The organism is Microbacterium sp. NPDC055455, from assembly GCF_053619935.1.
Genome location: NZ_JBSHLB010000001.1, coordinates 115,344 through 173,014 on the forward strand (window position 1 = coordinate 115,344; position 57,671 = coordinate 173,014).

Annotated in this window: 42 protein-coding genes (2 of these 42 cut by a window edge); 19 read left to right on the plus strand and 23 right to left on the minus strand. The window is 71.9% G+C overall.

Annotated features, from left to right (window positions below; translation table 11 throughout):
- The 3 genes in view from ACWGUG_RS00455 to ACWGUG_RS00465 are tightly spaced (each overlapping or abutting the next) and all read right to left on the minus strand, a layout consistent with a single transcriptional unit that may run on beyond the window.
- Nucleotides 1–1,107, minus strand: partial view of a cytochrome P450 gene (locus ACWGUG_RS00455; RefSeq protein WP_452323486.1) — the 5' portion only. It extends 78 nt beyond the left edge of the window; the window shows 1,107 of its 1,185 coding nt (coding positions 1–1,107); the start codon lies at nt 1,105–1,107; its stop codon lies off the left edge, out of view.
- Complete coding sequence (locus tag ACWGUG_RS00460) at nt 1,104–2,234, minus strand: NAD(P)/FAD-dependent oxidoreductase (RefSeq protein WP_452323487.1); 1,131 nt, start codon at nt 2,232–2,234, stop codon at nt 1,104–1,106. Before ACWGUG_RS00460 ends, ACWGUG_RS00455 begins: the two co-directional genes overlap by 4 nt.
- A complete protein-coding gene (locus tag ACWGUG_RS00465; protein WP_336394493.1) occupies nt 2,231–2,503 on the minus strand; it encodes a ferredoxin in 273 nt (90 codons plus the stop codon). Before ACWGUG_RS00465 ends, ACWGUG_RS00460 begins: the two co-directional genes overlap by 4 nt.
- On the opposite strand from ACWGUG_RS00465, the gene ACWGUG_RS00470 reads away from it, so the two are divergent.
- Complete coding sequence (locus ACWGUG_RS00470) at nt 2,502–3,371, plus strand: helix-turn-helix transcriptional regulator (RefSeq protein WP_452323488.1); 870 nt, start codon at nt 2,502–2,504, stop codon at nt 3,369–3,371. The two genes, ACWGUG_RS00465 and ACWGUG_RS00470, sit on opposite strands and share 2 nt — an antisense overlap.
- Nucleotides 3,372–3,396: 25 nt before the next feature.
- Here the strand turns inward: ACWGUG_RS00470 and ACWGUG_RS00475 are convergent, their stop codons facing one another.
- Genes ACWGUG_RS00475 through ACWGUG_RS00490 form a run of 4 tightly spaced genes read right to left on the minus strand, consistent with a single transcriptional unit; the run spans nt 3,397 to nt 9,013 of the window.
- Nucleotides 3,397–5,592, minus strand: coding sequence for a beta-galactosidase (locus ACWGUG_RS00475; RefSeq protein ID WP_452323489.1), 2,196 nt, complete (start codon nt 5,590–5,592; stop codon nt 3,397–3,399).
- 3 nt (nt 5,593–5,595) lie between these two features.
- Nucleotides 5,596–7,113, minus strand: a complete 1,518-nt coding sequence (locus ACWGUG_RS00480) for an apiosidase-like domain-containing protein (protein ID WP_452323490.1) — start codon at nt 7,111–7,113, stop codon at nt 5,596–5,598.
- Nucleotides 7,114–7,152: 39 nt separating this feature from the next.
- On the minus strand, nt 7,153–8,181 hold the full coding sequence (locus ACWGUG_RS00485; protein ID WP_452323491.1) for a LacI family DNA-binding transcriptional regulator: 1,029 nt from the start codon (nt 8,179–8,181) through the stop codon (nt 7,153–7,155).
- Between the two features lies 1 nt (nt 8,182).
- Nucleotides 8,183–9,013 carry an NAD-dependent epimerase/dehydratase family protein gene (locus ACWGUG_RS00490; protein ID WP_336394488.1) on the minus strand — a complete coding sequence of 277 codons (831 nt, stop codon included), beginning with the start codon at nt 9,011–9,013 and terminating at the stop codon, nt 8,183–8,185.
- A gap of 117 nt (nt 9,014–9,130) precedes the next feature.
- Here ACWGUG_RS00490 and ACWGUG_RS00495 point away from each other — a divergent pair, with 117 nt between their 5' ends.
- Both ACWGUG_RS00495 and ACWGUG_RS00500 read left to right on the plus strand, forming a co-directional pair.
- Nucleotides 9,131–11,725, plus strand: a complete 2,595-nt coding sequence (locus ACWGUG_RS00495) for a family 78 glycoside hydrolase catalytic domain (RefSeq protein WP_452323492.1) — start codon at nt 9,131–9,133, stop codon at nt 11,723–11,725.
- A gap of 120 nt (nt 11,726–11,845) precedes the next feature.
- Nucleotides 11,846–12,826, plus strand: coding sequence for a sugar-binding transcriptional regulator (locus tag ACWGUG_RS00500; RefSeq protein WP_336394486.1), 981 nt, complete (start codon nt 11,846–11,848; stop codon nt 12,824–12,826).
- Between the two features lie 179 nt (nt 12,827–13,005).
- Here the strand turns inward: ACWGUG_RS00500 and ACWGUG_RS00505 are convergent, their stop codons facing one another.
- The 4 genes from ACWGUG_RS00505 to ACWGUG_RS00520 all read right to left on the minus strand — a co-directional run bounded on the left by ACWGUG_RS00505 (nt 13,006) and on the right by ACWGUG_RS00520 (nt 16,892).
- Nucleotides 13,006–13,665 (minus strand): aspartate/glutamate racemase family protein, encoded by a 660-nt coding sequence (locus tag ACWGUG_RS00505; protein WP_452323493.1) that lies wholly within the window; start codon nt 13,663–13,665, stop codon nt 13,006–13,008.
- A gap of 20 nt (nt 13,666–13,685) precedes the next feature.
- Nucleotides 13,686–14,600 carry a carbohydrate ABC transporter permease gene (locus ACWGUG_RS00510; protein WP_336394484.1) on the minus strand — a complete coding sequence of 305 codons (915 nt, stop codon included), beginning with the start codon at nt 14,598–14,600 and terminating at the stop codon, nt 13,686–13,688.
- Nucleotide 14,601: 1 nt separating this feature from the next.
- Nucleotides 14,602–15,483 (minus strand): carbohydrate ABC transporter permease, encoded by an 882-nt coding sequence (locus ACWGUG_RS00515; protein WP_336394483.1) that lies wholly within the window; start codon nt 15,481–15,483, stop codon nt 14,602–14,604.
- 65 nt (nt 15,484–15,548) lie between these two features.
- Nucleotides 15,549–16,892, minus strand: a complete 1,344-nt coding sequence (locus ACWGUG_RS00520) for an ABC transporter substrate-binding protein (protein ID WP_452323494.1) — start codon at nt 16,890–16,892, stop codon at nt 15,549–15,551.
- A 244-nt stretch (nt 16,893–17,136) separates the two neighbouring features.
- Here ACWGUG_RS00520 and ACWGUG_RS00525 point away from each other — a divergent pair, with 244 nt between their 5' ends.
- The 4 genes from ACWGUG_RS00525 to ACWGUG_RS00540 all read left to right on the plus strand — a co-directional run bounded on the left by ACWGUG_RS00525 (nt 17,137) and on the right by ACWGUG_RS00540 (nt 24,122).
- A complete protein-coding gene (locus tag ACWGUG_RS00525; protein WP_378882910.1) occupies nt 17,137–19,128 on the plus strand; it encodes a glycoside hydrolase family 127 protein in 1,992 nt (663 codons plus the stop codon).
- Nucleotides 19,129–19,133: 5 nt separating this feature from the next.
- The gene (locus ACWGUG_RS00530) at nt 19,134–20,405 is read left to right on the plus strand and encodes a RuBisCO large subunit C-terminal-like domain-containing protein (protein WP_378882912.1); all 1,272 of its coding nucleotides are present in this window, start codon (nt 19,134–19,136) and stop codon (nt 20,403–20,405) included.
- The gene (locus tag ACWGUG_RS00535; RefSeq protein WP_452323495.1) at nt 20,398–21,660 is read left to right on the plus strand and encodes a four-carbon acid sugar kinase family protein; all 1,263 of its coding nucleotides are present in this window, start codon (nt 20,398–20,400) and stop codon (nt 21,658–21,660) included. Before ACWGUG_RS00530 ends, ACWGUG_RS00535 begins: the two co-directional genes overlap by 8 nt.
- Nucleotides 21,661–21,821: 161 nt before the next feature.
- Nucleotides 21,822–24,122 carry a transglycosylase domain-containing protein gene (locus tag ACWGUG_RS00540; RefSeq protein ID WP_452323496.1) on the plus strand — a complete coding sequence of 767 codons (2,301 nt, stop codon included), beginning with the start codon at nt 21,822–21,824 and terminating at the stop codon, nt 24,120–24,122.
- 60 nt (nt 24,123–24,182) lie between these two features.
- Here ACWGUG_RS00540 and ACWGUG_RS00545 read toward each other — a convergent pair whose 3' ends face one another.
- Nucleotides 24,183–27,338 (minus strand): glycoside hydrolase family 2 TIM barrel-domain containing protein, encoded by a 3,156-nt coding sequence (locus ACWGUG_RS00545; RefSeq protein ID WP_452323497.1) that lies wholly within the window; start codon nt 27,336–27,338, stop codon nt 24,183–24,185.
- A 62-nt stretch (nt 27,339–27,400) separates the two neighbouring features.
- Here ACWGUG_RS00545 and ACWGUG_RS00550 point away from each other — a divergent pair, with 62 nt between their 5' ends.
- Nucleotides 27,401–30,256: an FAD-binding and (Fe-S)-binding domain-containing protein gene (locus tag ACWGUG_RS00550; RefSeq protein WP_452323498.1), complete on the plus strand. Its 2,856-nt coding sequence runs from the start codon at nt 27,401–27,403 to the stop codon at nt 30,254–30,256.
- Between the two features lie 10 nt (nt 30,257–30,266).
- On the opposite strand, the gene ACWGUG_RS00555 is transcribed toward ACWGUG_RS00550, so the two are convergent.
- The 3 genes from ACWGUG_RS00555 to ACWGUG_RS00565 form a co-directional block, all read right to left on the minus strand.
- On the minus strand, nt 30,267–31,274 hold the full coding sequence (locus ACWGUG_RS00555) for a LacI family DNA-binding transcriptional regulator (protein ID WP_452323499.1): 1,008 nt from the start codon (nt 31,272–31,274) through the stop codon (nt 30,267–30,269).
- A 120-nt stretch (nt 31,275–31,394) separates the two neighbouring features.
- Nucleotides 31,395–34,220, minus strand: coding sequence for a family 78 glycoside hydrolase catalytic domain (locus ACWGUG_RS00560; protein WP_452323500.1), 2,826 nt, complete (start codon nt 34,218–34,220; stop codon nt 31,395–31,397).
- A 49-nt stretch (nt 34,221–34,269) separates the two neighbouring features.
- Complete coding sequence (locus ACWGUG_RS00565) at nt 34,270–36,957, minus strand: family 78 glycoside hydrolase catalytic domain (protein ID WP_452323501.1); 2,688 nt, start codon at nt 36,955–36,957, stop codon at nt 34,270–34,272.
- A gap of 265 nt (nt 36,958–37,222) precedes the next feature.
- Between ACWGUG_RS00565 and ACWGUG_RS00570 the strand changes: the two genes are divergently transcribed.
- The 3 genes from ACWGUG_RS00570 to ACWGUG_RS00580 all read left to right on the plus strand — a co-directional run bounded on the left by ACWGUG_RS00570 (nt 37,223) and on the right by ACWGUG_RS00580 (nt 40,445).
- A complete protein-coding gene (locus ACWGUG_RS00570; RefSeq protein WP_336394472.1) occupies nt 37,223–38,533 on the plus strand; it encodes an ABC transporter substrate-binding protein in 1,311 nt (436 codons plus the stop codon).
- Between the two features lie 83 nt (nt 38,534–38,616).
- Nucleotides 38,617–39,534, plus strand: coding sequence for a carbohydrate ABC transporter permease (locus ACWGUG_RS00575; RefSeq protein ID WP_336394471.1), 918 nt, complete (start codon nt 38,617–38,619; stop codon nt 39,532–39,534).
- Complete coding sequence (locus tag ACWGUG_RS00580; RefSeq protein ID WP_336394470.1) at nt 39,531–40,445, plus strand: carbohydrate ABC transporter permease; 915 nt, start codon at nt 39,531–39,533, stop codon at nt 40,443–40,445. Before ACWGUG_RS00575 ends, ACWGUG_RS00580 begins: the two co-directional genes overlap by 4 nt.
- Before the next feature lie 12 nt (nt 40,446–40,457).
- On the opposite strand, the gene ACWGUG_RS00585 is transcribed toward ACWGUG_RS00580, so the two are convergent.
- Nucleotides 40,458–41,240, minus strand: a complete 783-nt coding sequence (locus ACWGUG_RS00585) for a nucleotidyltransferase domain-containing protein (RefSeq protein ID WP_452323502.1) — start codon at nt 41,238–41,240, stop codon at nt 40,458–40,460.
- A gap of 182 nt (nt 41,241–41,422) precedes the next feature.
- Here ACWGUG_RS00585 and ACWGUG_RS00590 point away from each other — a divergent pair, with 182 nt between their 5' ends.
- The 6 genes from ACWGUG_RS00590 (at nt 41,423) to ACWGUG_RS00615 (ending at nt 48,626) form a co-directional block, all read left to right on the plus strand.
- The gene (locus tag ACWGUG_RS00590) at nt 41,423–41,836 is read left to right on the plus strand and encodes an L-rhamnose mutarotase (RefSeq protein ID WP_336394468.1); all 414 of its coding nucleotides are present in this window, start codon (nt 41,423–41,425) and stop codon (nt 41,834–41,836) included.
- Complete coding sequence (rhaI, locus tag ACWGUG_RS00595; protein WP_452323503.1) at nt 41,833–43,002, plus strand: L-rhamnose isomerase; 1,170 nt, start codon at nt 41,833–41,835, stop codon at nt 43,000–43,002. Before ACWGUG_RS00590 ends, rhaI begins: the two co-directional genes overlap by 4 nt.
- Before the next feature lie 101 nt (nt 43,003–43,103).
- Nucleotides 43,104–44,009 (plus strand): alpha/beta hydrolase fold domain-containing protein, encoded by a 906-nt coding sequence (locus ACWGUG_RS00600; RefSeq protein WP_452323504.1) that lies wholly within the window; start codon nt 43,104–43,106, stop codon nt 44,007–44,009.
- Nucleotides 44,010–44,054: 45 nt separating this feature from the next.
- Nucleotides 44,055–46,091, plus strand: coding sequence for a bifunctional aldolase/short-chain dehydrogenase (locus ACWGUG_RS00605; protein ID WP_452323505.1), 2,037 nt, complete (start codon nt 44,055–44,057; stop codon nt 46,089–46,091).
- Nucleotides 46,092–46,275: 184 nt separating this feature from the next.
- Nucleotides 46,276–47,640 carry a rhamnulokinase gene (locus ACWGUG_RS00610; RefSeq protein WP_452324176.1) on the plus strand — a complete coding sequence of 455 codons (1,365 nt, stop codon included), beginning with the start codon at nt 46,276–46,278 and terminating at the stop codon, nt 47,638–47,640.
- Nucleotides 47,637–48,626 (plus strand): serine hydrolase domain-containing protein, encoded by a 990-nt coding sequence (locus tag ACWGUG_RS00615; RefSeq protein ID WP_452323506.1) that lies wholly within the window; start codon nt 47,637–47,639, stop codon nt 48,624–48,626. Before ACWGUG_RS00610 ends, ACWGUG_RS00615 begins: the two co-directional genes overlap by 4 nt.
- A gap of 37 nt (nt 48,627–48,663) precedes the next feature.
- Here the strand turns inward: ACWGUG_RS00615 and ACWGUG_RS00620 are convergent, their stop codons facing one another.
- Entirely contained in the window at nt 48,664–49,680 is a 1,017-nt protein-coding gene (locus tag ACWGUG_RS00620) for a LacI family DNA-binding transcriptional regulator (RefSeq protein WP_452323507.1), read from the minus strand.
- Nucleotides 49,681–49,861: 181 nt separating this feature from the next.
- Between ACWGUG_RS00620 and ACWGUG_RS00625 the strand changes: the two genes are divergently transcribed.
- A complete protein-coding gene (locus tag ACWGUG_RS00625) occupies nt 49,862–50,008 on the plus strand; it encodes a hypothetical protein (protein WP_452323508.1) in 147 nt (48 codons plus the stop codon).
- Between the two features lie 6 nt (nt 50,009–50,014).
- Here the strand turns inward: ACWGUG_RS00625 and ACWGUG_RS00630 are convergent, their stop codons facing one another.
- From ACWGUG_RS00630 to ACWGUG_RS00640, 3 genes are read right to left on the minus strand one after another with little or no spacing between them, the layout of a single operon-like run.
- On the minus strand, nt 50,015–50,860 hold the full coding sequence (locus ACWGUG_RS00630; RefSeq protein ID WP_336394460.1) for a transglutaminase family protein: 846 nt from the start codon (nt 50,858–50,860) through the stop codon (nt 50,015–50,017).
- A gap of 55 nt (nt 50,861–50,915) precedes the next feature.
- The gene (locus ACWGUG_RS00635; RefSeq protein ID WP_336394459.1) at nt 50,916–51,848 is read right to left on the minus strand and encodes an alpha-E domain-containing protein; all 933 of its coding nucleotides are present in this window, start codon (nt 51,846–51,848) and stop codon (nt 50,916–50,918) included.
- Nucleotides 51,842–53,512 (minus strand): circularly permuted type 2 ATP-grasp protein, encoded by a 1,671-nt coding sequence (locus ACWGUG_RS00640; protein ID WP_336394458.1) that lies wholly within the window; start codon nt 53,510–53,512, stop codon nt 51,842–51,844. Before ACWGUG_RS00640 ends, ACWGUG_RS00635 begins: the two co-directional genes overlap by 7 nt.
- Nucleotides 53,513–53,597: 85 nt before the next feature.
- Between ACWGUG_RS00640 and ACWGUG_RS00645 the strand changes: the two genes are divergently transcribed.
- Nucleotides 53,598–55,241: a molybdopterin-dependent oxidoreductase gene (locus ACWGUG_RS00645; protein ID WP_452323509.1), complete on the plus strand. Its 1,644-nt coding sequence runs from the start codon at nt 53,598–53,600 to the stop codon at nt 55,239–55,241.
- A 27-nt stretch (nt 55,242–55,268) separates the two neighbouring features.
- Here ACWGUG_RS00645 and rocD read toward each other — a convergent pair whose 3' ends face one another.
- The 3 genes from rocD to ACWGUG_RS00660 form a co-directional block, all read right to left on the minus strand.
- Nucleotides 55,269–56,495: an ornithine--oxo-acid transaminase gene (gene rocD / locus ACWGUG_RS00650; protein WP_336394456.1), complete on the minus strand. Its 1,227-nt coding sequence runs from the start codon at nt 56,493–56,495 to the stop codon at nt 55,269–55,271.
- A gap of 23 nt (nt 56,496–56,518) precedes the next feature.
- A complete protein-coding gene (ddaH, locus tag ACWGUG_RS00655; RefSeq protein ID WP_452323510.1) occupies nt 56,519–57,412 on the minus strand; it encodes a dimethylargininase in 894 nt (297 codons plus the stop codon).
- Between the two features lie 180 nt (nt 57,413–57,592).
- Nucleotides 57,593–57,671: the end of an NAD(P)-dependent alcohol dehydrogenase gene (locus ACWGUG_RS00660; RefSeq protein ID WP_452323511.1), read on the minus strand. 950 nt of this gene lie beyond the right edge of the window; only the last 79 of its 1,029 coding nucleotides appear in the window; its start codon lies off the right edge, out of view; its stop codon occupies nt 57,593–57,595.

Genomic DNA, 57,671 nt, shown 5'->3' on the forward strand with positions numbered 1-57,671 from the left:
GGCGTGCACCAGACGGATGCCGGGGGCCGCGGCGAGCAGCTGTCCGACGGCCTCGCGGATCTCGAGGCGCGCGAGCTGCTGGCCGACGCAGCCATGCGGTCCGTGACCGAAGCCGAGATGGCCGAAGGCGTCGCGGGTGACGTCGAACCTGTCGGGATCGTCGTACTGCCGCTCGTCGTGGTTCGCGGCCACGGGAGAGACGGCGACGGTGGTGCCCGCGGGGATGACGACGCCGTGCAGCTCGACGTCCTCTCGCGCGGTGCGAGGGAACAGCGTGACGAACATCGCCCCCACCCGCATGAACTCCTCGATCGCGCCCGGGAGCGCCGCGGGATCGTCTCGGAGCACCGCGAGCTGGTCGGGGTGCGTGAGCAGCGCCACCAGCGCCGTCGAGATGAGGTAGGCCACCGAATCACGGCCGGAGGTCATCAGCACGAGCAGGATCCCCTCGACCTCGGCGCGCGTCCACTCACCCTGCAGCAGGTGGGTGATGACGTCGTCGCCCGGTGAGCCCTCCCTCGCGGCGAGGAGGTCGCGGATGTAGTCGAACTTCTCCTGCGTCGTCGACGTGCCGGTCACGAACAGCTCGCCGAACCGCGGCTCCAGCGCGTCGGGCACGCCCAGCACCAGGCAGTGCGTGCGCATTGAGATCGGCGTGGCGTAGTGCGCGAAGAGGTCGGCGGGCTGCTCGCGGGCGAGGAAGTCGGCGAGTTGCGAGGCCACGATGCCGGCCACCGCGTCCTCGCGGGCCCGGACGGCGCGCATCGAGAACTGCGACAGGATCGCCCTCCGCATGCGGAGGTGCTGCTCGCCGTCGAGCGCGAGCAGGTTCGAGGCGGCGAGCGCGGCGCGCCCGGCCCCGTCGAGGTCGTCGAGGCCCGTCCCCTCCTGGGGCCCAGGAAAGCGGTGGACCGCGACGGTGAACCGCGGATCCGCCAGCACGTCGCGCGCGAGCGCATGCCGGGTCACGATGAGTCCGTCCGGCCCGTCGGGGTAGCGCAGCGGCGTCGCCGGCGCTTCGGCGCGCCACATCGCCAGCGCCGGGGACGGCGCGAGAGGCGTGCCGTCGGTCGGCAGGCGACGCTCGCGGTAGGGGCATCCGGTCATACGAGACTCCCTTCGGCGCGGAGGAGGTCGGCGCGGGCGATCCGGAACTCGCGCGCCATGTTCCATCCGACGAGCGCCTCGATGCGCCCCTGACGCCGCGCGGCGACCACGAAGCGGTCGCCGTCGGCGTCGCCCGCGATCACGCGCAGCTCGGCATCGGGCCGCACCCGGCCGTGGACGAGGATCCGCGTGCCGAACAGCGTCGTCCAGAAGAACGGCTCGATGGGCGGGGATGCCTCACCCGTCACGATACGACGGGCCACCGCCTGCGCCTGCAGGATCGCCGTCTGCTGGTGCTCCGTGCGCCGGGGACGCCCGTCCGCCGGATCGGTCCAGGCCGCGACGTCCCCGGCCGCGTGGATGCCGTCGGCCGCGCGGCCGTTCGCATCGCAGACCACCCCGTCGGCGACCTCGAGTCCGGAGCCGCGCAGCCACTCGACCGATGGCGCGCAGCCGACGGAGCTCACGACCGTCGACGCGCCGGCGATCGTGCCGTCGGCGAGGTGCACTCCGGCACCATCCACGGCGACGACGTGCGCACGCGTGCGCAGCTCGACCCCGTTCTCGCACAGCAGACCGGCGATGCGCGCCGACAGGCGCGGGCCGAGGGCGCCCAGCGAGACCCCCTCGCCGCGGGCGAGGAGGGTCACCGCACACCCCGCGGTGCGCGCCGCGGCGGCCAGCTCGCAGCCGAGCACGCCCGCCCCGATGATGGCGATCCGGTCGCCGCGCGCGAGCCGCCCGCGCAGGTGGTGCGCGTCCTCGATCGTCCGCAGCGTCTGCGACGCGGGGAACGGATGCCGCGCCGCCGCGCCGGTGGCGATCACCAGCTCGTCGTACCCGACCCGTTCGCGACCGACCGCGACCTCGCGTCGCCGCGGGTCCAGCCCCGTGGCGGCGCGGCCGAGGCTCAAGGTCGCGTCGAGCCCCGCCAGCTCGGCGCGGCCGCGAAGGGGTGAGGCATCCCACTCTCCCGAGAGGACCTGCTTCGACAGCGCCGGCCGGCTGTACGGCGCGTGGCGTTCGGCGCCGAGGAGCGTGATGCGCCCGTCGAACCCCTCGGCACGCAGGCTCTCGGCGGTCGTCAACCCCGCGAGTGAGGCGCCGACGATCAGCACATGCGTCATCGGTCCGTCACGCGGATCGCTCGCGCGGGGCAGAGCGACGCCGCGCGCAGCGCCGCGGCGACGTCGTCGTCCGCGGTCGGGTCGGGGTCGAGCACGACGACGATCCCGTCATCGTCCTGATCGAAGAGCGTGCCCGCCACGAGCGCGCACTGGCCTGCACCCACACAGGCGGTGGTGTCGGCGAAGATCGTCATGAGAGCAATATCCGCCGATTCTGCGTCGTATTCCACGTGTATGTTGACGACATGTCGGAGGATGTTGACGGTCATGCCTGACGCCCGCGTCCGCGGACGCCACGCGACGCTCGAACAGCACGGCGTCGCGGCCGAGAGGTTCACGGACTTCATCAGCCCCACGCTCGACCTGCACGGGGTGGACGTGGTCCTGCTCACCTTCGTGCTGCGCGGCACCGGTCGGCACGTCCTGGACGAGACCGAGTACGCCGTCACGGGCCCGTCGTTCGCGGTCACGCGTACCGGCGAGCGTCACGGTCTCATCACCGACGGCGATGCGCTCGAGGTCGTGAACGTCTACCTCGACGTCGACGCGCATCCGGTCCAGCCGCTCGCGCCGCCGCTGGACCGCGCGCTGGCCGCCCTCCTGCCGCTCGGCGACGCACCCCGGGTGCGGCTCCCCCAGGTCGCGATCGACGACGTCGCCCCGACGCGCGCACTGCTCGAGCTGCTGGAACGCGAGACCCTCCATCCGGGCCCGGGGACGGGCGACACCGTCGCCGCCCTGCGGCGGGCGCTGCTGGTCGAGTGCGCGCGGGCGATCACGGACCACGGCTTCCTCCCCGCCCGCAGCTCCCGCCGCCGCACGGACGTCGCCGTCGAGGAGGTGCGTGCGCACCTCGATCGCTCGTTCACCGAGAGCCAGAGCCTCGCCGACCTGGCGGCACGGGTCCACCTGGAGCGGACCTATCTCTCGCGCGCCTTCGCGGAGTCGACCGGGGAGACCATCTCCGAGTACATCGCACGCCTGCGGATCGGCTACGCGGCCACCCTGCTGCGCACGACCGACCGCAGCATCGCCGACATCGGCACCACCGCGGGCTTCCGCGACCTCTCCCACTTCGGCCGCACGTTCAAGCGCCTGCGCGGCGTCTCCCCACGCGACTACCGGCGCACCCCCTGACCCCACGTCCCTGCGTTCAACCGATTCACGAGGCGGACGGGGACGGCGGGCTCGCCGCGACGGAGGGCGCCTCGCGCCAGACCCGCACGTCCCACGGCGCGAGGTCGACCTCGGTGCCTGCCGGGTGAAGGACGTCGTCGAGGACGGATGCCGCGTCCGCCGCGACCCCCACCGTGCGGGCGTGAGGCGACCAGTTGTGCACCACCCACACGCGACCCTGCGCACCCGTGAGCGAGTGCGCGGTGACCGACGCCGGCCGCGCGGTGAGGATCGCGGAGCCCGCGCGCTCCGGCCGACCGGGCGCCGCATCGCCCGGGAGCTCCGGCCGACCGGGCGCCGCGTCGCCCGCGGAGCCGCGGGCGGCGGCATCCGTCATCACGTCCGCCAGCGTCGCCCGGTCGAGCAGCGTGCCGACGACCGTGATCGCGCCCGCACCGACCTCGTGGCGCGTGACGGCGGCCCATCGGCCGAACAGCGGATGCCGGTACGCGAGGACGACATCGGCGCCGTCGGGCTCGAGCCCGTCGACCCACCCGTGCGCGGTGCCGACCACCACGCCGTCGCGCTGCACCTCGATCGGCTCGGCGAGCGCCGCGAACTCCCGGTAGCCGACCCCGGCCGCCGGCCCGACGATCGCGGGGGCCCGCACGGGTCGCATGCGGCCTTCGTCGTCGCCGTACCCGGTGCGGGGGCCGATCACCAGCCGGCCGCCGAGGCGGGCGTACTCGACGAGCGTCTCGAGCGTCGGATCGGATGCCGCGACCAGGCCCGCGACGACGAGCACCGGGTACCGCCGCACGAGCTCCGCCGGGTCGGGCAGCTGCCGGTCGTTGACGAACCCCACCTGCAGCCCGGCATCGACCGCCGCGCGTCCGAACGCGCCCACGATGCGCGCGTACGATCCCCGGTCTGCATCGGCGCCGTGCGCGAGCGGCGGCTCGAACGTCATCATCCACTCGCTGTCGTGCGCGTACACCAGGCCGACGTCGGCGTCGGGTTCGGCATCCGCCAGCCAGGGCGCCGCCGCCCCGAACTGCCGGCCGATCGCGGCGATCTCGGCGTGGATCCGCCCTGGTTCGAGGTCGTGGCCGAGGATGCCGCCCCAGTGCACCTCGGCGCCGGAGTGCAGCGTGTGCCAGTGCCAGTACGACACGAGCCGCGCGCCGCGGGCGACGAGCAGCCACGCCGCCTGGGCGAGCTGCCCGTCGTACGGCGGGCGGGTGAGCCACGCGGGGCCGATCGAGGCAGCGCCCGTCTCGGTGACGAGGAACGGACCCTGGCGGGACGCCCGCATGCGGTCGGCCATGAGCACGAGCTGCGGCACGTCGTCGGCGTACCACTGACCGCCCGCGCCGTCACGCTCCAGGTCCATCGCGTCCTGCGCGAGGTAGTACGCGTTGCCGCTGGCGATGTCCAGCCGCGCGCCGACGGCGACGTCGTCCATCGCCGGACGCTGGTAGGCGATGCAGGTGGTGAGGAACGTGTCGTCGCCTACGAGCGGGCGGACGAGGTCGGCCTGCCAGCCGATGAAGTCGGCGGTGAGCTCGGCCTGGAAGCGCCGCCAGGCGAGGTCGTAGGCGGGGGTGGTGTTGCCCGACGGCGCCCACAGCTCGTCCCACTCCGCGATGCGGTGCGACCAGTACGTCAGCCCCCACGCGTGGTTGAGCGTCCCGACATCGCCGTAGCGCTCGGCGACCCAGTCGCGGAAGCGCCCGACGACCTGGTCGTTGTGGATCAGATGGAGGCCCGCCTCGTTGTCGAGCTGCACACCGATGACCGCCGGGTGCCGGCCGTGCCTGCCGATCACGGCGCGGATGACGCGCTCCGCGTAGCCGCGGAAAAGCTGGGACGTGTAATCCACCTCCTGCCGGCCGCCCCACGGCACGGAGCCGCCGTCCTTGCGCACCACCGCGAGCTCGGGGTGTGCGCGCGCGAGCCACGGCGGCACGGCGTAGGTGGGGGTGCCGAGGATGACGTCGATCCCGTGCGCGTGCGCCGCGTCGAGCACGGGCGTCAGCCACTCGAGGTCGAACTCCCCGTCGCGCGGCTCCCACGTCGACCACACCGACTCTCCGACGCGGATGCAGGTGATCCCGGCATCCGTCATCAGCCGAAGGTCGGTCTCGAGCCGCGACGGGTCGGGCAGGTACTCGTTGTAGTACGCCGTCCCCAGGCGCGGGCCGCCGCGCCAGGCTTTCAGGCGATCGGATGCCGCGACCACGCGTCAGTCCGTCACGCGCGTGATGCGCAAGGCCAGCGCCTCGCCCTCGGGCAGCTCGACCGGTGCGGACGCCCGGGCGTAGGCGTCGTTGCGCTGCACGTCGTCGAGCGCGAACCGGCGGCCGACGGGAGTGATCGTCATGTTCCAGGTGTCGATCACGTCGACCTCGAACACGTCGCCCTCCTCCGGTCGCTCGCCCGGCACGCCGATGGGCAGCCGGAAGTCCCACGTCGCCGGCGCCGACGGGCCGAGGTACTGGACGTAGAGACGGCGCGGGATGCCGGCCACGTACGCAGGGTCGTCCCACTTGTCGATCGGGTCCAGGCCGGGGCCGTCGACCTCTTCGAGGATGCCGCGGAGGAACGCCAGCCGCGCCGGCGAGTCGCCCTTGAGCGGGCCGCCCTCGACCATATGGAGACTGCCGGACTCGGTGACGAAGCTCTCGCCGTGGGAGGCGTACGTTCCCGCGACGGTGGCGATCCAGAACTGGTGCACGAGCCGCTCGGCGTCGAGGTGACCCCAGCGGTCGGGGATGTCGCCCTCGTACTTGATCTCGTCGAGCACGACGGGCTTGCCGTAGACGTCGCGGTAGAGGTTGGCGCGGCCGAAGTCGGTGGTGACCGACCCGTTCTGTATCGACGCGTGGGTGACCCAGGGCTGGTTGTTGTCGTACAGCTCGATCCAGTTGTGGATCGAGCGGAGGTGGTCGTAGGGGTCGATCTCGGCCAGCAGCGCGCCGGTGCGGTCCCAGCGGTCGGCGGGTCGCTCGAGCTGGTCGAACTCGTTGCACAGCGACCACCAGACGTGCGGGTGGGCGGCCAGTCGCGCGACGAGGTAGCGGAGGTAGACGGCATCCTCCTCCTCCGTCAGCTCGTTCAGCCCGAACTGGCCGCGGTCGTACGCGTTGTAGACGAGGACGTCGGCCTGGATGCCGCGCTCCCCCAGCACCTCGACGGCCCGGTCGAGTCGCTGGAAGAACTCGGGCACCGGGCGGGTGACGTCCCAGCGTCCGTCCGTCTTCTCGAACGGCATGAGGGCCGGGATGTGCTCGATGTAGCCGCCGCCCTGCGGGAAGACCATGAACCGGAACTTGTTGAACCCCGCCTCGGCGATCGCGTCGACGGTCGAAGAGAACAGCGGCTCGTCCTGGTGCAGCCAGTTGTACGCGGTCGCGCCGACCGGGCGGAACGGCGTGCCGTCGGCGTGCGCGAAGTGGAACCGGTGGGAGACGCGGACGGGCCCGTGATCACCGCCGGCGACGATGTCGAAGGCCCCCGAGCGCCCGGCCAATGCCGCATCGTCGGAATCGGTCGACCACGTCCACTCGCCGGCGAGGTCGGGGGCGAATCGGGCGCGGTAGGTCGTGCCGCCGTCCCAGAACCCGGCCACGACGCGCTCCTGGCCGGTCGGCCCATGCTGGGCGCGCAGCGTCAGCGGCGTGCGGTCGGCGGGGATGACGCCGGCGCCCTCGAACGTCAGCTCGATCGGTCGGTACAGCTCATTCGGCTGCGGGTGGGACACGGGTTTCTCCTTCGATGTCGTATCCGTGGGCGGTTCGGTTCAGACCGGGACCCGGCGCGAGCTCTCGCGCACGATGAGCTCCGGCTCGTAGATGCGCTGGACGACCGTGCCGTGCTCGATCGCCTCGAAGAGCAGATCGACGGCAGTCGCGCCGAAGTCGGCGTGCTGGGCGCGGACGCTCGTGAGGGGGATGAGGGATGCCTCGGCGAACTCGTTGTCGTCGTACCCGACGACCGCGATGTCGCGGGGCACCGAGACGCCGCCGGCGATGAGCGCCTGCAGCACGCCGAGGGCGAGCAGGTCGTTGGCGGCGAACACGCCGTCGGGCCGGTCGGCCGCGGGGCGTGCCGCCAGCGCTGCGCCGACCGCGCGGCCAGCGGCGATCGATCGCTCCGCCACCTCTTCGACGTCGATGACGCCGGAGGTCCCCGCCACCGCCTGGCGCGCGCCGTCGAGCCGATCCGCGACCTGCTGGACCGGCAGCGGGCCGCCGACGAACGCGATGCGGCGGCATCCGCCGGCCAGCAGATGCGCGGCGGCCTGCCGGCCCCCGGAGACGTCGTCGATCGAGATCGAGGGCTGCCGCTCGTCGCGCGCGCGACGGCCGACGAGCACCGACGGGGTGCCGCGCTCGCGCATGGCGGCGAGCCGGTTCTCGATCGGCTCGAACGACGACACCAGCAGCCCCCGCGCCTGCCGCTGCTCGAACGCCTCGAGGTACGCGTCCTCCCGCTCGCGGTCGCCGTGGGAGTGCGCGAAGAAGACGGTGAGGCCGAGCCGCTCGGCGCGGTACTCCACCTCCTGCGCGATCTCGCTGAAGCGGGGGTTGCTGACGTCGGGCGAGAGGTAGCCGATGAGGGTGCTGACGCCGAGCCGCAGCTGCCGTCCCGCGCTGGACGGGACGAAGCCGAGCTCGTCGATCGCCTCGGCGATGCGCCGCGCCCGTTCCGCCGACACGCGGCCGGGGTGGTTGAGGTACGCCGAGACCGTGCCGACCGCGACGCCGGCGCGGGCGGCCACCTGGCGGATGCCGGGCCGATGCCCGGGCCGGTCCTCCGTCGCCGACATGTCAGCGCCAGTCGTGCTCGGCGGCGAATCCGAGGCGCTCGCGGATCTTGCGCGTCGACATGAGCGACTCGAACTCGCCGAGGTCGTCGGCCACCGGCGTGCCGGGGAACCAGCGCGCGGCGACCTCGCGCGACGGCGCCGCGTTGCCTGATTCCGGGGCGGCCACGTTGTACACCTCGAAGCCCGGCTGCGCCGCGGCCAGGGCGAGCGAGACGGCCAGCGCGCCGTCGCGCGCGTCCACCCACGACCCGACGAGGTCGCGGCGGTAGTGCGGCTCCGCGGCGCGCTGGAAGGTGGCGTACTCGTCCGGGGCGACGACATTGGTGAAGCGCAGCGCGGTGACCGACGACCCGGGTGCCCAGCGAACCAGCTGCGCGGCGATCGCCTCCTCGGCCACCTTGCCGAGTCCGTACGTGTTGTTCGCGCTGGTGTACGTCTCGTCGACCGGGAGCGACGGCGGGGCCTCGTCGAACGGGAAGCCCATCGCCGTGATGCTCGAGGCCAGCACGATCGTGCGGATCCCCGCGCGGTGCGCGGCGAACAGCGCGTTGAACGACACCGTGACGTTGTTGTGGAAGGTCGCGGCATCCGGAACCAGGCCGTTCACCGGGATCGCCGCGAGATGCACGAGGGCGTCCAGTCCGTCGTGGCGCGCGGTCACCGAGAGGAACGCGTCGAGCGTCTGACCGAAGTCGGTGAGGTCGACCCGCGTGAAGCCCGGCCCGGGCGTTCCGGCGAGGTCGAATCCCATGACGTCATGGCCGTCGGCACGCAGTCGCTCGACCGTGGCGCGCCCGAGCTTGCCGCCGCTGCCGGTCACACCGATGCGCATGCCGTACCTCCTCGTCCGGGCACCGGGAACGCAGCTTGAAACGTTTCGAAATCGGTGCGACACTCACTGTACACGTTTGGAATGAAACGTTTCGAACATCTCCCAGAGAGGACACCGATGTCCGTCACCGTCGACGCCCCCCGCATCGAACACCACCGCGAGCCGCTCGGCATCGGAGAGCGGATGCCGCGCCTGTCGTGGCGCGTCGCCGGCGCGCCGTCGGGCTGGCGGCAGACCGCCTACCGCGTGGAGCTCGAACAGCACGGCGCGACCACCTCGCACGATGTCGAGAGCCCCGACCAGGTGCTGGTCGCCTGGCCGGGCGAGCCGCTGCGCTCGCGCGAGCGCGTCACGGTGCGCATCGCGGTGCGCGGAACGGACGACGCGTGGTCGGAGGCATCCGCGCCCACCGTGCTGGAGGCGGGGCTCCTCGAGCCGTCCGACTGGGTCGCCCGGCCGGTCGGCGCGACCCGCAACGAGAACCCGAACAGCGACGACCGGCGACCCTCGCTCGTCCGCCGCGGCTTCGAGGCGCGCGAGGGGCTGGTGCGGGCGCGGCTGTATGCGACGGCGCACGGCCTCTACGAAGCGGAGCTCAACGGCGAGCGCGTCGGCGACGACGCCCTCTCGCCCGGCTGGACCGTGTACGGCCGGCGCCTGCGGTACTACACCTACGACGTGACCGCGCTGGTGCGCCCCGGCGAGAACGCGATCGGTGCGTGGCTCGGCGACGGCTGGTACCGCGGGCGGCTCGGCTGGCGCGGGGGCTTCCGCAACGTCTACGGATACGACCAGTCCTTCCTGGGCCAGCTCGAGCTCACGTACGGCGACGGCACCCGTGAGGTGATCGCCACCGACGTGTCGTGGCGGTCGGCGCCCAGCCCGATCCTGCAGAGCGGCATCTACGACGGCGAGGACTACGACGCCCGCCAGGAGCTGCCCGGGTGGTCCGCGCCGGGATTCGACGACTCGGAGTGGGAGGGCGTGCAGGAGCGGCACCGCGACCCCGCGACGCTCGTCGCGCCCACCGCTCCCCCGGTGCGCGCGACCCAGGAGCTCCGCCCCGTCGAGGTGCTGACCGGGCCGAGCGGCTCGCGCATCCTCGACTTCGGGCAGAACCTCGTCGGGCGGGTGCGCATCCGGGTGTCAGGGCCGGCGGGTACCGCCGTGACGCTGCGCACCGCCGAGGTCATGCAGGACGGCGAGATCTACACCCGGCCGCTGCGCGCCGCGCGCTCGGCCGACAGCTACACCCTCGCCGGGCACGAGGTCGAGGAGTGGGAGCCCCGGTTCACCTTCCACGGCTTCCGCTACGTCGAGGTCACGGGATGGCCGGGCGACCTCGACGCGGATGCCGCGGCCGGCGCCCTCGTCGCCCGCGTGTACCACACCGATCTCGAGCGCACCGGCTGGTTCGAGTCCTCGGATGCGGCGCTCAACCGCCTGCACGAGAACGTCGTGTGGGGTATGCGGGGCAACTTCGTCGACATCCCGACGGACTGCCCGCAGCGCGACGAGCGCATCGGCTGGACGGGCGACATCCAGGTGTTCGGCCCGACCGCGTCGACGCTCTTCGACGTCTCGGGCATGCTGTCGGGCTGGCTCCGCGACGTCGCGATCGAGCAGCTCCCCGACGGCACGGTGCCCTGGTACGTGCCGGTGATCCCCGCCGTCGACAAGTGGACCCCGATGCGACCGGGCGCCGCCTGGGGCGACGTGGCGACGCTGCTGCCGTGGACCCTCTACGAGCGCTTCGGCGACGTCGGCGTGCTCGAGGCGCAGTTCGACAGCGCGCGCCGCTGGGTGGACCTGCTCGAGCGGCTCGCCGGCCCCTCCCGACTGTGGGACACGGGCTTCCAGCTGGGCGACTGGCTCGACCCGGCCGCGCCGCCGAACGACCCCGCCGACGCCCGCACCGACCGGTACCTCGTCGCGACCGCGTACTTCGCCAAGTCCGCCCGCACCGTCGCCCGCATGGCCGAGGTGCTGGGGCGCGCGGACGAGCGGGGGCACTACGACGCGCTCGCCGACGAGGTGGTCGCCGCCTTCGGCGGGGCGTACGTCCACGACGACGGCACGATGACCAGCGACGCGCAGACGGCCTACGCGCTCGGGCTGCGGTTCGACCTCATCACCGATCCGCAGCGGAGGGATGCCGCGGCCGCACGGCTCGCACAGCTCGTGCACGACGCGGGGAACCGCATCGCCACCGGGTTCGTCGGCACCCCGCTGGTGTCGGACGCCCTCAGCTCGGGCGGCCAGGTCGCCACCGCGTACGACCTGATCCTCGAGCGCCGATGCCCCTCGTGGCTGTACCAGGTGGAGCAGGGTGCAACCACGGTCTGGGAGCGGTGGGACTCGCTGCTGCCGGACGGCACGGTCAACCCGGGCCAGATGACGTCGTTCAACCACTACGCGCTGGGCGCAGTCGCCGACTGGATGCACCGCGTCATCGCCGGCCTCGCCCCCGATGCCCCGGGATACCGGCGCATCCGGTTCGCGCCTCGCCCCGGCGGCGGACTCACTTCGGCCTCGGCGCGCCAGCTCACCGCGTACGGCGAGGTGGCGATCTCGTGGCGCATCGCGGACGGGCAGCTGCACGTCGAGGTCACGGTGCCGGTGGGTGCCGAGGCGGTGCTCGACCTGGACGGCGTCGCGGAGGAGACCCTCGGCGCCGGCATCCACTCGTGCGCGGTGCCCGTGGTCGCCTGACGAGAGGGCCCGACGAGAGGGGCGCCGCCGTAGGTCTCCCGTGGCACTGGCGCGGACGGCAGAGACTGAATATCCTTTCGTTAGCGAATCCTCAGTCGGTTCGCCACGATCGGAGTCACTGTGCCCGTCACGCCGTACACCCGCCAGCCGGACGGGCAGGTGCGCCTGCTCACCAAGGTGGCCCGCATGTACCACGAGCGCGGCGTGCGTCAGGCCGACATCGCGACCGCGCTCAATATCTCACAGGCGAAGGTGTCGCGTCTGCTCAAGCGTGCGGAGTCCGTCGGGATCGTGCGCACCATCGTGACGGTGGCGCCGGGCGTGCACGCCGAGCTCGAAGAGCAGCTCGAGGAGAAGTACGGCCTCGCCGAGGCCGTCGTGGTCGACGTCGACCCCGATGCCGACGAGAAGGAGCTGCTGGCCTCGCTCGGGGCGGGGGCGGCCGGCTATCTCGAGGCGACCCTCTCGGGCGCCGACCGGATCGGCGTCTCGTCGTGGAGCCAGACGATCCTGGCGATGGTCGACCGCATGCGCCCGTTCACGGTGCGCGGCGCGACGGAGGTCGTGCAGCTGCTCGGCGGGGTCGGTGCGCCCGAGGCCCAGAGCCACTCCAACCGCATCCTCGGCGAGCTCGCCCGCACGCTGGGCGCGGAGCCCGTCTACGTGCAGGCCCCCGGCGTGGTGGGGGATCCGGCGATCCGCGACAGCCTGCTGCAGGACCCGTCGATGCAGGAGGTCGCGCGGCACTGGAACGACCTGACGATGGCCATCATGGGCATCGGCAGCATCGAGCCGTCCGACGTGCTCGCCACCAGCGGCAACGCGTTCCCGCCCGAGGAGCGACAGGGGCTGCTCGACGAGGGCGCGGTCGGTGACATCTGCCACCGCATCTTCCGCGCGGACGGCTCGCTCGTGCGCGGCGCGATCGACGACCGCATCATCGCCATCACCGTCGAGAACCTCATGCGCATCCCCCGCCGCGTCGGCATCGCCGGCGGCGAGCGCAAGCTGGAGGCGATCCACGGCGCCCTCGCCGGCAGCTGGGTCACGACGCTCGTCACCGACCTCCGCTCGGCCGAGGCCCTCGCCGACCGCTCCTGACCCCCGGCGCTCCGCGGGCGCGCGGGCTGCGGCATCCGCGATCCCCCGCGCCTCGCCACGGCATCCGCGGATCCGAATACCGGACTTTCGGCCGCTTTCCGGATCAGCAGCGCACCGCCGCTCCGGAAAACGTCACGAACTCCGAGTTCCGGATCGACGGGACCTCCTGCGGCCCGGATTCAGCGGGCGGCGAGGGAGGCCGCGAGGCGCTCGACGCCGAGGCGCGGGCTCGTGAGCACCGGCACGTCGACCGACACCGCCTCGGCCGCGGAGGCCATGGATGCCTGCGCCAGCACGATCACGTCGGCCTCGGCCGCGCCGCGCTCGATCGCCGCGGCGACCAGACGGTCGTGGGTCGCGCGGTCGCCCCCGGCGACGGCGGCGAAGGCGCCCTCGATCACCTCCGAGGTGAACTCCGGCTCCACCCCGGCGAGCCGGGCGCGCTCCTGGAGGAGTCCCAGGGTGGGACGGCACGTCGTGGGCAGGGTGGCGAGGACCCGGATGCGGCGACCGGCGCGCACCGCGGCATCCGCCATCGCCTCGTCGACGCGCAGCACCGGCACACCGGCCGCTGCCGCTGCGGGTGAGGCGAGCTCGGAGATCGAGGAGCAGGTGAACATGACGGCATCCGCTCCCCCGGCCGCCGCCGCACGCACGAGGTCGTCGATCCGTTCGGGGACGGATGCCGCGCGCTCCTCGTCGCCGAGATCGGCGACGATGCGGTCGTCGAGGTAGTTCACGACCGTCGCGCCCGGCAGGAACTCGGCCGCCAGCGCCCCGAACGGAGCGATGTTGACGGCGCCGGTGTGCAGGAACGCGATGCGCGGTGCGGAGGTCATGCAGTCAGCCTTCCAGGATCTCAGCCCTTGAGGGCGCCGCCGGACATGCCGGCCATGATCTTCTTGTTGAGCGTGAGGAACAGGATGAGCAACACGAGGATGTTGATGCTCACCGCCGCGAACAGCGGTCCGTACTGCGTCGATCCGTACTCGTCGCTGAGGCTCAGCAGTCCGACCTGGATCGTCGCGAGGTCCGGCCGCGTCGTGAACGTCAGCGCGATGAGCAGGTCGTTCCATACGCTGAAGAACTGGACCAGGCCGATCGTGAGGATCGCGTTCTTCATCATCGGGATGCCGATCACGAAGAACGACCGGAGCGGGCCCGAGCCGTCCACCGTCGCCGCCTCGAAGATCTCGCGGGGCACCGATCGGAAATACGTCGCCATGAGGAACGTCGTCAGCGGCAGCCCCATGACGGTGTAGGTGATGATGAGCGGCCACAGCGTGTCGGTGATCCCGATGCGGAAGTACGTGATGAACAGCGGGACGAGGATCATCTGCCCCGGCACCATGATGCCGGCGAGGATGTAGAGCAGGACGCCGTTGCGGCCCTTCCAGATCATCACCTCGAGGGCGTATCCCGCCGCGACGCCGATGAAGACGATCAGCAGCACCGAAGGGATCGTGACCAGCACGCTGTTGAGCCAGTTGCGGGCGACGTTCCCATTGGTGAGAGCGGTGATGTAGTTGTCGAACTGCCACGTCTCGGGGAGCGAGAGGGCGGGGTTGGAGAGGAACTCGGACTGGGTCTTGAACGAGCCCAGCACCATCCAGACCTGCGGGTACAGCACCACGATCATCAGCACCGCCACGACGATCCACACCGGCAGGCGGCGCAGCGCGCGCAGCACGCCTCGGCGGGCGCGGTTCGGCGTCGGCCGTCGGACGGTGGGGGTGGCGACCGTGTATGCGGTCTCGGGCTGCGTCAGGGTCATGTCAGGCCTCCGCCTTGCGACGCGACGATCGGAAGATCGCGAGGGTGAACACCAGGCAGAGTGCGGTGAGGATGACGGCGATGGTGGAGCCGTAGCCGTACTCGGCGTACTCGAACGCGGTGCGGTACATGTACAGCGTCATCGGCGCGGTCGACGTGCCCGGGCCGCCGCCGTTGAGGGCGAGGAGGCTGTCGAACACCTTCAGCGTGGCGTTGAGGCTGAAGATGATCGAGGAGAGCAGGATGGGCAGCGACAGCGGCACCACGATGTGGCGGACCAGCTTGAGGCCGTTCGCACCGTCGAGCCGTGCCGACTCGATGACCTCCTCGGGGATGTCGAGGAGCCCTGCGTACAGGAGCACGGCGTAGAAGCCCATCGAGCTCCACAGCGTCATCACGATGGCGGTGGTCATGGTGCCGACCGTCGAGGCCAGCACCTCGACGCTCTCGCCACCGAAGAAGTTGATGATGTCGTTGACCGGGCCCTGGTTCTCACCCACGGCCACGAAGCTGCGGAACAGCAGCGCCACGGCCACCGTGGGCAGGACGGTCGGGAAGAAGACCAGCGTGCGCACGAGGGTGGAGCCCTTGCGCAGGACGAAGACGTAGAGGAGGGCCAGCGCGTAGCCGAGCGCCACCTGCAGGGCGGTGGCGACCACCGCGAAGAAGATGCTGACCCACATCGACTGCAGCGCCGCCGGGTCGGTGAAGAACGTGGTGAAGTTCTGCAGTCCGACCCAGTCGAAGCCGCGCAGCGAGTTGCCCTCGAAGAACGACAGGCCGAGGGACCAGCCGACCGGCACCACCTTCAGCAGGGTGTACAGCACCAGGGCCGGTGCCAGCAGGATGAAGATCGTCTTCCGATCTCCGAAGATCGAGTTCATCTGCGAACTGCTTTCTGTGTGGAACCGGCTCCCCGAGCGACCGCCCGGGGAGCCGGTGCGGGAGGTCAGCCGTTGGCGTCGATGCTCGCCTGGAGCTCGGCCATGTAGTCCTCGGCGCTCATCTGCCCGGTCGTGAGCAGCGTCACGTTCGTCGATGCGAGCGAGTTGCTCTTCGAGTCCATGAGAGCCTCGAACCACAGTACGGTCTCGTCGATGCCCGCGATGCGCTCCTGCATCTCGGCGGTGTTGGCCGACAGGTCGGTGACCTCGCCGTTGACCTTGAAGCCCGAGATGACGCCCGCGTCCTGCAGCGCCTGCTGGCCGTAGTTCTCGGCGATGCAGCTCACCCAGTCGACCACCTTGGGGCCGAACTGCTCGGCGTTGATGATCATCGGGGCGCCGGCGTTCGCGGCGTACTGGTCGATCGAGCCGTTGCCGCCCTCGACCTCGGGGAACGGCATGAAGCCGACGTTCTCGCCGCCGATCTGGTTGCGCTCCGGGTCGTTGATGGCGCTCAGCAGCCACGATCCGTCGTACGTCATCGCGGCCTGGCCGGTGAGGAACATGTTCGACGAGGTGTCGCCGTCGCGGGTCGAGAAGCCCTCGCCGAAGTAGCCGGCCGCGGCGAAGTCCGCGAGTGCCTGCGCACCCTCGACGTACTCGGGCTCGGTGAGCTTCGCCTCGCCGTCGCGCACGGCGGCCATCGCCTCGGGGCCGACGTTGCGGAAGATGTACATGCCCATGATGCGCGTGAGCGGCCAGCCGTTCGCACCCGCCTCGGTCATCGGCACGACGCTGGCGTCGGCCAGGACGTCGGCCGCGTCGACCAGCTCGTCCCACGTCTGCGGCTCTTCGATGCCGTTGTCGGCGAGGATCTCCTTGTTGTAGAAGATCCCCTCGATGTTGTACTGGTACGGCATCGAGAACATGCCGCCGTACACCTGCTCGACGGTCGAGGCGGCGGCGGGGAGGACGTTGTCCCACGCGTCGGCGCCCTCGAGCGCGGCCTTCAGGTCGCCCACGAGGCCGGCGGCGTTGAGGTCGCCGTCAGGACGGATGAGCGCGGTGCCCGCGATCGTGTGAGCCGGAAGCGCGCCCTGGCTGGCCAGGAGGGTGACCTTCTGCACGGTGTCGGCCTGCGCGACCTTCTGGTGCTCGAGCGGGAGCGCCTCGTTCTCGGCCTCGCACGCGCCCTCCGAGAGGGCGGTCAGCTGCTCCTCGAGGACCGGGTTCTCATTGGCGGTCATGACGGTGAAGGTGTCGGGGTCGGTCCCCCCGGCGCCGCTGCCGCCCTCCGACGATCCGGAGTCGGCGTCGCCGCTGCCTCCGGCGCAGGCGGCCAGCGGCAGCACCGCTGCCAGTGCGATGCCGAGCACCGCGGTGCGGCGACGGTTGCTGCGTGTGTTCATAGCGTCCTCCTTGACGACGGCCATGCGGGTGAAAGGTACGACACGACAGTAGGGACGATTTCGATGTGTGTCAACAGTCAGTACTGAAATTCTATTCACTTTGAGACGATTCACCCGCTAGACTGCATTTCCATGCAGCGTTGCGAGAACTTTCAGCGCCGCCTAGTCTGACCCGCATCGGCCCGTGCTTGCCGCGATGCGGCGACGAGCACGATACTGAGACGCCATTTCGGAAGGAACCGCCATGACCGCCACGACCGCGACCAGGGCCCACGCCCGGCTGCGACCCCTCGGCGCCGGGAGCGCACGGTGGGCGAGCGGCTTCTGGGGCGACGTCCACGATCGCACGCGCGACGTGACCATCCCGCAGATCTGGTCCTCCCTGAGCGATCCGGCCGTCAGCCCCGGCCTCGCGAACTTCCGCATCGCGGCCGGCCTCGAGTCCGGGGAGCACTCCGGCCCGCCGTTCATGGACGGCGACTTCTACAAGTGGCTCGAGGCCGCCGTCTCGCGCCTTGAGACGGACCCCGATCCCGAGCTCGCCGCCCGCATCGAGGAGATCGCCGCGCTCATCGCGTCGGTGCAGCGCGAGGACGGCTACCTCCACACCCCCACGGTCATCTCGTCCCGCAACCACGAGGACGTCATCGCCCTCGCCGACCGCTTCAACTTCGAGACGTACAACCTCGGCCACCTCATCACGGCCGGGGTGCGCCACTACGAGGTGACCGGGTCGACCACGCTGCTGGACGCCGCCCGCAAGGCGGCCTCGTTCCTCGAGGACCTCGCGACGAACAAGCCGCTCGAGCTCGCCCGCAGTGCGATCTGCCCGTCCCACTACATGGCGGTCGTCGACCTCTACCGGGCCACGGGCGACGAGCAGTACCTGCGGCTCTCCGAGGCGTTCATCCGCGTGCGCGACGACTTCGAGGGCGGCGACGACAACCAGGACCGCCTCCCGGTGCGCGAGCAGACCGTGGTCGCCGGGCATGCCGTTCGGGCGAACTACCTGTACGCGGGCCTGGCGGATCTGGTCGCCGAGACGGGCGACGACGAGCTCGAGGCCGTGCTCGAGCGACTGTGGCGCGACGTCGTCGACACGAAGCTCTACATCACGGGCGGTGCGGGCGCGCTCTACGACGGCGCCTCCCCCGACGGCTCGCCGTGGCAGAACCAGATCAGTCGCGTGCACCAGGCCTACGGCCGCGCCTACCAGCTTCCGCACACGACGGCGCACAACGAGTCGTGCGCGAACATCGGGCTGATCCTCTGGGGCGAGCGGATGCTGTCGCTCACGGCCGACGCGCAGTACGCCGACGTGATCGAGCAGGTGGCCTTCAACAGCCTGCTCTCCAGCATCAGCCTCGCCGGCTCGGAGTACTTCTACACGAACCCGCTGCGCCAGGTGCGGGACCTCCCCTACCCGCTGCGCCGGCCCGGCGACACCGCCATCCACCCCACGCCGCCCCCGCCGCCGTCGGACGAGCGCCTGCGCGAGCCCTACCTGTCGTGCTTCTGCTGCCCTCCGAACATCGCGCGCACCCTCGCCCGCTTCCACGAGCGCGCCGCGTCGCTCGGTGACGACGGTCTGTACGTCCACCTCTACGGCGGCGGTGTCGTCGATGTCACGACCGGCGACGGGCGCCGCCTGGCGCTGCGGGAGGACAGCGACTACCCCTGGTCGGAGCGGCTGACGTTCACGGTGACGGATGCCGCGGCCGGCGGCATCCCGCTCCACCTGCGCATCCCCGGCTGGTCATCGGGCGCGACCCTCAGCGTGAACGGCGAACAGGTCACCGTGTCGGACCCCGGCACCTACACGCCCGTCGAGCGCGTCTGGCAGAAGGGCGACGTCGTCGAGCTGACCCTGCCGATGCCGGTGCGGGTGCTGCGCGCGCACCGGCTGGCGGAGGAGGCCACGAACCAGGTGGCGGTGCGGCGCGGACCCGTCGTGTACTGCGTCGAGTCCGCCGACCTCCCCGAGGGCGTCGTCCTCGAGCAGGTGGCCCTGCGCCGCGGGGCGACGTTCGAGCCGGTCGAGACCGAGATCACGGGTCGGCGCGTCGTCGCGCTCGAGACCGAGGCCGTCATCCTTCCGGGCTCCGACGACGACGCCCTGTACGACGACCTCGCCGACACCGCCCTGCAGCAGGCGACGGTGCGACTCATCCCGTACTACGCGTGGGGCAACCGCGGCGCCGGCGAGATGTCGGTCTGGCTCCCGCTGGTCTGGTGACGCGCATGAACTTCCAGCACCCCGTCGGGGCGTCCGTCGTCGCGACGTACGTCATCGAGACCTCCCTCCCGCTCCAGCACGCGGCCGAAGTGCTCGCGGGCGAGCAGTCCACGGGCACCTTCGTGCGCGTGGAGCGCGAGTCCGACGACCTGCGCGCCCGGTTCGCCGCCCAGGTCGTCGGCATCGAGGAGCTGCCGCTCACCGGCGCCTCCCCCCTTCCCGGCGCGGTCGGCGATCCGGCGCTGCGCCGGCGGGCGCGGCTGCGGCTGCGGTTCCCGCTCGACAACTTCGGGCCGTCGCTGCCGAACCTCCTCGCGGCCGTCGCGGGCAACCTGTTCGAGATCAAGGAGCTGGCGGCGATCCGCCTGGTCGACCTCGAGCTGCCGCAGGCCTTCGCGGAGCGCTACCCCGGCCCGGCATTCGGCGTCGAGGGCACCCGGCGGCTCGTCGGCCGCCCCGAGGGCGCGATGATCGGCACGATCGTGAAGCCCAGCATCGGTCTGGCCCCGGCGGAGCTCGCCGAGGTCGTGGCGGAGCTCGCCGAGTCGGGCATCGACTTCATCAAGGACGACGAGCTGCAGGGCAACGGCCCGAGCGCTCCGCTGGCCGACCGCGTCGCCGCGGTCATGCCCGTGCTGGAGCGCTACGCCGACCGCCACGGCCGCAAGCCCATGTACGCGTTCAACATCACCGATGACATCGGCCGCCTCGAGGCGAATCACGACCTCGTCGTTGCCGCCGGGGGCACGTGCGTGATGGCGTGCATCAACCTCATCGGCCTTCCGGGACTGGAGTTCCTGCGCCGCCACAGCGGCGTGCCGATCCACGGGCACCGGGCCATGTTCGGCGCCTTCGGACGCTCGGAGCAGGTCGGGATAGGGTTCCGTGCATGGCAGAAGCTCGCGCGCCTGGCCGGCGCCGACCACCTGCACACCAACGGCATCAGCAACAAGTTCTACGAGACGGACGACCAGGTGCTCGACTCGATCGCCGCCGTGCGTGAGCCTCTCCTGGGGCTCACCCCGACGGTGCCCGTGCTGTCGTCGGGGCAGTGGGGCGGACTCGCGCACGCGACGTACGCCGCGGTGGGCACCACCGACCTCCTCGTGCTCGCCGGCGGCGGCATCCACGGTCATCCCGACGGCGCGGCCGCCGGCGTCGCGAGCATGCGCGATGCGTGGGCGTCGGCCGCACGCGGCGAGAGCGCCGACGACGCGTACGAGAGCTCCCCCGCGCTGCGCCGCGCCGCGGAGCTCTTCGGGCCCGTCCGTGCCTAGAGCCCGCGTCGCCTTCTACGGCGACGACTTCACCGGCAGCGTCGACGCGCTGCTGCAGTTCGCGCGGCGCGGCTGGACCGGTCGCCTGTTCACGCGGCTGCCGGATGCCGCGACCCTGCGCGCGGCGGCCGGCGAGGTCGACGTGATCGGCGTGGCCGGCATCTCGCGCTCCCTTGCGCCGGCGGAGATGGACGACGAGCTCCGGCCCGTGTTCGCGGCGTTCGCCGAGCTCGAGCCGGACGTCGTGCAGTACAAGGCGTGCTCGACCGCGGACTCGGCGCCGCACGTCGGCAGCCTCGGCCGGGTGATCGAGCTCGCCCGAGAGGCATTCGGCGAGCGCCCGGTGCCGATGCTGTTCGCCCAGCCCGACTTCGGGCGCTACACCCTGTTCGGCCAGCACTTCGCGGCGGAGCGCGGCGTGGTCTATCGGCTCGACCGGCAGCCCACGATGTCGCAGCACCCCTCGACGCCGATGACGGAGGCCGACCTCGCCGCGCACATCGGGCGGCAGACGGACCTTCCGGTCGGCTCGATCCCGCTGGTCGCGTACGGCGAGCTGGACGCGCTCCTGCGGGGGACGCCCGCCGCGGCCGTCGTCCTCGACGCCCTCACCGACGAGCACCTCGTCACGATCGGCGAGGCGCTCGGCACGCTGCCCGCGCCGGTGTTCGCGATCGGCTCGGGCGGGCTCTCGCACGGCGTCGCGGCGGCCGCCCCCGGCGATGCGCCGGAGCTTGAAGCGTCGTCGACGGCCTCGGGGCCGGTCCTCGTCGTGTCGGGCAGCCGCTCGGCCCAGACGCGCCGGCAGGCGGATGCCGCGGCCGCCGCGGGGTGGCTCGTGCGGCCTCTCCCGCTCGACGCTGCGGGCGTCGCCGCAGCGCTGCCCGAGATCCTCCGGGCACTCGGCTCGGGCCGTGGCGTCGTGCTGACCTCCGACGACGCCGACACGGACGCCGCGGGGGGAGCGCCGCTGCTGCCGGCGATCGCGGAGGCCGCGGCATCCGTCATCTCGGCCGTCGCGCACGACGGCGCGTCCCGTCGCGTGATCGTGTGCGGCGGCGACACGTCGAGCCGCGTGACGCGCCTGCTCGGCGTCGAGTCCCTGTCGATCGCCGCGAACCCCTGGGGGAACGTCGTGCTGCTGCGCGCCCACGCCGGGGAGCCCGCGATCGACGGGCTCGAGCTGCTGCTCAAGGGCGGCCAGGTCGGGTCGGACTCGCTCTTCATCGACGTGGCGGCGCTCGGCCGCCGATAGCACGCCGGACCCGAGCCGGAGGGGTCGCGCACGGTAGCCGTATCGGAATGCCGGACGGTCTGTCATGCTTTCTCCCACCGCGATTGGAAGCTGTCGTGAAGCCGTCACAAGAGGTTTCTCCGCTAGCGCCCCTAGGGCCCTACCGACGCACGGTCGCGGGGGTGCTCGGCGGTCTGGTCGGGCTCGTCGCCCTCAGCGTGATCGCGGGCCTGCTGGCGGTCGCTCCGATCACGCCGGTGCTCGCGCTCTCGGGGCACGCGGCCAGCCGGGCGGTGTCGCTCTTCGACGGCATGCCGAGCTACCTCGCCATCGACCGGCTCATGCTGCCGACCACGATCTACGCCCGCGATCCCCAGAGCGGGAAGGACGTGGAGCTGACCTCGTTCTACGACCAGAACCGCGTTCCGGTCCGCTTCGACGAGGTCGCACCCGTCATGTACGACGCGATCCTGGCGTCGGAGGATCCCAGGTTCTACGAGCACGGCGGCATCGATCTGATCGGCACCACCCGCGCGCTGATCAGGAACGCCCAGGGCGGCAGCATCCAGGGCGGATCATCGATCAGCCAGCAGTACGTCAAGAACGTCCTCGTGCAGCGGTGCGAGCGCGACGCGGTCGCCACCGACCGGCAGACCCGCGACGAGGTGCTGCGGACGTGCTGGCTCGACGCCACGCGGGCCAGCGGAGTCGAGGGCTACGAGCGCAAGCTCCAGGAGATCCGCTACGCCGTCCAGCTCGAGCAGGAGTACTCCAAGAACGACATCCTGCTCGGCTACCTCAACATCGCGAACTTCGGCGGCACGACGTACGGCATCGAGGCCGCGGCCCGCTACTACTTCAGCACCACGGCGGCGCGGCTCCCGCTCGGTCAGGCGGCGACCCTCGCCGGCATCGTGCAGAACCCGAACACGTTCCGCATCGACCGGCCGGGGGGCTCGATCATCGGGTCCGACGGCACCAGATACAACAAGGCCGCCGACGGCGCGATCGCCGACGTCACCCCCGGCACGCTCGCGGGCTTGGACTCGCTGCTGGCGGCGGGGACGATCACGCCGGAGCAGCACCTCGCGGCCGGTGACGCCTACAGCGCGACCAAGGGGCGGCAGCTCTACGTGCTCGACCGGATGCGCGAGGACGGCCGCATCACCGACGAGCAGTACGTCGCCGCCGCGATCGAGCCGATCGCGCCCGCGGTCCAGCCCGCACTCACCGGGTGCGCGGCGACGTCGGCGCCCTTCTTCTGCCAGTACGTCGTCAACACGCTGCGCTTCGACCCCGACTATGCGGAGGCGTTCGGCGAGACGGCGCTGCAGCGCCAGCAGTCGCTCACCCGCGAAGGACTCCACATCTACACGACGCTGGACTGGCAGCTGCAGAACGCGTCTCAGGACGCGATGCGCCGGTACGCGCCGGAGGCGGTGCCGGGCATGGCGTTCGGCGCCGCATCGGTCAGCATCGACGCGCCCTCCGGCCGGATCCTCGCTATCAGCCAGAACAACCGGTTCACCGAGGACGCGGACCTGGCCGCGACCGATCCGGTCTACACATCCCTCGTGTACGCCGGTGACGCGGTGCACGGCGTCTCGGACGGCTTCCCGACCGGGTCGACGTTCAAGCTCTTCACCCTCGTCGACTGGCTCGAGCAGGGCCACTCGCTGTTCGAGCCCGTCAACGGCACGCTGCGCGCGATCCCGCGCCTCCGGGACCGCTGCGAAGGCACCTGGATCAACCGCGAGAACCACGTCGTGCGCAACTTCGGCGGCGTGCGCGGCTACACCGGGACCCCGATGCAGTTCACGGCGCAGTCGCTGAACAGCGGCTTCCTCGGCATGGCCGAGAAGCTCGACCTCTGCGACATCGAGCAGGTCGCCGCACGGATGGGCGTCACCCGCGGCACCGGCGACCCGGTGGATCTCGACGGCGCCGCGTCGATCATCGGGACCAACAACATCGCGCCGGTCGCGCTGGCGGGCGCCTTCGCCACGGTGGCCAACAACGGCGTCTACTGCGTCCCGCGGGTCATCGAACGGGTGGTCAACGCCGAGGGCACCGAGCTGCCCGTGCCCGGCGACCGCTGCTCGCAGGCCATCAGCCCGGAGGTGGCGGCGGCGACGGCGTTCGCGCTGCAGGGCGTGATGGTGCCCGGCGGGACCGGTTCGGGCGGAAACCCCAACGACGGCACGCCACTGCTGGGCAAGACGGGCACGCACGAGCAGATCCAGACGTGGCTCGTCGAGTCCAGCACCCGCGTCACGACCGCGGTCTGGGTCGGCAACGCGATCGGGGAGGGCGACGTGTTCCGGGTGTGGCACGACGGACGCCCGCTGTCGCAGGCCCGCCTGCCCCTCGCGCGCGACATCCAGGCCACCGCGAATCAGCTGTATCCGGGTGCCGGCTTCGCCCCGCCGCCCGGGCAGCTGATCGGACGGCCGCCGGCGCGGGGCGGGGGCGGGGACGACTGACCGCGGACGGTCACGCGCCGATCCGGCCGAGGATGCCGCCGGCGCCTGGGAGCCGGCGGCTCACCGCGCGTGGAGCCGCACGCTCCAGGACGCGCGCTCGCGCGGGACGCGATACCGCGCCGGAAGCGCGGGACCCACGGATGCCGAGCCGAGGCCCTGCTGCGCGTGATCGATGTTGAGCCACACCCGTCCCGAGTCCACGAGCTGGTGCGGCTTGTCCGCGCGCTGCAGTGCGTGCGAGTCCCAGCGGCGGGCGGTGAAGTCGAACTGCGGCCGTCCGGTCACCACGAGCGACGGCATCCCGTCCCCGCCGATCTCGAGCCAGCGGGTCTGCACGTGGTTGCCGTTCTCCTGCGGCACGGGGTACGGCACCTGCAGGTCGTCGATGCTGCGGGAGTGACGGCCGACGCGCGAGCCCTCGAACGAATCCGCGTAGGTCTCGCCCGGCCCCCTCCCGAACCACGTCGCGCGCTGCGCCCCGGGGGGCAGAGCGAACAGGAGCCCCAGCCGCGGCACCGGGATGTCGCGGTGCATGTAGGGGGTGTCCGCCCACGGACCGACGAAGTCGACGTCGGCCGTGAGCACCAGGGCGTCGCCCTCCGCCGCCCACGTCATCGTCCATTCGACGCCGTGCGGGTGCGTGCGCGGCGCCGTGCGCCCCCGCACCCGCAGTCGGCCGTCGGCGGCGACGACCTCGTCCACGCGGTGCAGCAGCCGATGCAGCTGCGTCTTGCGCCACACCGCGGCCAGGTTGTTGAGCTCGCCCTGGCCATGGTCGTTCTCGGTCGGCGCGCGATGCAGGTCGAGGACCGGGCCGTCGATGTCGAGGTCGCCGAGCCGCGTCAGCCGCCCCGTCGTCGCGTCGAAGACGCCGGCCCCGACCTCGACCAGCCCCGCGGTCGCGCGGGAGGGACCACGCCGGGGACGGTCGGCGGCGGCAGCGGTCGACGCCGAATCGGCGTGATCGGTCGACGCCGGGCCGGCGTGGGGCTCCTCCGCGTCGAGCACCCGCTGACCCCACGCGACGACGTGGCCCGCCGGCGCCCACAGCTCGTCTGCGGCGAGCGCGGCCTCGACCGTCAGGACGACGTCGGCGACGGATGCCCCGCCCGCCGCCGCGCTCCGCTCCGGCGGTCGGAGCGCGCGGCCTGAGGCATCCGGAATCGCGATCTCGACGGCCTCGCCGGCCGCCACGAACGGGACTGGCAGCTCCCCCGTCGCGGCGACGACGCCGTCGTTCTCGACGCTCCAGCGGAAGACGAGGTCCGAGGTGTCGACCGCGTGACGCCGGTTGAGGAGGCTCACCGAGCGCTCCCCCACCCGGATCTCGACGGGTTCGTGGGCCTTGGCCAGCTCGACGAGGCCCGGCGTGGGCGTGCGGTCGCTGAACACCAGCCCGTGCAGGCTGAAGCGGCCGCCTCGCGGCTCGTAGTCCACGTCGTCCCCGTGCATCACGAACGGGATGCCGTCACCGGTCGTCGCGTGGAACCCGTGGTCGATCCACTCCCACACGAACGCGCCGCACAGGCGGTCGTGCGCACGGATGATCCGCCAGTAGTCCTGCAGCGAGCCGGGTCCGTTCCCCATCGCGTGCGCGTACTCGACGAGGAGGAACGGCAGCCTCCGGCGCCGCGCCTCGTCCGCCTCCGTGACGCCGTCAGGGAGCGGGGACGCCGCACCTTGCTCCCCCAGCACCATCCCGTGCATGCTGAGCCGTCCGCCGCGCGGCTCCTCGCGCCGCCCGATCTGCTCGAGAAGCTCCAGCGACGGGTACATCAGCGAGTAGAAGTCCGAGTCGCGGTAGCTCGGGTCCCGCTCGTACAGCACCGGACGCGACGGATCCCGCTCGTCGAGCCAGCGCCGCATGTCGGCGAAGGCGGCGCCGGTCATGCTCTCGTTCGCCAGCGACCACACCACCACGCTGGGACGGTTCTTGTCGCGCTCGACGGTCCGCCGGAGGCGGTCCATGAGCGCCTCACGCCACTCGGGGAGCGCGGGCGGGTTGCGGGCCCACCCCTCGTAGATGAAGCCGTGCGTCTCGAGGTCGACCTCGACGACGACCCACAGCCCGTATTCGTCGCACAGCCGGAGGAACTCCGGGTGCGGCGGGTAGTGGCTGGTGCGGACCGCGTCGATGTTCGCCCGCTTCATCATGACGATGTCCTGGACCATCGCATCGCGGTCCAGCGCCCGGCCGGTGACGGGGTGATGCTCGTGCCGGTTCACGCCGCGAAAGGTCACCGGACGCCCGTTGGCGGTGAGGACGCCGTCGACGATCTCGACGCGCCGGAAACCGATGGCGAGCCCGACCGTCTCGCCGGCCGAGCGGAGCGTGCCGCGATACAGCCGGGGGCGGTCCGCGCTCCACGGCTCGACGGCGACGGTCGCGGTCTCACCGGCCGGCATGCGGATGCCGAGCTCGGGGATCTCGACCACCGCCGCGGTCGTGGCATCCACCCGCAGCGTGCCGAGGCCTGTCGACGCGTCGTAGTCGGCGTGCACGAAGTGGTCGTCGATCGCGTCATCGGGACGAGAGAGGAGCTCGACGTCGCGGAAGATGCCGGGCAGCCACCACATGTCCTGGTCTTCCAGGTACGTGCCCGCCGACCAGCGATGAACCCGCACGCACAGCACGTTGCGTCCCGCGCGCACCGGCGCCTCGAACTCGAACGGCAGACGGCTGCCGGTCGACCACCCCAGCTCCCGGCCGTTGAGCCACACCTTCGCGCACGAGTCCACGCCCTGGAACCGCAGCACCGCGCGGCCGAAGTCCTCGGGCACGTCGAACGTCACGCGGTAGTCGCCCGTCGGGTTCTCGGCCGGCATGAGCGGCGGATCGAGCGGGATGGGATAGGCCGTGTTCGTGTAGAGCGGTCCCTCCTCGGTGCCGAGCATGCGACGGGCGGGTCCGCCCGCGAGCGGCGTGAACTCCTCGAGCACCCAGTGGGCGGGAACCCGCATGCCGTCCCAGGCCGAGTCGTCGAAGTCCGTGTCGAGGAAGGCGTCGCCGGTGCCCTCAGCCGTGGGCGAGAGCCGGAATCGCCAGGTGCCGTTGAGGCGGAGGACGCGGGCGTCGGTCAGGGCATCGGCGCGGGGCCGGCGCCTGCCCGACCCGGGTGCCGTACTCTCCCAGTACCGCTCCCCGACGTCGGCACCCGTCGCCGTGTCGTGACGGCCGGAGACGGCCGTCGAAGATCCGCTAGTCTGCATGTGCATCGGAGCTTGCATATCCATTCTTTTATGAATGTGATTGCAGTCTAGTCCAGCAAGGAGTTCCCATGGCAAGGACGGCGGCCCCGTCGACGCTTCCGCGCGCCCATGTGCCCGACGCCGTCAGACGCGCCGTGACGGATGCCTCGCGCATCCGCCGGCGCGCCATCGACCGCGTCGCCTACGCGAGCGACGCCTCGCACTTCCTCCTCACGCCGCAGGCCGTCCTCATCGCCGCCGACGCCGCCGAGGTCGGCGCCGTCATGCGCGCGGCGAGCGCGAGCGGCTCGCGGCTGACCTTCCGTTCCGGCGGCACCAGCCTCTCGGGGCAGGCCTCGACGGACGGGCTCCTCGTCGACGTGCGGCAGCGCTTCCGGCGGATCGACGTGCTCGACGACGGCCGGCGCGTGCGGGTGCAGCCGGGCGCCACGGTGCGCCAGGTCAACGCGCGCCTCGCGCGCCACGGCCACCGGCTCGGGCCCGACCCGGCCAGCGAGCTGGCGTGCACGATCGGCGGGGTGGTCAACAACAACTCCAGCGGCATGGCGTGCGGCATCACCGAGAACACCTACCGCACGCTCGAGTCCCTCGTCTTCGTCCTGCCTTCGGGAACGGTGGTCGACTCCGCCGCCCCCGACGCCGACACCGCGCTGCGCGCGGCGGAGCCCGCGCTCGTCGACGGGCTGCTCCGGCTGCGGGAGCGCGTGGTGTCGAACCCGCGCTCGGTCGAGATCATCCGCAGGCAGTTCGCGATGAAGAACACGATGGGATACGGCGTCAACGCCTTCCTCGACTTCGAGACCCCCGCGCAGCTGCTCGCCCACCTCGTCGTGGGCAGCGAGGGGACGCTCGCGTTCGTCGCCGAGGCGACGTACCGCACGGTGCCGCTGCGCCCGCAGATCGCGACGGCCCTGACCGTGTTCCCCGATCTCGACGCGGCCACGCGCGCCCTCCCCGACCTCGTCGCCACCGGGGCCGTGACCCTCGAGCTGATGGATGCCACCTCCCTGCGCGTCGGCCAGTCGCTCGCGGGTGCCCCCCGGCAGATCCAGGGACTCTCCGTCCGCGACCAGGCCGCACTGCTGATCGAGTATCAGGCGGATGACGGCGAGGAGCTCGCCGACCTCGTCGCCCGCGGCGGGCGGGCGCTCGCGGCGCAGCCGCTCGAGGCCGCGGTCGCCTTCTCGTCCGACGCCGCGGAGCGCGCGGCCGCGTGGAAGCTCCGGAAGGGGCTGTACGCGTCGGTGGCGGGCGCCCGCCCGAGCGGGACCACGGCACTCCTGGAGGACGTGGTGGTGCCCGTCGAGCGCCTCGCCGCCGCATGCGAGAGCCTGCAGACGCTCTTCGACCGCTACGACTACCGCGACAGCGTCATCTTCGGGCACGCGAAGGACGGCAACATCCACTTCCTCCTCACCGACCGCTTCGAGTCGTCCGAGCAGCTGTCGCGTTACACCGCCTTCACCGAGGACATGGTCGACCTCGTGCTCGAGGCGGGCGGCAACCTCAAGGCAGAGCACGGCACCGGGCGCGTGATGGCGCCGTACGTGCGGCGGCAGTACGGCGACGAGCTGTACGAGGTCATGCGCGAGCTGAAGCGGCTGTGCGACCCGGCCGGCATCCTCAACCCGGGTGTCATCATCGACGACGACCCCGACGCGCACCTGAAGAACATCAAGCTGGCCGATCCGATCGAGCCCGAGGCCGATCGCTGCGTCGAGTGCGGCTACTGCGAGCCGGTGTGTCCGAGCAAGGACCTGACGCTCACCCCGCGCCAGCGGATCGTCACGCGGCGGGCGATCGCCCGAGCCGAGGCATCCGGCGACGACGCCCTCGTGCGGGAGCTGGAACGCGACTACGACTACGCGGGGGTCGACACCTGCGCGGTGGACGGCATGTGCCAGACTGCGTGCCCCGTGCTCATCAACACGGGATCGCTCGTCAAGCGGCTGCGGCGGGAGAACGCCGGGCGCGTCGCGAGCACGGCATGGTCGGGCGCCGCCCGCTCCTGGGGCGCAGCCACGCGGGCCGCGAGCGCGGGCCTGACCCTCGCGGACAGGCTCCCCGGCGGACTGGTCACCGCGGCCACCGACGTCGCGCGCGCTGTGCTCGGCGCCGACGCCGTTCCGCGGTACACCGACGACCTGCCGCCGGGCGGCTCGCCCCGCTCCCGGCTCGGGTCCTCGATCGGCGCGCCGGACGCGGCCCCGGTCGCGGTCTTCCTCCCGGCCTGCGTCAACACCATGTTCGGGCCGGCCGGGGACGGCATCGGCGTGACCGAGGCCTTCCGTCGCCTCGCGGAACGCGCCGGCGTGCGGCTGGTGGTGCCCGACCGCGTCGACGCGCTGTGCTGCAGCACCCCGTGGACCTCGAAGGGCTACGCCGGCGGTCGCGCGATGATCGCCGAGCGCGTGGTGACGGAGCTCGCTGCGACCTCCCGGGACGGCGAGCTGACGATCGTGACGGATGCCTCCAGCTGCACCGAGGGCTTCGTGCACCTGCTCGCAGACGCGGGCGTCGCGGGCGTCGTGGAGGACGCCGTGTCGTTCACCGAGCGGGTGCTGCTCCCGCGCCTGGGCCCGGTGACGCCGCGGGTCGGGACGCTGGCGCTTCATCCGACCTGCTCCTCGGCGCAGCTCGGCCTCGACCCGGCGCTGCGCCGGGTGGCGGAGGCCGTGGCCGCCGAGGTCGTCGTCCCCGACGCATGGGGCTGCTGCGGCTTCGCCGGCGACCGCGGGATGCTGCATCCCGAGCTCACCGCGTCGGCCACCGCCGCCGAGGCCGCCGAGGTGCGCGCGCTGGACGCGGACGCGCACGCGTCGTGCAACCGCACGTGCGAGCTGGGCCTCACGCGCGCGACCGGAGCGGACTACCGGCACGTGCTCGAGCTGCTCGAGGAGGTCACCCGCCCGACGGCGGGATGACGAGGCGAACCTAGCCCACCGTCGACTCCCGGACCACGAGCTCGGGCTGGAAGCGCACCGTGCGCTCGTGCGCGCCGCCGGCATCCTCCTGCTCCTTCAGGAGCAGGTCCACCGCGGTGTAGCCGATCAGGTGGGCGGGCTGGCGCACCGAGCTCAACGGCACGACCGTGGCCGAGGCGAAGTCGATGTCGTCGTAGCCGATGAGGGCGATGTCGCGCGGCACCTGGAGGTCGGACATCAGCGAGAAGGCCTGCAGCGCGCCGACGGCGAGCAGGTCGTTCGCGGTGAAGACGGCGTCCGGCCGCTCCTCGGGCGGCCGCGCGCGGAGCAGCTCGCCCGCCTCGCGTCCCTGCAGGACGGTCAGCGCCGACATCTCGACCACTTCCAGCGTCGCGCCCTCGACCTCGGCGATGGCCCGGCGGGCGCCCTCGAGGCGGTCGGCGACCTGACGGATGGTGAGGGGACCGGCGATGTACGCGACGCGTCGCCGTCCGGTCGACAGCAGGTGCGAGACGGCGAGGTAGCCCCCCTCGACGTCGTCCACCGACACCGAGGCGAACCCGCGCTCGGCATCCTCGTGGTCGACGAGCACGACGGGGACGCCGCCGCTGCGGAGCCGGTCGAGGCGGTCGAGGTCACCGTGCACCGGCGTCAGGAGCACGCCGTTGACCCGCTGCTCGCGAAACAGCTCGAGATAGGCGTCCTCGCGGTCGGGGCGCTCGTCGCTGTTGCCCAGCAGCACGCTCATGCCGGACTCCGCCGCGCGGTCCTCGGCGCCGCGGGCCACCTCGGCGAAGAACGGGTTGCCCGCATCGAGCACGATGAGCGCGATGCTGCGGCTGCGTCCCGCCCGCAGCTGGCGTGCGGCGTCGTTGCGCACGAAGCCCAGTTCCTCGATCGCCTGCGTCACCCGCTCGACGGTCGACGGCGAGACCTTCTCGGGACGGTTGAGCACATTCGAGACCGTTCCGACGGAGACGGATGCCGCAGCCGCGACATCGCGCACGCTCACCACCATGGATCCCCCAGTGCTTCCTCTTGCTGTCCGCGAGTGTAGGGCACCGGCGCGCGGTGGCGCCCGAGGGGCCGCCGCGACGCCGTGCGCGGCGCCGGACGGCTCCCCCGGGCAGACGCGGGGTCAGGCATCCGCGTGCGCCTTCTCGCGCTGAGCCGACAGCGCGGCGAGGCGCTCGGCGATCTCCTGCTGCGTCTCGGGACCGGCGTGCATGAACAGCGCCTCTCCGAGCTCCCGCCGCGAGGACCACCGCGTGTGGGTCCGGAACGCGTGCGCCTTCTCGGGGTCCACCGCCTCCAGCACGCGGCCGACCGCCTCGTACGCCTCGAGGTCGTCGATGACGGCGGCGAGCGTCGAGTCCAGACCGATGCGGGATGCCGGCGCGGCGGGCGCGGCATCCGTCATCTCCCACTCGTGGGTGCCCGCACCCACCTCCAGCCGCCGGCCGTCGGGCAGGACGACCACGGCCGTCGTGTTCGGCGGCACGACAGCCTCGACGCGCAGGACGCCGTCCCCACGCGTCCAGCCGGCCCGCGCGGTCCCGTACGGCGAGAGGTGCTCGGCCCAGGCGTGGTCGAACTCCGCGAGCGGCTGCGGCTCGATGCGGATCCGCGCATAGCCGGGCGCGTCCGGCGCGAGCCCTGCGACCACCCGGTGCAGCCAGTCGCCGATCGCGCCGAGCGCGTAGTGGTTGAACGACGTCATCTCGCCCGGGTTGATGGAGCCGTCCGGCAGCATCGAGTCCCAGCGCTCCCAGATCGTCGTGGCGCCCATCGTCACCGGGTACAGCCACGAGGGGTTCTCGGTCTGCACCAGCAGGCGTCGCGCCGTCTCGAGGTGGCCGGTGCGGGTGAGCGCGTCCTGGATGATGGGCGTGCCGACGAACCCGGTGCCGATGCGGTAGCCCGAGAGCCGCGTGAGCTCGGCGAGCCGCTCGCCCAGCTGCGCGTGCTGCTCGGGCGGGGCGATCTCGAAGACGATCGCCATCGCGTACGCGGTCTGGGCGTCCGACATCATGCGTCCGGCCGGCGTCACGTACTCGGCGAGGAACGCCGCGCGCACCTCCTCGGCGACCCGGGCGTAGTCACGCGCCTCCTCATCCCTCCCGAGCAGTGCCGCCGCGCGGGCGACGGCGTCCGCGGACCGGAAGAGGTAGGCCGAGGCGACGATGTCGGCGTCGGTCTTGGCGTTGGCGGGCAGGTGCGGCGGAGCATCGGGGTCGAGCCAGTCGCCGAACTGGAACATCCCCTCCCACAGGCGCCGGGGCCCGGCGAGCTCGATGAGCACGTCCGCCCAGCCCTTCATGCTGGAGTACTGGCGCTCGACGGTCGCGACATCGGCGTAGCGCTCGTGGAGCACCCACGGCACGATGGTGGCGGCATCCCCCCACGCGGCGGCGGGACGCGCGGCGCCGAGCGCGTTGGGCACGACGAACGGCACGACGCCGTCGACCTGCTCCAGCGCGAGGTCGCGCAGCCACGAGTCGAGGAAGCCGCGCACGTCGTAGAGGAACGACGCGGTCGGGGCGAACACCTGGATGTCGCCCGTCCAGCCCAGGCGCTCGTCGCGCTGCGGGCAGTCGGTCGGCAGGTACAGGAAGTTGCCGCGCAGGCCCCAGACGATGTTCTCGTGGAGCTGGTTGACGAGGGGGTGGGATGCCTCGAACCAGCCGGTGCGCTCCATGTCGCTGTGGATCACCACGGCCGTCACCGCGGACGGGTCGAAGTCGCCCGGCCAGCCGTCGACCTCGGCGTAGCGGAACCCGTGGAAGGTGAACTCGGGCTCCCACTCCTCCACGCCGGAGCCTGCCAGCGTGTAGTGGTCGGTGGCCGCCGCCGCGCGCAGCGGGCGCGTGCCCAGCTCGCCGTGCTCGAGCACTTCGGCGTGGCGCAGCGTGATCTCGGTGCCCGCCGGTCCCTCGACCCGGATGCGGAGGCGCCCGACGAGGTTCTGCCCGAAGTCCAGCACCGTCCTGCCGCTGGGCGTCGTGATCACCTCCTGCACCGTCAGCTCGTCGAGCCGGCGCACGAACGGCGACACCCGCGCCTCCGGCGTGCGGATCGCCTCGAGCTCTGCGGCCGGACTCCACGCGGACGCGTCGTAGCCGGCCTGCGCGAAGCCGCGGCCGTCGGCGTCGACGAGCGCGCGGCGTGCGTCGTGGTCCTCCCCGGCATACAGGCCGCTCGCCGTGATGGGCCCTGTCGACGCCTGCCACGAGGCATCCGTCCTCACCCACTCGGACGACCCGTCCGCGTACTCGATGAGCAGCTGACCGGCGAAGCGGGGCTGCTCGGCGTAGAGCGGCCGGGCGTTCTCGCGGAAGCCGTAGCGCTCGGTCGCCCACGCGCCCGCGAGCCGCACACCGATGGCGTTGCGCCCCTCGGCGAGGAGCGCCGTGACGTCGGTCGTCTCGTGGATGGTGCGGTGCTGGTACGGCGTCCAGCCGGGCTTCATCACCTGGTCGTCGACGTCGGTCCCGTCGATCGCCACCTGGTACACCCCGACGGCCGTCGCGTACAGGGTCGCGCGGGCGACGGGTCCGGTGACGTCGAACTCGGCGCGCAGGCAGACCGGCTGCGCCGTCTGCGACGGGGAGGCCAGCCCGATCGCCGTCGCCTGCCACTCGCCCTCGCCGAGGAAGCCGGCGAACACGCGCCGCGGCGCGCTCCACGGGCCCGTCACGCCGTCCTCGCCGGTGACCCGCACGCGGAGCGTCGCCTCCTCGCGCGGCGCGAGCGGGGCGAACGGCCACGCCACGCGCGTGGACATACGTCCCTCGATGCGGTGCTGCGACGCCTCGGCACCGCGGGTGATCTCGACGTCGGCCGACGCCTGGAGCCAGCCTGGGGCGTCGGTGTCGGTGCGCCAGCCGATCTCGGGCGCGGGCGACGCGACGACGTCGCTGCGGTACGGCGCGTCGATGACGATGTGGGGAACGGGGCTGCTCATGGCACTCCTCGGGGTTGTCGGCAGTGGGGCGGGGTCGGTGTGGGGGGTGTCAGGCGGGCACGACGGCGACCGGATGCGCGATCGCCGGGGCCGTGACGCGGATGCGGTGGATGCCGTGGCCGAGCTCGGCCGGCGCCGGGGCGTCGTCCACCGTCGCGGTCGACGCGGCCGTGACCGGAAGGTCCAGCAGGGCGCGGGAGCCGAACGGCACCTCGAGGGTCGCCTCGAAGACGTCGCCCTCGACGCGCCATCGGATGGCGAGGCGCCCCTGCGGCGTCTCGATCGACGCCGCAGCCCGGTCGAGCCCGTCGGCCGGCCGCGGCGCGACATGCACGGTGCGGTAGCCCGGGTCGTCGGCGTCGGGCGCGAGGCCGGCGACCGTGCGGTACACCCAGTCGATCATCGCGCCGTACGCGTAGTGGTTGAACGAGAGCATGCCGGTGTCCGCCTCCGACGCGTCCTCGGTGGGCAGGGCGTCCATCGCCCCCGAGTGGATGCTGCCGTCGGGCAGGATCGCATCCCACCGCTCCCACACCGTCGTCGCTCCGCGATCGACCTGGTAGAGCCACGACGGCGCCTCGCGGCGGAGGACCATGGTGTACGCCTCGTCGAGGTGCCCGCTGTGCGAGAGCGCGAACAGCACCAGCGGCGTCCCGAGGAAGCCGGTCGCGATGCGGCCGTGCTCGCGGCGGACGTTCTCGGCGAGCCCCGCCGCGATCTCGGTGCGACGCGCGGCCGGCGCGAGGCCGAACTCGAGGGCGATGGCGGCCCCGCTCTGGGTGAGGACGGCGTCCTCGCCCCAGCGCTCGAACGTCGCCGCGGCGACGCGGTCGGCCAGCTCGTCGTACCGGGCGGCACCGTCCTCGTCGCCGAGGATCCGCTCGGCGCGCGCGAGCAGGCGGGCGGAGCGGGCGTAGAACGCATTCGAGACGAAGTCGCTCGACACCTTCGCCTCCCACGGCCGGTCCCCGGGCGCGTCCGGATCGAGCCAGTCGCCGAACTGGAAGTCGCCGGGCGCCAGCACGACGTCGTCGCCGGCCCGCCGGCGCAGGTGCTCGACCCATCGGCGCATGCTGTCGCGCTGACGCTCGAGCACCTCGGTCGAGCCGTACGACTCGTACACCGCGAACGGCACGATGGTGGCGGCATCCGCCCATCCGGCCCGTCCCATGTTGGGCGTCTGCACGCCGCCCATCAGCATGTCCTGCGGGCGGATGATGTCGGGGACGACGGCGGGCACGCCACCGTCGTCGGTCTGATCGATCTCGAGGTCGCGCAGCCACGAGAGCCAGAACGCCTGGGTGTCCAGCAGCGTGCTCGCCGTCGCCGCGAACGCCTGGGCGTCCCCGGTCCAGCCGAGCCGCTCGTCGCGCTGCGGGCAGTCGGTGGGCACCGAGACGAAGTTGTCCCGCTGCGACCAGTACACGTTCGAGTGGAACCGGTCGAGGGCCTCGTGCGAGGACTGGAACGAGCTGCGCACGGCGAGGTCGCTCGAGATCGCGACGGCGGTCGCCGAGACGACCTCCGCGCCCTCGACGTCGGCGTAGCGGAACCCATGGAACGTGAACGCCGGCTCGAGCACCTGCTCGCCGTCGCGGTCGAGCGTGTAGACGTCGGTGGCCTTGGCCGACCGCAGCGCCTTCAGGTGCAGGTCCCCCGAAGGCTCGAGCACCTCGGCGTGACGCACGGTCACGACGTCGCCGGCGCGGCCGCGCACCACCAGCCGGACCCAGCCGGAGATGTTCTGCCCGCCGTCCAGCCGCGCGCGGCCGTCGTGCCCGGCGACCGACATCGGCAGCTCGGCGACGGTGCGCACGGGCGGCGCCGAGCGAGGCTCGAACCGGCCGGGGTCGATCTCGACGACGGATGCCGCCACCCAGCCGTCGCCCCGGTAGCCCGGCTCGTGCATGCGGGGGTCGTGGCGGCGCAGGTCGGTCACGGTGCCGTCGTAGATGCTCGCGCTGCGCAACGCGCCGAACCCGGCCCGCCACGAGGCATCCGTCTTCGCGACGATCGCACCGTCGGCCTCGAGCTGGGCGAGCGCGCCGGTGCGGTCGCCGTAGATCGCCTGCCGCCGCGCGAAGCCGAAGCTGCCGCGGTACCAGCCGTCGGCGACGGCGAGAACGATCACGTTGACGCCCTCGTGCAGCAGCCCGGTGACATCGAGCGTGTCGACGAGGATGCGCTCCTGGTAGGACGTCCACCCCGGCGTGAGGTGGGCGTCGGTCGCGCGCACGCCGTTGATCCAGGCGTCGACGAGGCCGAGGGCGCTCAGGCGCAGCCGCGCCGCCGACGGGACGCGCTCGAGCGCGAACTCCGTGCGCAGCAGCGGGACGGGGCCGTCCGCCGGGCCGTCGGCGCCGATGACGGATGCCTCCAGATCGGGGCCGTCCACGCCCGCCTCGACGACGAGCGGCTCGCTCCAGTCGGACCAGCCGTTGGTGGTCGCCAGGCGCACCGCGAAGGCCGCGCGCTCCCCGGGCGCGAGTTCGCCGGCCACGTGCACGCCCACGGTCCGCGCATCGGCCACCGGCTCCGCGGCGGCGAGCGCGGCACCCTCCCGGCCCTGCGAGAGCTGATATCCGACGATGCGGGCGCGGGGGTCGTCGGTCTCGGCGCGCCAGCTGAGGCGCAGGCCGCGGCGAGGAACCCCGAGCAGGGCGTCACCGTGCTGGGTGCGGAGGCCGACCACGCGGGTCGCAGCGTCGAGCGCGTCGGCGGGGGGAAGAGCCGTCATGGCCGGATCCTTTCGGCGGGCGGCAGCGTCGCGGCCCGCGGGACCATCGTGAAACGATTCAGGGTTGGATGTCAACCAAAGTGTAGACCGTTACACGATCGTGACTGAACGTTTCAAACCCGCTGTTGACCCCGGCGCGGATGGGCCGTAGCTTACGAGAGTTGAATGGTTTCAATGTCGGATGGCATGGGACTCCATCCGACGAAGCACCAGGGAATCCGGCAGCGTGGGCGGATCATCCGCTCGGCTTTACAAGGAGGTAAAGATGAAGAGCTCCCCGACCAGGAGAGTGCTCGTCGCAGGCGCGGGCATCGTGGCACTGGCCGTTCCGTTGGCGGCGTGCAGCGCCGGTGGCGGCGGATCCGAGGACGGCACGGTCGAGATCACGTACCTGACGCAGAACGCCGAGGCGAACGTCGCCGCGGCCGAGGCGCTCATCGAGGCGTTCGAGGAGGAGAACCCCGACATCTCGGTGCGCCTCGAGACGCAGCCGGCGGGCACCGAGGGCGACAACCTGATGAAGACGAAGCTCGCCACCGGCGAGATGGAGGACGTCTTCCACTACAACTCGGGCTCGCTGTTCCAGGCGCTCAACCCCGACCAGAACCTCGTGCCGCTCGACGACCAGGACTGGACCGGCGACCTCATCGACACGATGACCGCCGTGGTCTCCACCGACAACGGCGTCTACGGCGCGCCGTGGGGCGCCACCCAGGCCGGCGCCGTGGTCTACAACAAGGCGATCTACGCCGACCTCGGCCTCGAGGTGCCCACGACGTGGGACGAGTTCGCCGCGAACAACGAGGCGATCAAGGCGGCCGGCATCGCCCCCGTCATCCAGACCTACGGCGACACCTGGACGAGCCAGCTCTTCGTGCTCGGCGACTTCGGCAACGTCCTCGCACAGGACCCCGACTGGGCCGAGGAGTACACCGCGGGCAACCGCAAGTACGTCGACGAGCCGGGCATCCAGGGCTTCGCGAACCAGCAGGCCGGCTTCGACGCCGGATGGTGGAACGAGGACTTCGGGTCGGCATTGTTCGACGACGGCGCCCGCATGGTCGCCACCGGCGAGGGCGCGCACTACCCGATCCTCACCGGCATCGTCTCGACGATCTCGCAGAACAACCCCGACGAGCTCGAGGACGTCGGCGTCTTCCCGCTGCCCGCCCAGGACGCGGCCGACACCAAGCTCACGGTGTGGCTGCCGAACGCGATCTACATCCCGAAGACGACCGAGGGCGACAAGCTCGAGGCGGCGAAGAAGTTCGTCGCGTTCACCCAGACCGAGGCCGGCTGCGAGGTGCAGAACACCGCGATGGTGCCCAGCGGGCCGTACGCGAACGCCTGCGAGCTTCCCGGCGACGTGCCCGGGCTGCTGAAGGACATGCAGGTCTACTTCGACGAGGGCAACACCAACCCGGCGCTGGAGTTCCTGTCGCCCATCAAGGGACCGAACCTCGAGAACATCACGGTCCAGGTGGGCTCGGGCATCAGCACGGCCGAGGACGGCGCCGCCCTGTACGACGAGGATGTCGTCAAGCAGGCGCAGCAGCTCGGCCTCGAAGGCTGGTGAGCCGGCAGCGGATCTGAACAGCATCCGATTCGGGGGTCGCGTCGTCCGCGGCGCGGCCCCCTCCCCACATCAATGGAGATGACATGACGACGCTCGCACCCGCCCCACCGCAGACCGCCGCTCCCCCGCCACGCAGACGGCGGACGATCGGGAGCATGTACCCGCTCTGGTTCTACGTGCCGGCCGGGATCCTCTTCATCGTCCTGTTCGCCGTCCCGACGTTCGCGTCCTTCTACTTCAGCCTCACCCGCTGGTCGCTGTTCGACGTCGAGTTCATCGGGTTCGACAACTTCGTGACGTTCTTCACGGAGCCGATGCTCTACCAGAGCCTCATCAACACGTTCATCTACGGCTTCATCACGTCCGGGCTCAAGGTGGTCCTCGGGCTCGCACTGGCCCTGCTGCTGACCGGCTCGATCCTCGGGCGCGGCTACCTCCGGGCGACGATCTTCTTCCCCGTGCTGGTCTCGACGATCGGCGTCGGCATCACGTTCAAGGTGCTCATGGACCCGTTCGACGGGCTCATCAACGAGACCCTCGCGATCTTCGGCATCCAGGGTCCCGCCTGGCTCACCGACCCGTCCCTCGCCCTCTACTCCGTCGCGCTGGTGGATGTCTGGCAGGGCGTCGGCATCGCCACCCTCATCTACATCGCGGGCATCGTCGCGATCCCGCAGGAGTACTTCGAGGCCGCCCGCGTGGACGGCGCCGGCGCCTGGAAGGTGTTCCGCAACATCACCCTCCCCCTCGTCACCCCGGCGACCGGCACCGTCGTGCTGCTGTCCCTCATCGGCGGGCTCCGCTCGTTCGAGCTCATCTGGGCGATGACCAGGGGCGGTCCCGGGTTCTCGAGCGACGTCATCGCGTCGGTCATCTACAAGCAGTACCAGGCGGGCTTCTACGGCCTGTCGACGGCGGGCAACGTGGTGCTCTTCGTCATCGTCACGGCCATCGTCGTGCCGATCTTCTGGGCCATCAACCGTCGGCAGGTGGAATCATGACCGTCACGCGCACCATCACGACCGCGGACTCGCGCTCTGCGCGCCGACTGCCCCGCGAGGACCGCCGCCCGCTGACGCTGCGCAAGTTCCTCCGCAAGTACGTCGTCGGCGTCATCGCGATCATCCTGTCGATCATCGTCTTCATCGTGCCGTTCGCGTTCATCTTCCTGACCGCGGCGAAGAACCCCCAGGAGGCGTCGCTCTTCGAGTTCACGCTGCCGCAGGAGGGCTGGTACCTGTGGGAGAACTTCCTCACGGTGCTGCAGACGCGGGACTACATCATCCTGCGCGCGTTCTGGAACAGCACGGTGCTGACCGTCGTGAGCGTGGCGATCATGGTGATCTTCTCGGCCGCCGTCGGGTACGTGCTGCAGCGCCGCAAGTCGCGGTGGAACGGCATCGTCTACTTCTTCGTGTTCGCGGGCCTCATCGTCCCGCCCGCCGTGGTGCCCACCATCTGGGTGCTGCAGGGGATCGGCCTGTTCAAGACCATGCCCGGAATGATCCTCATCGAGGCGGCCTTCGGCCTGTCGTTCTGCATCCTGCTGTTCCGCGCCTTCGTCGCGACGATCCCGCGCGAGCTGGACGAGGCGGCGATCATCGACGGCGCAGGACCCATGCGGCTGTTCTTCTCGGTTGTGATGCCGCTGCTGAAGCCGGTCATGGTGACGATCATCGTGGTGCAGGCGGTGCGCGTGTTCAACGACTTCACCGGGCCGCTGTACTTCCTGCCCGGCGACGCGAACGCGACGGTCCAGCTGACGCTCTACAACTTCCAGAGCCAGAACCTCAGCCAGTGGAACCTGCTGTTCATGGACATCCTGCTCATCACCATCCCGCCGCTGATCATGTACATCTTCTTCAACCGGCAGATCGTCGCAGGCTTGACCAGCGGAGCGGTCAAGGGGTGATGCGGCGTGGTGTCACCAGAACTCCGCGGGCACGGTCCCGCGGAGCCAGGCGAGTTCGTTGTCGCGGATGAAGGTCGACAGCGTCTCGTCGGGGGTGAGGTCGCCCGCCAGCCACTCATCGAGGATGCGGAGCAGCTCGCGGCCGGAGTCCGTGTCGGGGTCGTCCACGACACGGCTCCACGCCTCGACGAAGCCGTCGGGCGTGTCGACGGTCAGCATCAGCTTCGAGACGTACTTCGGTCCGGGCAGCATCACGTGGTTCGCCGCGAGCGCCGCCCGCGCCGCAGCCAGGGCGAGATGCAGTCCGGCGTGGCGGCGGAGGAATCCGTCGCCACGCTCGACCGCCTGGCGCAGGAAGTAGCCGCCGTAGAGGCGCGCCTGCGCCACGTGGGAGCGGATGCGATCCTCCCAGACGTCGTCGGGGAGCACCGGGATGCGGGCGACCGTGTCGGCCAGCCCGTCCAGCTCGCTCCACGCCACGCGCGCGCCGACGAAGGAGGCGCGGGTGGGGTCGTCGGCCCGCTCGATGGCCGTCTGGAGGTACGTCGGGCTGACGAGCTTGATGTCGATGTACGAGCCGGGATAGTCCAGATCCCGTCGCTCGACCCAGGCGTACCGGCCGCGCGCGGTCTCGGCGGCGAAGCGCTCGTCGTCCACCACCAGGTACACGTCGACGTCCGAGTCCTCGCGCTCCCGGCCCCGGGCCACCGAGCCGACGAGCACCACGCCGAGCACGCCCGGCTCGTCGCGTACCGAATCCACGTAGGCGGCGAGCGCCCGCTCCTGTTGCTCCACTCGTGCTCCTTCGCATCGAATCCCTCCCCACGCTATCGACACATCCGGCGTCCTCGCGTAGCATGCGACGGGAAGCGCTTTCCCGGTTGCGGAAAACGTTTCGGACCTTTATCGTTGAAACGATTCATACCGCGGGCGATCCCATCGAGGGGATCGGCCGACCGCAGAGGAGCCCCACACTCATGACGAGCCCGACCGCGACGAAGCGCGTCTGCTTCCAGCTGCAGGTGCGACCGGAGCTGCTGGACGAGTACATCGCCCGGCACACGCCGGTGTGGCCCGAGATGCTCGAGGAGATCGCGGCGGCCGGCCGGCGCAACTACTCACTGTTCCTCGGCGAGGGCGGCCGGCTCATCGGCTACTACGAGACCGATGACGACGAGGCCGCCCAGGCCTACCTGGCGCAGTCCGAGGTGGCCGCGCGGTGGGAGGCCGAGATGGGCCGCTTCTTCACGGGCCTCGACGGACGCCCCGACCAGTCGGCGACGCCCCTCACCGAGGTTTTCAACCTGCACGACCAGCTCACCGCCGCCCGGGGTGCGGCGAGCGAGAGGCTCCAGACGGACCCCGCCCACGAAGAAGGCACCGCATCATGACGACGACGCTGTCACCTGACATCCTGTCCGCGCTCGAAGGCCAGGCCATCGAGCTGCCCAGCTGGGCGTTCGGCAACTCCGGCACGCGGTTCCGCGTGTTCACGACGCCCGGGACGCCCCGCGACCCGTACGAGAAGATCGCCGACGCCGCCCAGGTCAACGCCTACACCAAGCTCGCGCCGAGCGTCGCCCTGCACATCCCGTGGGACAAGGTCGACGACTATGCAGACCTGCGCCGCCACGCCGAGGACCTCGGCGTGAGCCTCGGCACGATCAACTCGAACACCTTCCAGGACGAGGACTACAAGTTCGGGGCGCTCACGCACCACGACGACCGCATCCGCCGGAAGGCGATCGACCACCACCTCGAGTGCATCGACATCATGAACGAGACGGGGTCGCGGGACCTCAAGATCTGGCTCGCCGAAGGCTCGAACTACCCGGGCCAGGGTGACATGCGCGCCCGCCAGGACCGCCTGCAGGACTCGCTGCAGCAGATCTACGACCGCCTGTCGGACGAGCAGCGCCTGGTGCTCGAGTACAAGTTCTTCGAGCCGGCGTTCTATCACACCGACGTTCCGGACTGGGGCACCTCGTACGCACAGGTCGCAAGCCTCGGCGACAAGGCGATGGTCTGCCTCGACACCGGCCACCACGCGCCCGGGACGAACATCGAGTTCATCGTGATGCAGCTGCTGCGCCTCGGCAAGCTGGGCTCGTTCGACTTCAACTCGCGCTTCTACGCCGACGACGACCTCATCGTGGGCGCCGCCGACCCGTTCCAGCTGTTCCGCATCATCTTCGAGGTGGTGCGCGGCGGCGGCCTGAACAACCCCGACGTGGCCTTCATGCTCGACCAGTGCCACAACGTCGAGGACAAGATCCCCGGCCAGATCCGCTCGGTGCTCAACGTCCAGGAGATGACGGCGCGCGCCCTCCTCGTCGACCGCGACGCCCTCGCCGCGGCGCAGCAGGCGAACGACGTCCTCGCGGCCAACGCCGTGTTCATGGACGCGTTCTACACCGACGTGCGGCCGGCGCTCGCCCAGTGGCGCGAGTCGCGCGGGCTCGCCGCCGACCCGATGGCCGCGTACGCGGCATCCGGCTACCAGCAGCAGATCGCCGCGGACCGCGTCGGCGGCACGCAGGCCGGCTGGGGAGCCTGACCGCACCAGACCCACCGGGGGTGTGGGATGCCGATCCCCGCGCCCCCGGTGCACCACCCGATCCCGGCGCAGACGCCGGGAGCAGATCCCGAAGGATGCAGATGAGCGAGCCCTACTCCGCCGCCGATGGACTCGTGCGCGTATACCCGGCGCGCGAGCCGAACGGCTCCGGACTGGTGTGGGCGCACGGCGGCGGATTCGCCTTCGGCGACCTCGACATGCCCGAGTCCGACTGGGTCGCGCGCAGTCTCGCCGCGCGCGGCACCACCGTGGTGTCGGTGGACTACCGACTGGCTCCGGTGCCCGAGGGGTGGCAGCCCACTGAGCCCGCGCGCCCGGGGCACCACTACCCCGCGGGCTCCGACGACATGCTCGCGGCCTGGTCGTGGGTCGTCCAGACCGCCGACCGGCTGCGCATCGCACGCGACCGCATCGCGATCGGCGGCACGAGCGCCGGCGGCAACCTCGCGGCGGGGGCGACGCTGCGCCTCATCGAGCGGCGGGCGCAGGCGATGCCCGCCCTGGTGCTGCTGGCGTACCCGACGCTGCTGGCCGTGCAGCCCGCGCCGGATGCGGCGCTGCGCGCGGCGCTCGATGCCCGTCCGGACGCCGACCGGTTCCGCCCCGACGCCGTCCTCGGCATGTACGAGAACTACCTCGGCGGCCCGGTCGACCGCGCGCCGCTGGGCGCGATCCCCGGCCTCGCCCGACCCGTCGACCTGGCGCAGTTCCCGCCGACGCTGATGGTCAACGGCGACGTCGACGAGCTCCGCGTGTCGGGTGAGGCGTTCGCCGCGTCACTGCGCGCCGCCGGACGCCCCGTCGACGTCGTCACCGAGCTCGGCACCGAGCACGGCCACCTCAACCGGCCGCATGAGCCGGCGGCTTCCGTCACGATCGACCGCTTCGCCGCCCGCCTCGCCGCCCTCCCGGCAGGCGCCCCCGCCTCCACCCCCTCCGTTCAGCCGTCGCAGGCGCACGCCGAATCAGCCCCGAGCCGGGCATAGCCGACGAACGAACCCCCGAACCGCACGCGCAGAAGGAACCGCATCATGACCAACCAGGCCGTCACCGACCTCATCACCCGGTCCAATCGCCTCGGCGCCGACCCGAAGAACACCAACTACGCCGGCGGCAACACGTCGGCCAAGGGCACCGAGACCGATCCGGTCACCGGTGAGCCCGTCGAGCTGCTGTGGGTCAAGGGCTCCGGCGGCGACCTCGGCACGTTGAAGGAGTCGGGCCTGGCGGTGCTGCGTCTGGACCGCATGCGCGCACTGGTCGACGTCTATCCCGGTGTCGACCGCGAGGACGAGATGGTCGCCGCGTTCGACTACTGCCTGCACGGCAAGGGCGGCGCCGCGCCGTCGATCGACACCGCCATGCACGGCCTCGTCGACGCCGCGCACGTGGACCACCTGCACCCCGACTCCGGCATCGCGATCGCGACCGCGGCCGACGGCGAGCAGCTCACCGCCGAGATCTTCGGCGACAAGGTCGTGTGGGTGCCGTGGCGTCGCCCGGGCTTCCAGCTGGGCCTGGACATCGCCGACATCAAGGCGAAGAACCCGCAGGCGATCGGCACGATCCTCGGCGGCCACGGCATCACCGCGTGGGGCGACACGTCCGACGAGGCCGAGCAGAACTCGCTGTGGATCATCGAGACCGCCGCGGCCTACATCGCGAGCAACGGCAAGGCCGACCCCTTCGGCGGCGTTCGCGCGGGCTTCGAGGCACTCCCCGAGACCGAGCGCCGCGCCAAGGCCGCCGCGCTGGCGCCGACCATCCGCGGCCTGGCGTCGACCGACAAGCCGATGGTGGGCCACTTCACCGACTCCGACGTCGTGCTGGACTTCCTCGCCTCCGAGCGCGCGCCCGAGCTGGCGGCGCTCGGCACCAGCTGCCCCGACCACTTCCTGCGCACCAAGGTCAAGCCGCTCATCCTCGACCTGCCGGCCGACGCGAGCGTGGAGGACTCCATCGCGCGCCTGCAGGAGCTGCACGAGGCGTACGGCGCCGACTACCAGGCGTACTACGACGCACACGCCACCGCCGAGTCCCCCGCGATCCGCGGCGCCGACCCGCTCATCGTGCTGGTGCCCGGCGTCGGCATGTTCTCGTACGGCGCCAACAAGCAGACCGCCCGCGTCGCCGGCGAGTTCTACGTCAACGCCATCAACGTCATGCGCGGCGCCGAGGCACTGTCGACGTACTCCCCGATCTCGGACGCCGAGAAGTTCCGCATCGAGTACTGGGCGCTCGAAGAGGCGAAGCTGCAGAGGATGCCCAAGCCCAGGACGCACCAGGGCCGCATCGCGCTCGTCACGGGCGCGGCATCCGGCATCGGCAAGGCCATCGCGACCCGCCTCGCCGCCGAGGGCGCGTGCGTCGTGATCGCCGACCTCGACCTCGGGAAGGCGCAGGCCGCCGCGGCCGAGCTCGGCAACGCGGATGTCGCCATCGGCGTGGCCGCGAACGTCGCCGACGCCGATGCGATCCAGGCCGCCTTCGATGCCGCCGTGCTCGCGTTCGGCGGCGTCGACCTCGTCGTCAACAACGCCGGGCTGTCGCTGTCGAAGCCGCTGCTGGAGACCACCGAGAAGGACTGGGACCTGCAGCACGACGTGATGGCCAAGGGCTCGTTCCTGGTGTCGAAGGCGGCGGCGAAGATCCTCATCGAGCAGAAGCTCGGCGGCGACGTGATCTACATCTCGTCGAAGAACTCCGTCTTCGCGGGCCCCAACAACATCGCGTACTCCGCGACCAAGGCCGACCAGGCCCACCAGGTGCGCCTGCTCGCGGTCGAGCTCGGCGAGCACGGCGTGCGCGTGAACGGCATCAACCCCGACGGCGTCGTGCGCGGCTCGGGCATCTTCGCCTCCGGCTGGGGCGCCAACCGCGCCGCGACCTACGGCGTGAAGGAAGAGGACCTCGGCCAGTTCTACGCCAACCGCACGATCCTCAAGCGCGAGGTCGTGCCCGAGAACGTCGCCGACGCCGTCTACGTGCTGACCGGTCCCGAGCTCTCGCGCACCACCGGTCTGCACATCCCGGTCGACTCCGGCGTGGCCGCGGCGTTCCTCCGATGACCGCCGCGAGGGCGCGCCGAGATGCCGCGATCTCGTCGACCGACCACGCTGTCGGCGCCGAGGACGTGGTCGCTCGCCGAGGACGGGCGATCTCGACGGCCGACGGCGTTCCTGCGAGCCGGAGCCCGCGGTGACCGGCGGCGTGGTCGCGGCCGTCGACCTCGGCGCGACGAGCGGTCGCGTCATGCTCGGGCACGTGGAGGACGGGATGCTGCGCCTCGAGCAGGTCGCCCGCTTCCCGAACGGTCCCGTGCCCGGCCCCGACGGCGGGCTGCACTGGGACTTCACGGCGCTGTACCGCCACATCCTCGACGGGCTCGCCGAGGCGTTCCGGCGCGAGCCGGGCATCGCCAGCATCGGCATCGACTCGTGGGCGGTCGACTACGGGCTCGTGCACGGCGGGGAGCTGCTCGGCGAGCCGTTCCACTACCGCGACGAGCGCACCGCCCGCGGGGTCGAGCTCGTCCACCGCGAGGCGCCGTTCGACGAGCTCTACCGCCGCAACGGCCTGCAGTTCCTCCCCTTCAACACGCTGTACCAGTACGCCGTCGAGCCCGCGCTGGCCGACGCCGAGGCCTCGCTGCTCATCCCGGACCTCGTCGCGTTCCTCCTCACCGGGACCCGCGTGGCCGAGCGCACGAACGCCTCGACCACCGGGCTGGTCGACGTCCGCACCGGCAGGTGGGACGTCGAGCTCGCCGGACGCCTGGGGATCCCGGCATCCGTCCTGCCCCCTCTCGTCGACCCCGGCGCGGTGCTGGGCACCCTCCACGGTGAGGCGCGCCAGCGCGTCGGCGCACCCCTCGAGGTCATCGCGGTCGGCTCGCACGACACCGCCTCTGCGGTGGTCGCCGTGCCGCTCAGCACGCCCGACGCGGCCTACATCTCGTGCGGCACGTGGGGCCTGGTCGGCGTGGAGCTCGACGAGCCGGTCGTGAGCGACGCCGCACGCGAGGCGAACTTCACCAACGAGGGCGGCGTGGACGGGCGCGTGCGCTTCCTCCACAACGTCACCGGGCTGTGGCTGCTCAGCGAGGCCGTGCGCACGTGGGAGGCCGAGGACGGCGCCGCGATCGACCTTCCGGCTCTCCTGGCTGACGCGGCGGACGTGACGGGCGACATCCCGCTGTTCGACGCGAACGACCCCCGCCTGTCGGCTCCGGGCGACATGCCGGCCCGGATCGCCGCGGTCATCGCCGAGACGGGCGCTGCGGTGCCCGAGACGCGCGAGGCATTCGCCCGATCGATCGTCGAGAGCATCGCCCAGGCGTTCGCCGACGCGGTCGCCACCGCGGCGCGGCTCACCGGGCGCGACATCGACGTGATCCACATCGTCGGCGGCGGTGCGCTCAACCGGCTGCTCTGCCAGGCGACCGCGGATCGGTCGGGACTGCCGGTGCTCGCCGGTCCCGTCGAGGCCACGGCGCTCGGCAACGTGCTGGTGCAGGCCCGCGCCCACGGGTGGTTCGGTCCCGACGCGACGCTGGAGGACCTGCGGCAGGTGGTCGCGGCATCCGTCTCGCCCGAACGCTACGAGCCGCGCCGATGACCGGCTACGGCGCCGCGTTCGACTGGGCGCGGCGGCATGTCGAGGCAGGCCGCCTGCCGTCCGCAGTGCTGGGTGTCGCCACCGCCGACGGGGTCGTCGCGCTCGATGCGTTCGGGGCGACGAACGGCCGCACGGCGCGCACCGGCGACCCGTACTGGCTCTTCTCGATCACCAAGGTGCTCACCGGGCTCACGGCGGCCCGCGCCGTCGAGCGCGGCTTCCTCACCACCGAGACGCCGCTGGCCGCCGCCCTTCCCGGGTTCGGCGCGGGGCGGGACGACGTCGTGCGCCTGCGTCACCTCGTGAGCCACACCTCGGGGATCCGCGAGCCCAGCCTCGACCCCGCTGAGGGCTTGCGTGCCGCCCTCCTCGCCCCGGGCCGCGACTTCGCCGCGGGCACCGCCTCGCGCTACTCCACCGTCGCGTTCGACGGCATCGCCGAGCTCGTCCGCCGCACCGCAGGATGGGAGTGGGATGCCGACGTCACGGCGTGGGCCGCGACCATCGGCGCCCACGGACTCACCCTCGACCCGGCCGCCGACCCGCACACCGTGGTCGACGCGTCGCGGCTGGGGCTCGACATGCGCGGGTTCGCACGTCACCGCAACCCCGGCGCCGGCTTCATCGGGACGGCCGAGGACCTGCTGGCGCTCGGCTCGGCCCTCCTGCGCATCCGCCGGGGCGAGACGGGCGGCATCGTGCAGCCGGCGACGCTCGACATGATGCTGCGTCCGCTCACCGGCGGCATCCCCCGGCTGGAGCCGTATCCCGCCGAGCGCGGCCAGGACTGGGGCTTCACCTGGAACCTGCGCACCCGCGCGCCCGGCCTCATCGACCGCGACGTCTTCGGCCACGGCGGCTGGGCGGGCACCGAGTTCTGGGTGCATCCGTCGGCGGGCGTCGCGTTCGTGCTGCTGACGAACCAGGCAGAGCGCCCGGGCGTCGACCTCGACGAGCTCGACAACGCGGTGGTCGCCGGCGTCTGACGCCGAGCGACGCGGGCGACGGCCACCGAAGGCCCGCCTACGGGCGGTGCGGCCGCGTGGACCCGCGGACCACGAGCTCGGCGGGGAACGTCCCGTGCACCGGTTCGGTGCGCCCGCCGACGCGTTCGAGCAGCAGCTGCACGGCTCGCGCGCCCATCGCCTCGCCGGGCTGGTGCACCGTCGTCAGCCGCAACGCCGGGTGCGCCGCGATCGGCACGTCGTCGTAGCCGACAACGGAGATGTCCGCGCCCGCGTCGGCGACGGCACGGAGTGCCCCGATCGCCAGCTCGTCGTGGCCGGCGAAGACGGCTGTCGCGTCGGTCCCCCGGGCCAGCATCTCGCGGACGACGTCGTACGCGGCCTCCTGGCCCTCATCGGTCCGCCAGAGGAGCTCCGCCGCATCGATCCCCGTGGCGGCCATCGACCGCAGATACTCCTGCAGCCGGACGCTGTGGGGCAGGTTGTCGGACGACGTTGCCTCCAGCAGTGTGAGGTGGGCGATGCGCTCGTGGCCGAGGACGCGCAGATGCTCCAGCGCCGCCCGGGCGCCGGCGACGTCGTCTCCCGCGACGCTGTCGTACACATCGGTGATGTCGAACCGGCCGAACATCACCAGCGGGGCCGAGCGCCCGATCCGCTCCAGGTCGGGTCGCCGCACGCGGGCCGACACGACGATCACCCCGTCGACTTGCCTGTCCACGAGAGCCTCGGTCGCGCGAAGACCCTCTCGCGAGCCGACCTCGGCGGGGGCGATGATCAGCTGGTAGGGCGTGCCTTCGAGCTCCTGCATCGCGCCGCGGATGACGCGCGAGAAGAACTGGTTGGAGATGTCCGGAAGCTCGACGCCGATCGTGTAGCTGCGGCCGCGCATGGATCGTGCGGCGATGCGGGGTCGGTAGTGGAGCTCCGCCATCGCAGCCGTGACCCGGGTGCGCATCGCGTCGCTGACGCCGTAGGCGTTGCGCAGCACCTTGGAGACGGCGGCCCGCGAGACGCCGGCGGCCGCGGCGACGTCGTCGATCGTCGTCCGACGCGCTGGGCCCGGATCCGCCATTGCACCCTTTCCCACACTCCTGCGGCAAACCTAGCCGACGCCGCACACCACGAAGCGACGACGCGGCGGTCCGTGATCCAGCATGCGCTCGCCCGGACTCCGGCACGAAGCCCCGACGGGGCGCGGCATCCGCGTGTCAATCCCTATCCGGAGCGACCCGGGCAGGCCTACCGTGGTCGGCATGGCAGAGAAGCGCGCGGAGAATCAGCCGGTCGAGCAGGACGATCCGGCCGGCGGTGATGAGACGACGGAGGACCAGCTCGAGGCCGACAATCCCGTCGAGGAGGACACCCTCAAGACCCTCGACCCCGACGCGCCCCCGGCCTGACCCTCGCTACACCTCGCGGGTGATCGTCACCTTCACGTGCAGGCTCGACTTGAACGGGCCGGCGTACACCCCGCGCAGCGGCGGCACGTCGCCGTAGTCCCGGCCGCGCCCGACGAGCACGTGGCGGTCGCCGATCTCGATGTTGTTCGTGGGATCGAAGCCCTGCCACTCGCCGGCGAACCACTCGACCCAGGCGTGCGACTCGCCGGTCACGGCTACGCCTACCTCGGCCGACGGGCGCGGGTGCAGGTAGCCCGACACGTAGCGGGCGGGGATGCCGACCTCGCGCAGCGCGCCGAGCGTGACGTGCGCGATGTCCTGGCAGACGCCCTTGCGCGCCTCCCACGCCTCGCTCGCCGTGGAGTGCACCCCGGTGATCCCGTGCATGTACTCCACGGCGTCGCCGATGGCGACCGCGATCGCGTGCGCAGCCCGCCCCGGGTGGTCATGCTGGGCGGCGATCGACCGCGCGAGATCGGCGACCTCTGCGTGCGGACGCGTGCGCCCCGTCTGCGACAGCTGCTCGACCGTCCCGATGGAACGGCCCGACTCGCGGGCGAGGCCGTCCCACGTCACGTCGATGTGCTCGAGCGGTCGCGGACGCACCTCGACCAGCGAGCGCGCCGTGATGGTGAGCGACGCGTGGGGCGACAGCACGTCGAACGCTGCCACCCGCGTGCCGAAGTAGTCGACGTACTGGTTGACGGAGGTCGACGGCTCGATGTCGAGCGACGAGTTCAGCACGAACTGGCTGTCGGTGGAGCCGGGCAGCATGCGCGCCTCGTTGTAGGACGCGCTCACGTCTCCGTGGTAGCTGAAGCCCGTCTGGTGCTCGATGCGCAGTCGCTTCATGACTGACACCCCCGCGTGCGGGCGTGTGCCCCCGGTTGGTGAGCCTGACGAACCATCATGAGATCTCTCCGATCCAGCTGGGCTCGGCCTGCGTCGGGAAGAACCGGCCGCGGATGGCCTCGGATGCCTCGCGCGTGACCTTCTGCACGCGGTCCATGTGGGCGGGCAGCTCGCCGAGGATCTCGGAGATCGGGCGGTACTCGAGGTCGTTGCGGATCTGACCGAGCGCCCGCAGGACGGTGTTGGAATGCCCGACGCGGTCCGCGCGCGGATCGATGGCGCTCATGCACTCCTCGGCCCGCTGGATCGAGTAGATGATCGAGCGCGGGAAGAGGCGGTCCAGCAGCAGGAACTCGGCAGCGTTGCGCGCGCTCGGCATGCCGCGATACGTGCGCAGGTACGCCTCGTACGCGCCGCACGAGCGCAGGATCGTGGTCCACGACGGGCCGGATGCCTCGGTCAGCGACCGCGTCGCCAGCAGCCGCGCCGTCATGTCGGTGCGCTCGATGCTGCGGCCGAGGGTGAAGAACTGCCAGGCCTCGTCGCGGCTGGTGGACGAGTCCACGATGCCGATCGCGAGTGCCGCGCGCTCCCGGACCCACTGGAAGAACTCGTGCACGCGGTCGTTCTGCAGGCGCCGCGGCATCCGTGCGTTCGTGGTGTTCAGCGTCTCCCACAGCTCCGTCGAGACGATCTCACGCGCCCGTCGGGCGTTCTCGCGGGAGGCGGTGAGCGCGTAGGCGATGCTCGACGGGTTCATGCGGTCGACGGCGAGACGCGCCAGCACGTCCTCGCGGCGCACCAGGTCGACGCCCTCGGGCGGGAGCGAGCCCATGACGCTCAGCAGCGACCGGCACGCGATGTCCTCGTCGATCCACGGGTCCTCGAGGAGGAGCTGCAGGTGCACGTCGAGGATGCGCGCGGTGCCGTCGGACCTCTCGATGTACCGCCCGATCCAGAACAGCGACTCTGCGATGCGGCTCAGCATCCGCCATCACCCCCTGTCTGCTGTTGCTGCTCCTGCTGCTCGCGGTTGCCGCGCACGGGATCGCGCGGCGAGTGCGCGGGCTCGGTCTGCGGGTCGTAGATGATCGGGATGGCCGCGGTCACGGTGGCCTGGTCGGCGACCAGCTCAGGCACCTTGCCCGGGCCGTACTCGCCGCCCGTGGGCGCGGAGCCTCCGACGATCCAGGTGTCCTTCGAGCCGCCGCCCTGGCTGGAGTTCACCACGAGCTGCCCTTCCGGGAGCGCCACGCGGGTGAGCCCGCCCGGCAGCACCCACACGTCCTCGCCGTCGTTGACCGCGAACGGCCGGAGGTCCGCATGGCGCGGGCGCATGCCGTCCTCGACGAGCGTCGGGATGGTGGAGAGCATGACGACGGGCTGCGCGATCCAGCCCCGGGGGTCGGCGAGCAGGCGCTGCCGGAGCCGCTCGAGCTCTGCCGGCGAGGCATCCGGCCCCACCACCAGGCCCTTGCCGCCCGAGCCGTCCACGGGCTTCACCACGAGCTCGTCGAGCCGGTCGAGCACCTCCTCGAGCGCGTTCGGGTCTTCCAGGCGCCACGTGTCGACGTTCTTGAGGATGGGCTCCTCGGCGAGGTAGTAGCGGATGAGGTCGGGCACGTACGTGTACAGCAGCTTGTCGTCGGCGACGCCGTTGCCGACGGCGTTGGCGATGGTGACGTTCCCCAGGCGCGCGGCGAGCATGAGGCCCGGCGCGCCCAGCATCGAGTCGGCGCGGAACTGCAGCGGATCGAGGAAGTCGTCGTCGACGCGGCGGTAGATGACGTCCACGCGCTTGGGTCCGCGCGTGGTGCGCATGAACACCTTGCCGCCGATGCACAGCAGGTCGCGCCCCTCGACGAGCTCGACGCCCATCAGACGCGCGAGCAGCGTGTGCTCGAAGTACGCGGAGTTGTAGACCCCGGGGGTCAGCACCACGACGTTCGGGTCCTCGATGCCCGCCGGCGCCGAGGCGCGCAGTGCGGCGAGCAGCTTGTTGGGGTAGTCGCCGACCGGACGCACCCGCATCGAGACGAAGAGCTCCGGCAGCGTCTGAGCCATGACGCGGCGGTTGGAGATGACGTAGCTCACGCCCGACGGCACGCGAACGTTGTCTTCGAGCACGCGCATCTCGCCGTGCTCGTCGCGGATGAGGTCGATGCCCGACACCTGGATGCGCACGCCGTTCGCGGAGTGGATGCCGGCCGCCTGGCGGTAGAAGTACTGCGACGACGCGATCAGACCGGCCGGCAGCACCTCGTCGCGCACGCAGTGCTGGTGCCCGTAGGCGTCGTCGAGGAACGCCTCCAGGGCGCGCACGCGCTGTTTGACGCCCGCCTCGATGCGCGACCACTCGTCGTACGTGATGACCCGCGGGACGGCGTCCAGCGGGAACGGCCGCTCCTCCCCCGCGAAGTCGAACGTCACACCCTGCGCGAGATACGAGCTCGCCAGCGAATCGGTGCGCCCGCGCAGCTCCTCCTGCGTCATCTGCGCGAGCGCCTGGTACAGCTCCCGGTAGGCCTCGCGCGACTCTGCCGGCGCGCCGGGGTGGGCCGGGCTCCCGAACATCTCGTCGAACGCGGGGACCCCCGAGGGCGTCTTGCGCGGCGCCAGCGTGGAGCCGTAGCCGTCGAACAGATCACCCATGCTGACGAGCCTAATGCGGCGTTCGTTGCGCTCGTGTTTCCGCCCCGTCCGCCCGGCGTCCCCCGCGCGGACGTACCCTTGCTGCATGGCGGGACGCGCCCGGGACGGCGGCATCCTCGCCCCCCTCGCATGGGTGGCGGGCGTGGCCGCCGTCGTGCTCGGCGCGGGCCTCGGCGAACTCGCCGCCGGCGTGGTGGCCCCGGCCTCCAGCCCGGTCGCCGCCGTCGGCTCGGCCCTCATCGACGTCGCGCCGCCGTGGGCCAAGGACACCGCCATCGCCTGGTTCGGCACCGCCGACAAGATCGCGCTCGTGGGCGGCATCGCCCTGGTCATGCTCGTCGTGGCCGCCCTCGCCGGATGGCTGCAGGCCAGGCGCCCGCCGTGGGGCGTCGTGCTGATCGCCGTGTTCGGCGTCGCCGGCGCCGTCGTCGCGGCCACGCGACCGGGCGCCGGGCCACTGGCCTGGCTCCCCTCGGTCGTCGCGGGCGCCTCGGGCGGGGTCGCGCTGTGGCTCCTGCTCCGGCTGCTCCGACCCGCCGCCGCGGCATCCGCCGATCCATCTGCTGCCCGTTCGCCGCAGCTGGGCGCCGATCCACCCGATCCGCGTGCATCCGACGCAGGTGAGCCGGGCACGGGTGCCACCGCCGAGGGCACCCCGCCACCCAGCCGCCGCGCCTTCTTCGCGTGGGCGGGCGCGGCGGCGGGAGCGGGCGTTCTCGCGGTGGTCGTCGGCAGCCTGCGGACCACAGCGGCGGCCGGCGTGGCCGCGGCGCGGATGGCGCTGCGGCTTCCGACGCCGGCGGTGGCGGCATCCGCCGTCCCGCAGGGCGCCGAGCTCGACCTCCCCGGGCTCGCGAGCGTCGTCACCCCGAACGACCGGTTCTACCGCATCGACACCGCGCTCGTCGTGCCCGAGGTGAACCCGGCCGACTGGCGGCTGCGCGTGCACGGCATGGTCGCCGAGGAGCTGGAGCTCACGTGGGACGAGCTTCTCGCCCTGCCGCTCGAGGAGTCGTGGACGACCCTCACGTGCGTGTCGAACGAGGTGGGAGGGACGCTCATCGGCAACGCCCGCTGGCTCGGCCATCCGATCCGGGAGCTGCTGGCGCGGGCGCGCCCCGCCGCGGACGCCGACATGGTGCTGTCACGGTCGATCGACGGCTTCACGGCGTCCACGCCGCTGGAGGCGCTCACCGACGACCGCAACGCGATCCTCGCCGTCGGGATGAACGGCGAGCCGCTCCCCCTCGAGCACGGCTTCCCGGTGCGCATGGTCGTGCCGGGCCTGTACGGCTACGTATCGGCGACGAAGTGGGTGACCGACCTCGAGGTGACGCGGTTCGACCGCGCCCGCGCGTACTGGACGGACCGAGGCTGGTCCGAGCGAGGGCCGATCAAGCTGCAGTCGCGCATCGACGTGCCGCGCAAGGCGCAGGGGCTGAAGGCCGGCGGCGTCGTCATCGCCGGTGTGGCGTGGCACCAGGGCGTGGGCGTCGCGGGAGTCGAGGTGCAGATCGACGACGGCCCGTGGCAGGAGGCGACCCTCGCGACAGCGATCTCGGACGACACCTGGGTGCAGTGGAGCCTGCCCTGGACCGCGACCGCCGGCGACCACCTGCTGCGGTGCCGTGCCACCGGCAGGGACGGGCAGCAGCAGACGCCCGACCGCGCACCGCCCGCGCCGGATGGCGCGACGGGGTGGCACGAGCGGTTCGTCGAGGTGTTCTGAGCGCTGCCCGCGCGACGGGATCGCGCGTCAGCCGGCGAGGACCACGCGCAGCTGCTCGATCGCCCAGTCGAGCTCGGTCGCGCGCACGACCAGCGGCGGCGCGACGCGGATGGTCTGCCCGTGGGTGTCCTTGACCAGCACGCCGCGCGCGATCAGCTTCTCGGCGATCTCGCGTCCGGTGCCGACCTCGGGGTCGATGTCGACCCCCGCCCAGAGGCCCACCACTCGCACACCCGTGACGCCGTGGCCGATGAGCTCGCGGAGCTTCACGTCGAGGTGCTCGCCGAGGAGCTTCGCCCGCCGCTGGAACTCGCCGGTCTGGAGCATCTCGACCACGCGCAGGCCGACGGCGGCGGCGAGCGGATTGCCGCCGAACGTCGAGCCGTGCTCGCCCGGACGGATGACCCCGAGCACGTCACGGTCCGCCACGACCGCCGACAGCGGAAGGATGCCGCCGCCCAGCGCCTTGCCGAGCAGGTAGACGTCGGGCACCACACCCTCGCGGTCGCACGCGAACGTCTCGCCCACACGCGCGAGGCCGGACTGGATCTCGTCGGCGATGAACAGCACGCCGTGCTCCGTGCACAGCTCGCGGACCGCCCGCAGATACCCCTCGGGCGGAAGCACCACACCCGCCTCGCCCTGGATCGGCTCGATGAGCACGGCGGCGGTCTCGGGGGTGATGGCGGCCTCGATCGCCGCGGCATCGCCGTAGGGCACCGGCACGAATCCCGGCGCGAACGGCCCGAAGTCGCCGCGTGCGCCGGGGTCGTCGCTGAAGCCGACGATCGTGGTGGTGCGGCCGTGGAAGTTGCCGTGCGCGACGACGATCTGCGCCCTGTCGGCCGTGATGCCCTTGACCCGGTATCCCCACGCGCGTGCGACTTTGATGCCGGTCTCGACGGCCTCCGCACCGGTGTTCATGGGAAGCACGAGGTCCTTGCCGCACAGCTCGGCCAGCGCGGTCGCGAACGGTCCGAGCCGGTCGTTGTGGTAGGCGCGGCTGGTCAGCGTCAGCCGGTTCAGCTGCTCCTGCGCGGCGGCGACGATCGCGGGATGCCCGTGACCGAAGTTCAGGGCGGAGTAGGCCGAGAGCAGGTCGAGGTAGCGCTTGCCCTCGACGTCGGTGACCCAAGCGCCCTCGCCGCGCGCGATGACGACGGGGAGCGGGTTGTAGTTGTGGGCGAGGTGGTCCTGTTCACCGGCGATGATCTTGATCGTGGCGGTGTCGACCGAGGGCGAGGTGGCGGTCATGGGTGTGTCCTCTTCTCGGACCGTCAGCGCCGCAGCTCGAGCGTGCAGCACTTGATGCCGCCACCGCCGAGCAGGAGCTCCGACAGGTCGACGAGCACCGGGTTGTAGCCGCGCTCGCGCAACTGGACCTCGAAGCCCTTCGCACGCGGCGAGATGATGACGTTGCGGCCGTCGCTGGCCGAGTTGAGGCCGAAGACCGCGCCGTCGGCGTCGGCCACGCGGATGGCGTCGGGGTAGCGCTCGGCGAGGATCGCCTGGCTGCGCTCGTCGAAGGCGCCTGGCAGGTAGGCGATGTTGGCGCGGTCGACGCCGCCCGGCCCCTCGACGGGGTCGAGCACCGAGATGGCGGTGTCGAGGTGGTAGAACCGCGGGTCGACGAGATTGAGGCTCACGACCTCCTTGCCGAACACGTCTTCGAGCTCGCGGTGGCTGTCGCCGGTGGAGCGGAAGCCGGTGCCGGCGAGGATGGTCTGGCCGACGAGCAGGAAGTCGCCTTCGCCCTCGTTGACCTGCACCGGCTCGACGACCTCGAACCCGTTCGCGCGGAACCAGTCCATGAAGGCCGGGCCCTCGGGCACGCGCTCCTGGAAACGGAACTTCGCGCCGTACGCGACGCCGTCGATGACGAAGCCGCCGTTGGCCGTGTAGACCATGTCGGGCAGGCCGTCGATCGGGTCGATGAGATGCACCTCGTGGCCCAGCTCGAGATACGTGTCGTAGAGCGCCTGCCACTGGCGCACCGCCAGCTCTGTGTCGGTGGGGTTGGCCGGCTCCATCCAGGGGTTGATCCGGTAGCTCACCGTGAAGTGCTCGGGGCGGCACATCAGGTAGCGGCGGTGCTGCTGGACGCGGCCTCCGGTGGCGGAGGACCCGGTCGTCGGGGCGGTGGCTGCGGGCGCGGTGTTCTGCGTGGACATCATGCTCCTGTACGAGGGGCGGCGGACGCTGTCCAGAGGCCCGGCGGCCCTTCGACCGGCTGCGCTCGCTCAGGAACCGCAGCCGTGAAGGGGAAAGCAACCGGGCACGCCGCGTCCATTGTCTCACGGACGCCGGGTGCCGCCTGGGAATGCGCACGCGCAGCGTCGCCCTGCACCCCGTCACTCCGCGAGCACGACGACCTTGCCCACCGCGTGGCCGGCAGCCACGTGCGCGAGCGCCTCGCGCGCCTGGGCGAAG

Bases quoted from the DNA above. Each gene is read 5' to 3' on its own strand.
- ACWGUG_RS00490 (WP_336394488.1), bottom strand. From the start codon at position 9,013: ATGCGCATCGGTGTGACCGGCAGCGGCGGCAAGCTCGGGCGCGCCACG.
- ACWGUG_RS00625 (WP_452323508.1), top strand. From the start codon at position 49,862: ATGGCAGAGAAGCGCGCGGAGAATCAGCCGGTCGAGCAGGACGATCCG.
- ACWGUG_RS00570 (WP_336394472.1), top strand. From the start codon at position 37,223: ATGAAGAGCTCCCCGACCAGGAGAGTGCTCGTCGCAGGCGCGGGCATC.
- ACWGUG_RS00485 (WP_452323491.1), bottom strand. From the start codon at position 8,181: ATGTCGGCGACGGAGGACCGGCCCGGGCATCGGCCCGGCATCCGCCAG.
- ACWGUG_RS00520 (WP_452323494.1), bottom strand. From the start codon at position 16,892: ATGAACACACGCAGCAACCGTCGCCGCACCGCGGTGCTCGGCATCGCA.
- rhaI (WP_452323503.1), top strand. From the start codon at position 41,833: ATGACGACGACGCTGTCACCTGACATCCTGTCCGCGCTCGAAGGCCAG.
- ACWGUG_RS00560 (WP_452323500.1), bottom strand. From the start codon at position 34,220: ATGAGCAGCCCCGTTCCCCACATCGTCATCGACGCGCCGTACCGCAGC.
- ACWGUG_RS00530 (WP_378882912.1), top strand. From the start codon at position 19,134: ATGAACTTCCAGCACCCCGTCGGGGCGTCCGTCGTCGCGACGTACGTC.
- ACWGUG_RS00610 (WP_452324176.1), top strand. From the start codon at position 46,276: ATGCTCGGGCACGTGGAGGACGGGATGCTGCGCCTCGAGCAGGTCGCC.
- ACWGUG_RS00465 (WP_336394493.1), bottom strand. From the start codon at position 2,503: ATGACCGTCAACATCCTCCGACATGTCGTCAACATACACGTGGAATAC.
- ACWGUG_RS00510 (WP_336394484.1), bottom strand. From the start codon at position 14,600: ATGACCCTGACGCAGCCCGAGACCGCATACACGGTCGCCACCCCCACC.
- ACWGUG_RS00590 (WP_336394468.1), top strand. From the start codon at position 41,423: ATGACGAGCCCGACCGCGACGAAGCGCGTCTGCTTCCAGCTGCAGGTG.
- ACWGUG_RS00565 (WP_452323501.1), bottom strand. From the start codon at position 36,957: ATGACGGCTCTTCCCCCCGCCGACGCGCTCGACGCTGCGACCCGCGTG.
- ACWGUG_RS00635 (WP_336394459.1), bottom strand. From the start codon at position 51,848: ATGCTGAGCCGCATCGCAGAGTCGCTGTTCTGGATCGGGCGGTACATC.
- ACWGUG_RS00545 (WP_452323497.1), bottom strand. From the start codon at position 27,338: ATGCACATGCAGACTAGCGGATCTTCGACGGCCGTCTCCGGCCGTCAC.
- ACWGUG_RS00605 (WP_452323505.1), top strand. From the start codon at position 44,055: ATGACCAACCAGGCCGTCACCGACCTCATCACCCGGTCCAATCGCCTC.
- ACWGUG_RS00575 (WP_336394471.1), top strand. From the start codon at position 38,617: ATGACGACGCTCGCACCCGCCCCACCGCAGACCGCCGCTCCCCCGCCA.
- ACWGUG_RS00470 (WP_452323488.1), top strand. From the start codon at position 2,502: ATGCCTGACGCCCGCGTCCGCGGACGCCACGCGACGCTCGAACAGCAC.
- ACWGUG_RS00525 (WP_378882910.1), top strand. From the start codon at position 17,137: ATGACCGCCACGACCGCGACCAGGGCCCACGCCCGGCTGCGACCCCTC.
- ACWGUG_RS00550 (WP_452323498.1), top strand. From the start codon at position 27,401: ATGGCAAGGACGGCGGCCCCGTCGACGCTTCCGCGCGCCCATGTGCCC.
- ACWGUG_RS00630 (WP_336394460.1), bottom strand. From the start codon at position 50,860: ATGAAGCGACTGCGCATCGAGCACCAGACGGGCTTCAGCTACCACGGA.
- ACWGUG_RS00645 (WP_452323509.1), top strand. From the start codon at position 53,598: ATGGCGGGACGCGCCCGGGACGGCGGCATCCTCGCCCCCCTCGCATGG.
- ACWGUG_RS00640 (WP_336394458.1), bottom strand. From the start codon at position 53,512: ATGGGTGATCTGTTCGACGGCTACGGCTCCACGCTGGCGCCGCGCAAG.
- rocD (WP_336394456.1), bottom strand. From the start codon at position 56,495: ATGACCGCCACCTCGCCCTCGGTCGACACCGCCACGATCAAGATCATC.
- ACWGUG_RS00615 (WP_452323506.1), top strand. From the start codon at position 47,637: ATGACCGGCTACGGCGCCGCGTTCGACTGGGCGCGGCGGCATGTCGAG.
- ACWGUG_RS00555 (WP_452323499.1), bottom strand. From the start codon at position 31,274: ATGGTGGTGAGCGTGCGCGATGTCGCGGCTGCGGCATCCGTCTCCGTC.
- ACWGUG_RS00620 (WP_452323507.1), bottom strand. From the start codon at position 49,680: ATGGCGGATCCGGGCCCAGCGCGTCGGACGACGATCGACGACGTCGCC.
- ACWGUG_RS00460 (WP_452323487.1), bottom strand. From the start codon at position 2,234: ATGACGCATGTGCTGATCGTCGGCGCCTCACTCGCGGGGTTGACGACC.
- ACWGUG_RS00495 (WP_452323492.1), top strand. From the start codon at position 9,131: ATGTCCGTCACCGTCGACGCCCCCCGCATCGAACACCACCGCGAGCCG.
- ACWGUG_RS00580 (WP_336394470.1), top strand. From the start codon at position 39,531: ATGACCGTCACGCGCACCATCACGACCGCGGACTCGCGCTCTGCGCGC.
- ACWGUG_RS00600 (WP_452323504.1), top strand. From the start codon at position 43,104: ATGAGCGAGCCCTACTCCGCCGCCGATGGACTCGTGCGCGTATACCCG.
- ddaH (WP_452323510.1), bottom strand. From the start codon at position 57,412: ATGTCCACGCAGAACACCGCGCCCGCAGCCACCGCCCCGACGACCGGG.
- ACWGUG_RS00505 (WP_452323493.1), bottom strand. From the start codon at position 13,665: ATGACCTCCGCACCGCGCATCGCGTTCCTGCACACCGGCGCCGTCAAC.
- ACWGUG_RS00515 (WP_336394483.1), bottom strand. From the start codon at position 15,483: ATGAACTCGATCTTCGGAGATCGGAAGACGATCTTCATCCTGCTGGCA.